The organism is Marinomonas lutimaris (assembly GCF_019426345.1).
GTDB lineage: Bacteria > Pseudomonadota > Gammaproteobacteria > Pseudomonadales > Marinomonadaceae > Marinomonas > Marinomonas lutimaris.
The window spans coordinates 1-43,498 of sequence record NZ_JAHLLW010000025.1; the positions used below are offsets into that span (position 1 = coordinate 1).

Genomic DNA, 43,498 nt, shown 5'->3' on the forward strand with positions numbered 1-43,498 from the left:
ATTGTTAATGGCAGGTGACAAAATGTGTTAAATAATCTTGGGGATAAGCTTGGGTTTTATGCACAAAAAAGCCCAGCTCGAAGCTAGGCCTTGTGTATAGAAGTTATGCGTAAATAGCGGGCTTCTAGTCTTTAGTAAGTTCTTTTAGGCACTTCTTTCCGGCATTTGATTTTACTCATCATCTTTTGCATAAATGCGTTGCATATAGATGCCTGCAATCGCAAGGAAGACTCCTGTTACCGCACTAATAAAGGCTAGCGAAGCAAACCATACTAAAGCAACTAATCCTACGGTTGATTTAGGAACATCAATTGCTTGCTCTTTATTACTGACGTAAGCGGCAAGACGATAAATTTGGTTTGAATTAACCAAGCGGTTAATATCATTTTTAAGTAAGGTTTGTTCTTGCTGAAGACCATAGATTTGATTATCAATAGCTTTCACTTCTACTTGAATTTCGTCATATTGTGCTAGCAGAGAGTCTTTTTCGTTGGCTGATCGTGAAACTGTCCCATTTCTATTTTGAGCGGCTTGCTGGGCAACTTTATCATAATTTGCTCTATAGCTATTGCGCTTTTCTTCAAGGCCCTTTGTTTGAGATAAAATTTGATCTTCTAGATAAGCCATACGCTGACGCCCTAAATCGATGCGTTTTTGATAATCTTGACCTAGTACTTGTAGTTGGTCCTGAAGCTGCTGTTCACTTTGGGTTTGTTTAGCAAGGGCATCATCACCAATTGTGCGATCTGCGACTGTGTATAGACGGTTTTCTTTTTCAGTGATCAACTGTCGATATTTTTTCTCAACGGTTGGCCGAGTAAAGAAATTAGCGTCATCCATTTCTTGCTGCATTTCTGCTTTAAGTTGATCCAACTCTCTTTGTAGTTTTTCTTTATCGTTTTCTGAGCCTGTTACATAGCTGTTTAATAGGCCGCGTAAACGTTTCTGTAAAGCACTTCTTTCTATATCCCAAGCGTCATAAATTTCGCGTTCTTTTTGATTAAGTTCGGTAATTTCTGCTTGATAACCTTGGATTGCTTCGTTATCTGAGCTGAGCTTGGTTATTTGACGATTGATGTACTCCCGCTCTTTTTCTAAAGTTTGATAGTATGCTGCGTTCGCGTTTTGGATAGCATTTTGGTAATTGTTATCGACTACTTGGGGATCAATAATATCAATGTCTTTTTTACGACGATCAAAATCATCGATTTTTCCTTGTAATAGCAAGGAAGCATTCTTTTTATCATCGATAGCAATGTTTAAACCAGAGAAGTTACGCTCAAAGCCATTTAGCATGGTTTCAAAGGTAATAGAAGCAAGTAAAAACAAACCGATAAAAAATAGAATGCGCCAAGAAGTATGTTTTGCATACATCATTGCGGTGGCGACAGGGATTTTAGAGGCTTCAACAACTGCAACGAGAACGAAGGGTAACGCCGCAACCAAGATGCTACTGTAGTCACCAAAGTTAAGTGTACGATCCATTTTGTCGAGTTCTGCATAGACAGAAAACGAGACGATGATCGAAATAAGAAAGCCAATACTGACAGCGAGTATTTCTACAACCCAAGCAAATTTTACCAGCCTAACGCCGATATTAAATAGCTTGTGATTCGAGAGTTTATTGTTTGATTCCATGGTTAGAAATGACTTCCTCTATAATAGGATGATTTTTAGAAATTAAATCATGAGAGCGTTATATATACATGACAAAAACTGTGACTGGATTTGAAATGCATTTAACTTTTGTTAATTTATGTAAATAATCACTGTGAACAAAAAATTATGACGCCTGATATTTTTATAAAACGACAATGCAAAGCTCGTACCGTTAATCGTGAAGAAGTGATTCAATCTTTATGGAGCGGTTATGGAGAAGTAGCTCGTTATTCATTAACAGGGAACGAATCCTTATCTCTTGTTATTGCTAAACACTGTTCATTACCGTTAGAGGTTAACCATCCCAGAGGTTGGCATTCTAATCACGGCCATCAACGTAAAATTCGTTCGTATGAAATAGAACAGAGCTGGTATTTAAATTGGGCACCACGTTGCCACATATCTGCCCGTATCGCACTGTGTTATGGCAATTTTTATGATGAACGCACGGGGCAGCGGTTAACCTTATTAGAAGATTTAGACGCTGCAGGTTATTCAGATCGATACAATGGTAATAATAGCGATTATTTAATTTCTTGTATTAATTGGCTAGCCGCGTTTCATGCGGGTTTTATTTATCAAAATCCTCCTTTGAACTGGCCTCATGACTTATGGACTAAAGGGACCTATTGGCACCTTGATACTCGACAAGATGAGTGGTCTGTTATGGCTGAGGGAGAGTTAAAATCTGCAGCGTCTGAATTGGCAAAATGTTTGGATAACGCGCGCTTTAAAACCATTGTCCATGGCGATGCTAAAGTGGCGAATTTTTGTTTTTCCCCTCTCAATAATCAGGTGGCTGCTGTGGACTTTCAATATGTCGGTGGTGGCGTTGGTGTTCAGGATGTGGCGTATCTTTTGGGGAGTGCATTGTCTGAATCTGAATTGACAGAAAATATAGATTATCTACTGGAGCATTATTTCTCTGAATTAGGGCGTGAGTTAATGGCGCAAGGAGAATCGCAAGCTTTTGCTCAAGGTGTTGTTGAAGAATGGCAATATTTGTTCCCTATCGCTTGGGCAGATTTTCATCGCTTTATTATGGGTTGGTCGCCGACTCATCCTAAGAATACGCCTTTTAGCCAGAAAATTACCGAACAAGCACTAACTCAATTAAGACGATCTTAGGGCTCGGTTGGTTTTCGCGGTGGCTTGTGCGCTTATAGGATCTTCTGGCCAAGGATGTTTCGGATATCTCCCCCGCATTTCTTTACGTACTTCTGGGTAAGCTTCACGCCAAAAGAAAGCCAAATCTTGTGTTACCGCAAGCGGTCGCTGTCCCGGTGAGAGCAGTTCTATACGTACGATTTGATTGAGCACGGTTGGGCTATTTGTGTAGCCAAACATTTCTTGAAGTTTCACTCTTAGGGTTGGCTGTTGCTCACAGTAATCAATCGCATGACTCGACCCAGATGGCACAGTTATTCGAGCGGGCACTTTTCGATTAAGAAATTGCTGTAGGTTCCAATCTAATCTACTTAACAATATATCGTTTAGTGCGAGCTTGCTCATGGCTTGTTGATTGGTCACTTTGCCAAGATAAGGTCCGAGCCATTCTTCTAGCTCATTTAATAAGGCGTCGTCAGAACAATCTGGCCAGAGGTTTTGCTTATCGTGTATAAAGGCGAATTGCATACGCGCTCGTAGTTGATCACTGGATTCGTTCCAAGGTAGAACGGAAAGACCTTCTTGGCGAATATATTGGCAAATCGCTTGGCAGATGTCGGCTTCAGAAGGTTTGCTGAGCTTTTGCTTATCAATACAAAGTTTGCCTATCCAGCGTTGTGATTCACTTAATAAACGTGCGTCTTTTTTTGACCACGCGAGATGATTCTTAATACTAAGTAAGTCCGCAAAGTCTTGCGTTAGCATGGCGAGCTGAATTGGGTAAGCGAGGAAAATACGATCCTCTTCTTGACCATGATGGCCGCCGATATCCAGTGCAATAAGCCACTCACTTTGTGCGCAAGGATCAAGAGACGACAGGCTTGCTATTCGCCCATTCGCTAGTTTGTAACGCGTTTTGTCATGATCTTGTCCAACGCGTTGAGCAATTCTATCCGCAAAAGCTCGAATCAGTAAAAAGGCAATATCGTTTTTATTATCTATTGAAGTTTGCTGAATGCTAATCTGCTGACTGCGTCTGTGCCACTGTTGTTGAGCGTTTAAATAGTTCTGTCTCGGGCGTTTGCTCTGCGCCTGATTGTGGCCTGCTAACCAATTTAATCGATCAGACAAATCGCTATGATAATTCGCAAACGGATCGCCTTCCGACAAAATAGTGCAGATGGCGCTGGCTGAATCGCTGTTGTGGTTTTGTTTGCCATCCAATAATAATCGAGCAAGTCTAGGTTCAATACCGAGGCTACTCATTTGCTCACCGAGTGCGCTTAATACTAAGGAAGGTTGCGACGTTTGATTCTGTTCAAGAGCTTGCAAGTTGGTTAGCAAGTCGATCGATTGTTGCCAGTGGCTGTTCGGTGGCGGCGTAATCCAATCTAATTCAAGGCGTTCTTGTACGCCCCATTTTGCTAAATCCATCACCAAACTACTGAGGTCACTGATTTCTATCTGGGGCTGAGCCTGTGGCGCGAGCTGATGTTGCTGACCTTCACTCCACCAACGATAACAAATACCTTCTTCTGTACGCCCAGCTCGCCCCATGCGTTGAATCGTCTCGGCTTGTGTCGCGCGACGAGTGTGTAATCGTGTCGTCGCGGTGCTGGCATCAAAGCGTGCCTCGCGACTTAAGCCACTGTCGATCACTACACGAATACCGTCAATGGTTAAGCTGGTTTGCGCAATAGCGGTGGCGAGTACAATTTTTCGATTGGGTGCGATAGTGGGTTCAATCACCGCTTCTTGTTCTTTTAAGCTTAATTCGCCATACAAAGGCAAAATGCTCAAATGAGGCTCATGACCTAAGCGTTGTTGAAGCTGGCTTGCCGCCTGACGAATTTCTTTTTGGCCTGGCAGGAAAACTAATAGGCTGCCAGACTCTTCGTAAAAGGCTTGGCAAGTGAGACGCACAACTTCGTCGGTGATTTGAAATGCCTTGAGTGATTTATTACTGTAATGCGTAGTGATAGGAAAGCTTCGACCTTGACTGGTGAGCGTCGGACAGCCAAGTCGTGTTTCGAGTGCTTCAGTATCTAGTGTCGCGGACATGACCAAGAGTTTGAGTGGGTCTTCGTCGCGATACAGTTCTCGTGCTTGTAGGCACAAGGCAAAGGCTAAATCCGAATGCAGGTTACGCTCGTGAAATTCATCAAAGATGACCAAGGCAATGTCATCTAAACTTGGATCGTCATGCAACATGCGGGTTAACACGCCCTCGGTGACAACCAATACTTTCGTCTGTGGGCTTTCTTTTCCTTCATGGCGAATGCGATAACCAATGCGTTGTCCAAGCGGTTCTTTCAAAGTATCTGCAAGGCGCTTTGCCGCCGCTTTGGCTGCTAAGCGTCTTGGTTCTAACATGATGATCTTGCGGCTTTTAAGCCAAACTTCATCCATTAAGGCAATCGGTACTACCGTGGTTTTACCTGCACCCGGAGCCGCTTCTAATATCGCTTCGTGGTGATGCAATAGTTGGTGCTTTAGCTGAGGAATCAGTTGGTAAATTGGCAGTTCGCTGGACATAAGACGGCTCATTAATTCGCTGCGCTCATGATAACGTTTTTAGGCAGTTAGCGCAGTCTCACTTTAGGCCTGTCAATGGAGATATCGCTTTTGCATGTGGCAATGCAAGGTAGAAAGTAGCCATTCTGCTTTTCTTTTTCGTTTAAGCCGTGAGGTTGTCGATTAGCGTAATCAATTTCACCGGATAGCAAGGGTGTCAGACAAACACCGCAAACTCCATTCGTACATGCTTGCTTAATCGGGATACCTGCAGATACTAACGCGGTCAGGACGATTTCATCCTGCTCGACTAGAATGGATTGCTCAGGATCTAAAAAAGCAAGATGGATCTTTTTCTTCAGAGGTATTAGTTTCTGCTGCACGAGAAGCTTTTCCTTTTGTTAATTGTCTATTAACTTTAACATGATATTAATAGCCCAATAATAGCTGCTTCTCTAGCTTCTAATAACAACGATAATGGATTCCAACCCAGACAATGACAGAACAACATAAAAAAACCTTATTGGTAGTGGATGACGATCAAGATATTCGTCAGTTGCTTTGTGATGCCTTATCGCAAAAGGGTTACAAAGTATTGGAAGCGGAAAATGGTACTCAGATGTGGCTTCACTTAGACGCTGAACCTGTTGATTTGGTGCTGATGGATTTATATCTTCGAGAAGAAGATGGTTTGAATCTAGCTCGTGATATTCGTGAGCGTTTTGTGATGCCAATCATGATGCTAACCGGTAAAGGTGATGAAACAGATCGTATTTTGGGCTTGGAGTTAGCCGCCGATGATTACATGATGAAACCGTTTAATTTGCGTGAACTCACAGCGCGAATTCATGCTTTGTTGCGCCGCTCTTATCAAATACCACCGACAACGGGAAATACGATTAATCAAGATCATGACTGTTTAAAATTCGGCAGCTGGACCTTGGATCTAACCGCGCGACTTTTACACGATCCAAGTGGCAAGCTGGTCACCTTAACCTTAGGTGAGTTTTCTCTGTTGGAAGTGTTAGCCCGTCATCCTGATCGTATTTTTTCTCGTGAACAACTAATAGAGCAAAGTCGAGGTTTAGAAACCGAGGTATTTGATCGAACCGTTGATGTATTGATCCTTCGCCTAAGACGAAAAATAGAGACAAATCCCAAAACGCCAGAGTTCATCAAGACTCAACGCGGGCTTGGTTACTTTTTTCAAGGCCCTGTGCGGATTAATTAGATGCGCTTTACCAGTATCCGTCAAAAAGCCTCTTTGTCTATCTTAGCGATTAGCTTGGTGGCTTTTTTTGTGGTGGGAATCGGCTGGCAATCTATGCGCGTTAGTGAGGCCTCTTTATCCGAATTCGAATCGGAAACCTTACCCGAAATTAGCACCTCTTTAACTTTAGCCGAGGGTGTTGCTCAGTTGGCCGCTATCGCGCCTTATACAGCAGGCTCTGGGCGTCCGTTTCAATTACAAACCGAATCTGAACGTATTCATCGACGTATTCTTGAACTTCGCGGTGTTGCAGACAGTTTGACGGATTCTGTTTTTCAACGTGATATCGACGAGCGATTAGACGATCTACAAACCACGCTTGAAGAGCTTGTCGCTTTGGTGCGAGAAGAGCTGTATTTACGCGAAGACAGCTTGGCTCAGCAATTTCGTATTCGTCAATTGCCTCTTAATGATGATGCTGCCAGCGTAAACAGCCAGCAGGGTTTAGTGTGGTTGCTGCAATTATTAGAATCGCCAAGCCTAGTGCCTGAGAGCATGTTGAAAAGCTTAAAGTTATCAGAGCAAAACGAGCAGGTTGCGAGCATTGCGGAAGACTTACTGATGGCGCATCGGCGCTTGAACCAAATCCAAGAGCGTAAAAACTATTTACTGATTTCCATTCGCGCTAAATCAGAACAATTGAGCAAACAAGTTAGCGACTTTGTGGGCGGATTGCAAAAGAAGGTGAGTCGTCAGCGTCAGGAAGTGTCGACCTTTGTTGCTCGTGGTCAAAACTGGATTATTGGCATTTCTGTGTTTCTGTTGTTGGGTTTGACACGCTTGTATTGGTACAGCCAGCGCATGACCAAAGATTTAGGCGTAGTCACCAACGACATGGAACAGCTTTCCTTAGGTCGCGTTGATTCAAAACACACGGGAATACGTCGCAAGGATGAAATCGGTACGTTGGCCGACACGTTTGAGGTATTTCGCCGTGATGCCTTAAGGCGTTTGGAAGTCACAGCCGAATTGTCGGAACAAAAACGCTTGCTCGAAACCATTTTCGATAATATGAATGATGGTCTGAGTGTGTTTTCCTCAAAAGGTACCTTGATTGCTTGGAACTCGGGTTATCAGAAATTGTTTGATTTATCGGACGATGACTTGAGTGTCGGCATGTCAATTGATGAAGTGCAAAGCTTGATTAATCAAGGGCAGCATAAAAACCTTAACCTAGAAAACCAGCAAGTTCATATGGAAGAAGTGAACGTTTCTCGTCATTTACGTTTTCAAAGTTTCGAGCGCCATTTTGATTCGGGAAAAATTATCGAGTTTCGTTCCAAGCCGATGCCTGAAGGTGGTTTTGTTACCTTATATACGGATTTAACTGAGCGTAAGAGTGTTGAAAGTCAGTTACGTCAGGCGCAAAAAATGGAGATGTTAGGGCAACTGACTGGTGGCGTTGCCCATGACTTTAATAATCTCTTGGCAGCGATCATGGGGAATCTACAAATGCTGTCTGACTCGCGTCCACAGACTACCGATCAAGCCCGTTACATAGAGCGAGCACTTGTTGTTTCGGAAAAAAGTAGCAACCTAGTGCAGCGTTTATTGGCTTTTAGTCGTCGTCAGCAGCTTTTCCCAGTGTCGATTGCAATAGATGACTTGATCGAAGGTATGCTGGATTTGGTTGAATACAGCGTTGGCTCGCATATTGTAGTCGAGAGTGATTTACAATGTCCTGATGTGGTGAGTCTGATTGATCCGTCCCAGCTAGAAAATGCCTTATTGAATTTATCCTTGAATAGCGCCAGTGCTATGCCTGACGGTGGCCGTTTGGCCTTTTCAACCAAGCTGTGTACTTTGCCAGACAGTGATGTTCCAGCTATTCGTATACGCGTAGAAGACTCTGGCGAAGGTATTGCGGAAGAGGTTATTGGTCGCATCTTTGAACCTTTCTTTACCACTAAGCCAGTTGGCAAGGGCAGCGGTTTGGGCTTGAGTATGATTTATGGCTTTGTGAAGCAAAGCGGCGGTGAAATCAAAGTGACCTCTGAAAAAGGCAAGTGGACACGTGTTTGTCTGTTCTTACCTCAACAAATGGCCCCGATTACGATGTTATCTGAAGAGAAAGAAACACAACAAGACATTATTGTTTTACCCGAGTTTAGCTTGGTATGGCTGGTGGAAGACGACGAAGAAGTATGTCGAGTGATGCGCGAGCAATTGGAAAAAATGGGTTTTATGGTACAAACCTTTGATTGTGCAGAATCAGTAATGAATGCCTTGTGCAAAGCGATTGTCCCGGATGCCATTGTCTCGGACGTAAACCTAGCCGGAACCATGAGTGGTGTCGAGCTGGCGCACAGCCTGAATTCCGATTCGTTTGGCTTTACCGGACCAATATTGCTGATGTCCGGTTTGCCTAGAGACGAATTGAAACAAAAATATCAATTAAAAGATGACGATTTATTCATTTCAAAACCTTTTACTATCAAGGAGTTAAGTGGAATATTTCAGGTCGAATATTGAAATATTACAAATATTACAAAAAAAGATTAAATGATGAAATTATTCATTAGTTTTTTATCTTCATAGTGTTTTATCAAAGCAGAGTCGGGGCTGGATCTGTTTTTGAATGGCATCGCTGCCAATAATAAAAACAAAAATTGGAGTTATAAAAACAATGAAATTCATGCATCGTATTCCGTACAAAAAATTAGCTTGCCTAGTGGCTGCTGGCACACTTTCTACCGTGGCTATGGCGGAAACCCCAATCATCGGTCTTATCACCAAGACCAATACCAACCCATTTTTCGTAAAAATGAAAGAAGGCGCGCAGCAAAAAGCTACTGAGCTTGGTGTTGAATTGCGTACCTTTGCGGGTCGCTACGATGGCGACAACGAAACTCAGGTTCAAGCAATCGAAAACCTAATTGCCGCTGGTGCTAAAGGTATTCTTATTACACCTAGCGATACCGCAGCTATAGTTCCAACTATTCAAAAAGCACGTGATGCAGGTTTGCTTGTTATTGCGTTAGATACCGCCCTTAGCCCTGCTAGTGCAGCCGATATGACGTTTGCGACGGATAACTTTAAAGCCGGCGAAATGATTGGTATGTGGGCAAAAGCGAAAATGGGCGACAAAGCCAAAGATGCCAAAATTGCCTTACTTGATTTAAGTACCAGCCAAGTAACAGTAGATGTCGCACGTGACCAAGGTTTCTTGAAAGGCTTTGGTATCGATCTTAAAAATGCCAATCGTATGGGTGATGAGACAGATCCACGTATTGTTGGTAACGATGTGACTCAAGGTTCTGAAGAAGGTGGTCGTCGTGCGATGGAAAACCTACTTCAAAAAGACCCAGAAATTAACTTGGTCTACACCATTAACGAACCCGCTGCGGCTGGTGCGTATGAAGCATTAAAATCTTTCGGACTTGAAAAAGACGTATTGATTGTTTCCGTTGATGGCGGTTGTCCAGGTGTGCGCAATATCAAAGATGGCGTGATCGGCGCTACTTCTATGCAATTCCCTCTTAAAATGGCCTCAGAAGGCGTTACTGCGATTGTTGAGTTTGCGAAATCAGGCTCACGTCCTTCCGCGTCAAATGGTCTAGATTTCTTCGATACAGGCGTTCAGTTAATTACTGACGAACCAGTGAAAGGCGTTAACTCTGTTAGCTCTAAAACTGGTTTGAGCATGTGCTGGGGCTAATCAATCTCTTGTGATAGATGGGTGTGAAGGTGCCCTTATTTGCCGTTAGTCAAGTTTTGGCTAGCGGCCCTTTTTCTGTCCGGAGCAATGTTTCCTGTCTTATCTGGAGTAGTCTATGAGTTCTACCAACACAAAACCGTCCACAGCGGTTCTCGATCACGATAAAGTCGCAGATCAAGCTCAGTCTTATGTGGCGCAATTTGAGCGTAAAGAAACCTTTGTGCAGCGCTTCCAAAAGTTTCTTCATCAGTATCCAATCGCAGCACCAAGTATCGTACTCATCTTGGCTATTATCGGATTTAGTATGATTGTTGGTGGGCGTTTTTTACACCCATTTAACTTGTCTTTAATCCTGCAGCAGGTCACCATTATCGGCGTGATTGGTGTTGCTCAGACCTTAATTATTTTAACCGCGGGTATAGACTTATCCGTGGGTGCCATCATGGTGTTAGCGTCCGTAGTAATGGGCCGTATGGCAATGGATTATGGCTTCGACGCTTGGCTTGCCTTGTTGATTGGTATCGGCGTAGGCGCGATTGCTGGCTTTATTAATGGCTTGCTGATTACACGTATGAAGTTGCCGCCTTTCATCGCAACATTAGGTTCGTGGAACGTCTTTTTTGCTCTTAACTTGTGGTATTCAAAAAGTGAAACCATTCGTTCTCAAGATATCAGTGCTGCTGCACCTTTGTTGCAGTGGTTAGGTGAAACCATCAACGTCTTTGGTGCCAGATTAACTTATGGTTCTTTGTTGATGTTGGGAATCTTCTTTGTGATCTGGTATGCGCTGAATTGGACTCCGTGGGGGCGTCACGTTTATGCCACTGGCGATGATCCAGCGGCGGCAAAGCTAGCGGGTATCCGTACTGATCGTATTTTGCTTTCCGTTTATATTTTGGCTGGTGTGGTATGTGCGCTGGGTGCGTGGGTATTGATTGGTCGTATCGGTTCTGTGAGCCCTCAAGCGGGTTACACCACAAACTTGGATAGTATTACTGCTGTTGTAATTGGTGGTTGTAGTTTGTTTGGTGGTCGAGGTTCTATTTACGGCACCTTAATCGGCGCCTTGGTTGTAGGCGTATTTCGTAATGGTTTAGCACTCGCTGGTGTCGATGTGTTATGGCAAGAGTTCACCGTCGGTATTTTGATTATTGTCGCCGTTGGTGTAGATCAGTGGATCCGAAGAGGGACAGCATAATGGCAGCTCAATATGATAAAACACCCGTGTTACAAACAAAGAATTTGGTAAAACGTTATGGCAGTGTGACCGCGATTGATCATGCCGACTTTGAACTGTACCCTGGTGAGATATTAGCGGTGATTGGTGATAACGGCGCGGGTAAATCCTCCTTGATCAAAGCTTTGTCTGGCGCACTTATTCCTGATGAAGGTGAAATCTTGTTAGACGGCAAACCAGTGCATTTTTCTTCGCCAATGGAAGCGCGTGCACTAGGCATCGAAACGGTTTATCAGAACTTGGCCGTATCACCAGCGTTAAATATTGCGGACAACTTGTTTTTAGGTAGAGAGTTATTGAAACCTGGCATTTTAGGTTCTGTTTTTCGTATGTTGGACAAGAAAGAGATGGAGCGCCGCGCGAAGGATAAAATGACCGAGCTAGGCTTAATGACGATTCAAAATATCAGTCAAGCGGTTGAGTCTCTTTCGGGTGGTCAGCGTCAAGGCGTGGCAGTTGCTCGTTCGGCTTTGTTTGGTAGCAAAGTAGTAATTATGGATGAGCCAACGGCCGCACTTGGTGTTAAAGAATCGCGTCGTGTGTTGAACTTAATCAAAGAGGTTCGTGATCGTGGATTACCTATTATATTGATCAGTCATAATATGCCACATGTGTTCGAAGTTGCGGATCGTATCCATATCCATCGTTTGGGTAAGCGAGCTGCGATTGTTACTCCTCAGTCTCATACCATGTCTGATGCCGTTGCTATTATGACGGGCGCGATGGATCTTGGTAGTTCCGAGGAAGAAGCAGCCTAAGCCAAGTCGCTATTTTTATCTGCCATCAGGTAGGGCAAAATAGCGGCCTTTCATCAGGGGAAACAAAATGAGCCTAATTAAACAGTCAATGTCGCGTTTTCATAAAGCTCGACAGCTTTGGAAGGCTCATCGCCTAATGCCAAGTCTATTGGCGGTTTCGATTATCGCTGTTTCACTCTCTCCTTTGGCTTCTCAATCCTCAGAGCCTCAACCACTTAAATCTATTGGTATTAGCGTTGCTGATTTAGGTAACCCTTATTTTGTTCAGCTAGTGGATACTGTTTCATCAAAAGCGGAAGAGTTGGCTGGTGAGCCTGTTAAAATGCTGATTCGTTCAGACGCTTATGACTGGCAGCGGCAAATAGGGCAAATCAATGAATTCATCGAGCAAAAAGTTGATTTAATCGTATTAACCGCAGCGGATGAATATAAAGTGGCAGCCGTCGTCGCCAAGGCTCAGCGAGCAGGCATTAAAGTGATTGCTGTGGATGTGAATGCCCAAGGTGCAGACGCAACCATTACCACAGACAATGTACAGGCTGGCGCGATAGCATGTGAAAAACTGGCAGAGAAAATCGGTTACCAAGGTAACTTTGTCATTATTAATGGCGTCTTAGTGTCGTCCGTTATAGAACGTGTTGCTGGCTGTAAATCGGCATTAAATAAATACCCCAATATTACGCTGTTAAGCGATCGAATGAATGGTACTGGTAGTGTAGAAGGCGGGATGGAAGCCATGACGTATCTGATGGAAGAGTATGATCATATTGATGCAGTCTTTACTATTAATGATCCAACGGCTTTTGGAGCCTTGCGAGCGGCGCAACAAGCTGATCGTAACGAGTTCTTGCTGGCTTCGATTGATGGTGCTCCATTTGCGACTGAGATTATTAAGCAAAAGGATAATCCTTGGATTGCTACTGCTGTTCAGCGTCCTATTCCAATGGCCGAAAAAGCCATCGAAATTGGCATGGATTTATTAAAAGGCAAAGAGGTTGTACAGCGTTTTATTTTGATCCCTTCCATGTTGATTGAGAAAAACTAATACAGCTTTTTTGCTTTCATCATCGAGAAAAGTTCTCGAACGTTAATTCCTATCTTGGTCTTTTACTACAAGACCGTTAAGCTATCGGCCTTCTTCAAAGAGGCTGTTAATGGATACATCGACGTTATTCTCACAAATTTTCAATACGGTTTTTCCTCTGGCTAGTATAGTGCTGGTGGCGTTTTTATATGCCCGTGTTCGACCTACCGACATGACGGTGGCGAATCGTCTTAATATCAGTGTATTTTGTCCTGCACTGATTTTTTCGGTTATGGCGTCTAAAGAGTTTCATATTGCTCAATATATCGATTTGATCATTGCTGCGACGGTCGTTGTATTAGGCTCTGGGCTGTTGGTTTGGCCGCTTTGTAAATGGCTAAAAATCTCGCCGAAGACGCTGGTTCCGCCGATGATGTTTAATAACAGTGGTAACTTAGGTATCCCATTGATCGTGCTTGCGTTTGGTGAATCCGCTTTGCCTATTGCTGTTGTACTGTTTCTTACCGAAAACTTACTGCATTTTACCGTCGGTATGTATTTGCTCAATCCAAAAACTAATCTTCTCAATGTGCTGAAAATGCCGATGATCATTGCGACGGTACTGGGTTTAATTTGGAGTTTACAAGGCTGGACGGTCATCCCTGCAATAAAAGTATCTGTTGATATGATGGGGCAGATTGCGATTCCTCTGATGCTATTTGCGCTCGGTGTTCGCATGACGAATGTGGACTTTAGTGAGTGGAAACTTGGCGTTATCAGTGGTTTTTTATGTCCATTAAGCGGTCTAGTTATTGCTGTTATTTGGTATTATACCGTTGGCATGTCGGCAGAAAATTTTGCCTACTTATTGATCTTTGCTTGTTTGCCGCCAGCCGTGCTGAATTACATGGTGGCCGAGTTGTATCAGCAAGAGCCCCATAAAGTGGCGTCGATTGTATTGATTAGTAATTTGATGAGTGTGGGGATTGTGCCCTGCGTGTTGTTTTATGTTCTATAAATCCGTAGTAGGAGAAAAAGCATGATGGTGCAAATCGGCTTAATCGCTTTGTTAGTGGTGGCTTACGTCATTGTTTCTCGCATTTTGAAATCCAGCGTCGCCTTGTTAGGACAAAAGAGATTTGCTAATGAAGTGCGAATAACCTACGTTTCGAAAATGTTAAATCTTGGCTTTACTGCAATTTTTGTTTTATTGATTTGCTTGGTTCTTGGTATTGGTTATGGTCAGCTAGCGATCTTTTTCTCGTCCGTGTTTGCCGTTGTGGGTGTGGCGTTATTTGCTCAATGGTCGATTTTAAGCAACATCACCGCCAGCTTGATTATCTTCTTTGGCTTTCCTTATCGAGTGGGAGATTGGGTCAAGGTGGTCGATAAGGACGATGAAATTTTGGGTCAAATTATGGAAATATCGACCTTTCACGTTATTATCCACCGATTGTCAGGCGATATAGTGACTTACCCAAATAGTTTGATCTTACAAAAAGCCGTTATACGCTTTGAGAGTCGAGAAGCCGCACAGGCAATGAGTCAGTTGTTAGAGAAGTTGAAAGTCGAAAATCAAGAGACACCTTTCTAAACTTGAACAAAAAATAATCAGCTTTTTAAGATTTAGGATATTTGTGTCATACTAAGAGGCTTTCATCTTTAAGAAAGGAAGTCTCTTGTGAAATCCGATCCTGAGTCTTTGTTAAAAAACAATGATGCGCTTATCCATTCGGATGCGCTGAAAGTCAAATCTCATGCCCAGCGTCCCCAAGAAGATTGGGTCTTGCACACCTTGATGATCGAAGGTTACGACGTGCCCTTTCGTTTCAAACGCCAAGGAAAATATCGCACTTTACGCGGTGCTCGTGTGAACTTAACCTACTATCCTACCCAAGAAATCGTCGCAGGAATCCCTGTTGAAATCATGAAGGTTGTTCGAGTAAAGCGAACTTAAGCATCAAGTACTAGAACTTAACCCGCTTCTGCTTTTATTCTTCATGATATGAACTTAATATGGCCACGCCTGTCTGTGTTTCAGGTATTTATCTTTGCATATTGGGTGTAGAAAATAATGGAAACGAGTCGTTCTGATAATTGGTTTACCACGATAAAGCGCATTGAGCGTAGTGCTTTGTTTCAGGGTTTTATTATCGGCATTATTGTGGTTGCCGCATTAACCGTTGGCGCCAAAACCTATTCGTTACCTTATGGTATTGATAAAGCCATAAACTTCTTAGATAACTTTATAACGGTCTTCTTTCTAGCCGAAATTTCACTGCGCTTTATTGCGTGTGATGACAAGCGCGGTTTCTTTAAAGATCCTTGGAATATCTTTGATACCGTCATTGTGATTGGTAGCTTAATGCCTATTTCTGATTCGGAGATGGTTGTTGTAGCTCGTTTGCTGCGGGTATTCCGTGTTTTACGTCTGGTGTCGATTATTCCAGATCTACGGTTTTTGATTAATGCATTGCTCAAAGCCATCCCCAAAATGGGCTACATTGCTTTGCTGATGTTTATCATTTTTTACATTTTTGCGGCGGTTGGTTCTCTCTTTTTTCACCAAGTGAATGAAACCCTTTGGGGCGATATCGCTATCTCGATGCTGACATTGTTTCGGGTCGCGACGTTCGAAGATTGGACGGATTATCGGAACAGCTATTCGTACAGAAGTTTTGTAAACATTTTTTTGGGACACCTTGTATACATAATTAATTCTAAGATAAGTTATATTCTTGGGTATATAAAATATAAAAAGCAACGAATAAACGTTCTAACCCTAAAAATTAATGGCTCCAATTTTCAAGCCTAAAATTATACTCCCATTACTCCCATTACTCCCATTACTCCCCCAATTTATAATGATCATTAAGTGCATTTGATTAGATTATTAGGTGTGTTTAATTTAATTATTAAGTGTATTTAATTTAATTATTAAGTGTATTTAGTTTAATTATTAAGTGTATTTAGTTTAATTATTAAGTGTATTTAGTTTAATTATTAAGTGTATTTAGTTTAATTATTAAGTGTATTTAGTTTAATTATTAAGTGTATTTAGTTTAATTATTAAGTGTATTTAGTTTAATTATTAAGTGTATTTAGTTTAATTATTAAGTGTATTTAGTTTAATTATTAAGTGTATTTAGTTTAATTATTAAGTGTATTTAGTTTAATTATTAAGTGTATTTAGTTTAATTATTAAGTGTATTTAGTTTAATTATTAAGTGTATTTAGTTTAATTATTAAGTGTATTTAGTTTAATTATTAAGTGTATTTAGTTTAATTATTAAGTGTATTTAGTTTAATTATTAAGTGTATTTAGTTTAATTATTAAGTGTATTTAGTTTAATTATTAAGTGTATTTAGTTTAATTATTAAGTGTATTTAGTTTAATTATTAAGTGTATTTAGTTTAATTATTAAGTGTATTTAGTTTAATTATTAAGTGTATTTAGTTTAATTATTAAGTGTATTTAGTTTAATTATTAAGTGTATTTAGTTTAATTATTAAGTGTATTTAGTTTAATTATTAAGTGTATTTAGTTTAATTATTAAGTGTATTTAGTTTAATTATTAAGTGTATTTAGTTTAATTATTAAGTGTATTTAGTTTAATTATTAAGTGTATTTAGTTTAATTGATGAGGTTTTAGGTGATGAAGGTTGTCATATGGTGTTTTTTTGTATGTCATTGAATTTAAATGTGATTTTTGTTTTTTTATATATTTTTAAATGTTTTGATGTGTGGGGTGAAAAATAATTGTTTACAAGTGAAGTAATGGGTAATAAGGTTTTATAAGAAATGTTTTAAATGGATATCTGGTTTTGAAATTGCAAAGAATAAAAAATGTAATAATAAGTGGCATCCAAATTGACACTTATGCAATTCTTGAGGATAGAGTTTATCCAATTATTGAGCCGACTATGTTTTTAGCTCATATGTCTCAAAAGAATTCTAAAGAGTCCGTACGAGCGTATGGGAATGACTTACTGAAATTCTTTCGTGAACTGTCGGAGGTGAATGGCACTAGTGGAATTCTGGGGCAAGACTTTCGTGATGTGACTGATAACGAAATGAACGCATATTTGAATGCGTATCTTCGGAGAAAACACGGATTAAAACTGAAATCAATCAATCGCCATATAGCCACATTGAGGTTATTTTATGACTATGCCTACTCTTATGGATTGATGGCTGAAAAAAAGAGTTTTTCTTTTTTAGTTCGTTCTGATGAAGTGAAAACGTCGGAGTTAGAAGGAGTTACTAAGCAACTCGCTCTTGAATACATGTCAAAAGACGATCTGAAAACTCTTTTAGATAGTTTGCCTACCAACAATCTTTTCAACTGTAAGCGCGATCAAGTGGCATTGATGCTAGGGTATTACGCCAACTATAGAACTCATGAGTTAGTTCACTCCAACAATCTAAGGGTTAGAGATCTGGAGGAATTAATCACACTAGATGAGCGAGGTATACCATCTATTGCAAAGCCTATGAAAATATATGGTAAGGGCAATAAGGTTAGGTATGTCCGGGTATGGCCTGAATTAGTTCAGCCGCTTTATGAGTTTCTAAAAATGGCGAAACGCATAGGTGCAAAGCACTTAATGTGTAGACACGACGGCACATCTTTGATTACCGAAGGTCATGGCACCAAAGCTTTTCGTAAGGCTGTGACTAGCCTTTCATTAAAAGGTGAATTATCTATAGAAGAAGCTGAGTTATGGAAGCAGAGGCATTTTCACGGCCTGCGAAAATGTTATGCCACTAATGCTGTTACCTATTGCTATAGAGAAGGATATGACAAGCGTACTTTTGTAACTCAATGGATGGGGCACTCTGATTACGCAACAACGGAGGTTTATATCTACTTTGAAGCTTTACTGAATCAAAGAACTTTGACTAATAACGAAATTGATATGAGAAAAATACTGAAAGGTTATCAATCAAAAGACTTTTCGGAGTGAAAGACAGAATGAGTAGTAACGAAAGTCTAAAGATTGGTTTCCAAGATGATAGCGTGACTATAATTGATATAAGTGAATCTAGCACCGTTGCGATTTTTGATAGCGGACACTGCCAACTCAACAAGGTAGAAGCTCCTACTGAGGGATGCTTATCGCTCCATTTTGCTATTATTTCTTATTTAAACTCCAGTAAATTCAGAGGGCATACAGTTGGAACAAGAGCAACAGCGCTTTATTATGTTAGGAGTTTTTTTAGCTTCCTGTCCTCCTTTAATGCTGATGAAGAAGTGCCTTTAGATTTACTTAGCGTTTATGTTCAGCATCTAAGGCAAACTCATAAAGATTATGGCGCAAGCATTTATGAACGCGCTCAATTCGTGAAGAGAACACTTAGATGGTGCTGCAGTGAAAGTAGCCCACTTAGAGATAGTGTTAAATTACTTTGTAGACAGTATATCGCTCATGCGCCGAATCTTCAGAAGCCGGAGAGTAAAGCTTTGCAACCTCTATCTAAAGCTTTTTCAGAGAGTCCTTATAACGATACGGAACTGCTGGATTCGCTAAAAAAACTCTGTATTTGGATTATCCATTATGAGGCCCGCATGCGAACAGATGCATTACAGATAGATGGCATACGTCAATTAATAGATGGCATGAAGTTAATAAATATAGATAAACCGCCTATCTCTTTCTCTGCATTTTCCATCAAGAATAAAACAGCGGCAGAGGCCAGAATTCTATACGGGACAATCATAACTAAAGTTCGAGATAGTAATAACATAGCGCTAAAAGAGCGCTTAGTTGCAGATATACGACATCCTTTTGAAGAGAAAGCTCTCACAGAGAAACAGTTAAATTGGGTGTTGGATCGTAGTTTGATGAAGCGTGAGGAGGGTCAGCCTGTTAAATGTCGTTTTTCGTATGAATTAATTCGTATCGGTGGGAAATCTAAATACGTTAATAGAAAAGATCGTAGAATGTTGTACCCGGTAGGTTCGTTTAGAATTTTATCTATTCGGCATTTGCTTGTGCCATCGGACATTGAGTGTTTTGCTATGCAGTGCCTGTTATCTTGCGAGAAAATGAATGCTTCTAGCATTGAGAGACTCACCTTAGACGATGTAGTGAAATCGCCTCAGGGTATTCAATTTAATTTTCAAAAGGGGCGAAGACCCACAAATAAACGAGCTAACATCAGCACTGTTCATGCTTTAGGCTCAGCAATAGGTAAAGCATACTATCTGTTTGTAGAAGCGGTGAAAGATGCCAAGGATCATTTTAATACTCCAGATCAAGTAAAATTATTGAATTACCTAATCAAAGATACGAAGATCGGAACAATTGGGGCTACACGATTTGGTTTTAGTTCAAATAAATATATTGAACTGTTGCTGAACGAGAAGTCTCATCTCAGAAATCAGTTATCTCAAGATTTCGAAGAGCGTATGGAAGAATTAGAGCCTATACTTTGGCTGTTAGGTAAGTTTTTTGAGCAAAACAAAAAAAGTGCCACGCAAAGCGCAAAATACGATAGATCTCACAAAGTACATAAATCTCTAAAGCGTGCTGAAATTGTTAATGAGAGAGGGATTGGACTAACCATTGAGGCTATTCGTCAGTCCGCAATTATTTCAGAAGACTCTAGGTTAATTCATTCTCCCAATCTATTTAATGATCCCAATGTCATCGCACAGTCATCTAACCACTCCCTCTCTGTACACAACACTGTTTACATTGACCGATCAACAGCCAAAGAAAAGATTGAGTCTGATAGATTGTTTGTATCGCGTATCGGGGCGCTTATGGAACAAGATGCAAACCTAATGGGGAACCTTCTCGAAGAGACATCTGTTCTGGATTATAACCAAGCACTTGAAGTGCTTGGCTTACCCAGGGTAGATGAAGGCGCTCATGAGCGCATTTCCAAAAAGATTGAAGAGTTAGGCATTGATACTGATTTGATGGACTCCTTCAAGGCCAATGGTAAGAAAATCTTTCTAGCTAACAAGCTCTCAATAGCACTCATTATTAAATACTTAGAGCATATCAGAGCTAACTTTGATGACGTTTTAAACGATGACTCATCGCAGTTCACTAAAGCTACGTTGGCTGCACGAGACTATTTTTATTTCTCGGCAATCCTACAGATGTTCCCAGAAGAGGTTCGAAAGGAAGGCGAGAAATATGCAGGCTCTCTATCATTTAGTTACGCTAAATTAAGCGATCTGGCAGGGATTTCAAAGAATGACTGACACTAATCTATTATCCAATCTGGTCGAATCGTATGAGTCTAATGACGAAGCACTTAGCACACAGCATCTCAACGAAATTGGTAGCCTTCAGTTTACAATTCACGATCCAGTATTGAATAAAGACCTCAGTATTAACATATCTCATCCTTCTTACGAAAGTAATGACCATATTCGCAGGACGCTCAGCGAGCTATATATCATGCGTGTGTCTAAAGGGTTAGGGTGGTCAAATCTAAACACTCAATCCTTATCAGGTCGAAAATATACGATAAGCGGTCTAAGGAATGTCATGCTTCGATTTGGGGTTTGGTGGGTTAAAAATAAGCCCGATAGCAAGTTATCAGAGTGGAACCAAAGTGATGTAAAACACTTTCTTCAGGATGTGCTTGAGTTGAAATTAGACTGGCAAACCGAGATAAATCGAGAACGTTATGCATTTTGTGTTAAAAAGGATGGTCTTGCGAGCCGCACTGTTTTGGAAGAGATTATTCTATGTCTCAATCAAAGTTGCGAATTTTCCCTATCGGGCAAAATGCAAGATGGACTCAGTTTTCAATTCCGTGAAAAACAGGTAAAAGCGATATTACGACCTATTTTAAAAAGCTATCAACAGACTTATGAAGATTGGAAAAAAGGAGATAGTTGGTCTTCTATTCCGATACCTGTAGCAATGCTGTTGCTGAATGATGCTATAGAGGTTATTAGGGACAAGAAAACCGCATTTTTAATAGAGTATTTTCAGTTTCAACGGTCTGATATGTACTACTCCGTTTTCTCCATTTTTGAGCGAAATGCTTTCCAACGGTTTTGTGACGGTCTATGGCGGCTTAAAGGCTCTGGAGCACGCGATCTATCAAATGCCGAAGCCTTACTTAGCCTCATTCATAAGTATTACGGGACTTCTTGTAACACTTTCCCTATGACCCATGAAGAAATTAGATTATGGTGCAAAAAGGTATATCAGGCGGCAGTAATCATCCTGTTGCTATTAACGGGAGCACGAATCAGTGAGTTAGCGAGTATGAAGGCGGGAGACCTAACATATAGCCTTGATGGTCTCTGGGATTTCAAGTCCGAAATTATTAAAACTAATCATGGTTTATCTACGATTAGAGGTGTACATGGACTTGCCGCCGAAGCGGTGCAGGTATTAGAAGAATTAAGTTACATTGATAAACTAAACCAAAATGAAGACTTAGATATTTTTTTATTTGGAAGGTTTTTTACGAAGCCGATTAAGGAAAAATCTTTTGATATCTATTCTTATGGTCATAGGGCTTCAACTGCAACCCTCTCAAATATGCTTAAAGAGTTTTATGCAGAGTTTCTGGAAAGGCACCCAGAGATCAAAGCTATTTGGCCTAATGTTCATCCACACCAGTTTCGTCACACCTTTGCCGAATTTGCTTTGAGGCGTTTTGATGGCAATGTTCATGAGGCTATTCGCCGTCACTTTCGCCATTCACATAGTAGCTTCATGACTAACATCTACTTATCAAATAAAGTTGATGAAGCCTATATTTATGCTCAGGAAACCATGATTCAAGAGATTGCAGAGCAGATGATAAATGATGCTCGCAACCTTCTTAACGAAAAGATCACAGAACCTCGATTCAATGGTGCTGCAATGAAGGCTGCTCTAGAGTTGTTGGATGCCACAGTTATCACCTCTGAAGAAGAATTACATAATGTTATTGAAGAGTTTGCTAATGGGTTTGAAAAAATAGTCCCGCATGAGTATGGGTATTGTATGCCTCGTACCAAAACTATCTCACAGTCTCAGTGTTTCGATAAGGTATCTAAGGTTGCAAAGCTCGAAGAGGCTGGCTTTTCTACATGCTCTAGTTGTGTTCATTCTGTGCAAGAAATTAACTCACATGAAGCCTCTATAGTTCAGATTGGTTTGACACATGCACATCAGATGAAATCCATTGAAGCAACAACCAGTTTTAATTTAGAAAACAACAAGCAGTATCAAGCTTCCATGAATGCAGTTAAAAATGCTGAGCGCGTACTAAAAAGAATGAATTCAGATAAGATCATTGCGAGTTCTAAGGAATAATCATGAATAACCTTTTCTCTAATCTGTTGGATCAGTTTGAAGAAAAAAATGACATAACTCCAGAATGGGCAAATCGCAATGCTGTATCTAAGTCAGCCTATGAAGCGGTAATAAAAAAAGCTCAGGAAATTGAAGAGAGACTGAAGAAAACGCCACGAGACCTTATGGATAAGCTCCTTGTAGCAGATAAGCAAATTGTTGTAGCGGAGTTAGCTAAGGATATAGGTTGCTCTCGTGCTGCTTTAGTGAAGTCTCGAAGACCCGAATTAATTGAATTGATCGATAAGATTAATGTTAAGTTGTCAGCACATTTTGAAATTAACGCTCAACGTAAAAGTCGTGATCGAAAGCCAAGAAAAGATGAGTTAGAAGCAAGATGCGATCAACTAAAGAAAGAGGTTGAGGAGCTTAGAAAGCTTAAAATCGGTTCGTTGATTGAAGACTTTTTTTCTAGCAATATTTCTGAAGAGCAAAGACGGCTAGTTAACAAATTAGAAGTCGCTCAACATGATTTAAAAGAATACAAAGAGAAATCATTTAACCAAAATGAAACGATTCGGAGTTTAATGAAACAAACTGATGTGTCTCGAACTCAACTACAAGCCGTAAAGGTTGAGCTTGATTTACTAAAGACACAACTGAAAAGTGAAAAAATACAAAATGAAGTTCTTGCGCAAAGGGTTGAAAATCTACTGCATCAGTTGAATGCTAAGAGCTAATGATCGTACTAAAGATAAAGAAATATATAAGTACATGTACTTATGTATTTTAATTGATAATAGTACGGACTGAATTCATAATGTACTAAAGTTATAACTTTGGTACATCTAATGTCACATTTGATTGGTTATGCTCGTGTAAGTACGATAGCGCAAGATCTTGGCTCCCAAGTTGCTGCCCTAGAAAACGCAGGGTGTCAGAAAATATTTTCAGGCAAATACAGTGGTAGTTCAAAAGATAACGATGCTCAGCTTCAATCTCTGATTGATTATGTACGTGATGACGATGTCGTTGTTGTAACAAGGCTAGACAGGCTTGGCCGTTCCCTAAAAGCTATTTTGAGAACCATCGATAGAATTCATGAAAAGAATGCCTCCCTTAAAACGCTGGATGGCGCTTTAGATACATCCCAACGCACAGCCCTATCACAAGCAATGGTTTCACTCATTGGTGTTTTCGCCCAACTAGAACGTGACTTAATCTTTGATAGAACAAGTGAAGGCCGAGCCGCCGCCATACAAGCGGGTCAGCATATGGGAAGGCCTCCTAAAATCGGTGCGAACGATAGAAAGCAGATACGTAAGCGCCTCAAAGCTGAGAGTATTTCTAAACTGTCACGTGAATTCGAGGTAAGCAGGCAGACTATCATGCGCATAAGGGATGAAGAATAATGGCTAACGGGCAGCAAAAAGCACAGCAAAACGTCGACTCCTTTGAAGTTTGGAAGGCTACCCAATCGGATGATGATTTTCTTCAAATTGCCCACCGAGGACAGTTAAAGCGTGGCGAAGTTGCCAAAGCTATTGGTTGTGGAAAATCGGCGCTGACACAGAACCCTATTTTAAGACAAGCACTTGAGAAGCTTGAGACTGAGTTAAGGGCTCGTGGTGTGTTGCCGCCATTCACAGCTGAGTCTGAAACAGTGAAGTCTAACCCAAAGGAATACGATGCTAGTCAAGGCTCTAGACAACTAGAATCTAGAAGGTTATCTCAACTAGAGGCTGAAAACATTGAACTTAAAGCCAAGGTTAGAGAGTTAGAGTCTCGCTTGGAGCGCTTCGGTGAGTTGTCTGAAACTCTGTCTGAGAGGGGGTTCATGCCTCGATGAATAATGCCATTCAAGAAGATCACGTTAGGATAACTAGCATTCCGTACAGTTCCTCTAGCCTAGCTATCTTCACCGGAGTGCCACTGGAAAAAAACTCCTACAAAACTACTAGCGGTAAATATTACGTCACTATCAAAGCAAATCCTGAATCAATCCCAGTGCAACCGGCAATTGGTCAGTATTGGACGGTCAAAGGCGCAAGACGTATTGAGGAAGTGACAACAGGCGATTACGTAATGCTCCAGCATATCTATGAAGCACCAGATTATGTTGAATGTACTCTGCCAGAGTCAGGTGAACAGCTAATACAGTTCATCGCCAAAGAAAAAGCGTTTAGAGGGATTGGAGAGGTTAAGGCCAGAGCTCTATGGGCGTTGCTAGGCAACTCTTTCCACTCAACCCTGCAAAATGACACACTTGAAGCTAGAAATCGCCTTGAAGGGGTTTTGAGTGAGGATTCTATTGATGCGCTTTACGAAGGGTATGAGAAATATAAAAATCTCAAACATACCAATTGGATGACGCTGCGTGGTATTCCTGCTTCAATTCAACAGCGACTGCTCAAGTTCCATGATGACAAATCTGTCGACGCAATACAGGACAACCCTTACCTACTATGTGGATTCGGAATGTCCTTTGATGATGTTGAAGGCCTTATTAGAAAGTGGACTTTTGAAATTGCGGCTGATGATCAGAGACGACTTAGTGCAGCTCTAGAATTTGCCCTACGAAAGCAAGTAGAAAAAGGACATACCTATACTAAGCGAGAAGACTTAGTACCAGCATTAAACAAATTGCTGAAGAATAATGAGCTAGTTGCAAGCGCCTGCAAAGCAGGACACGATAAAGCTCAATTTCTTCTGAATAATGACACTCTGACGTATCACCCAACCGCTCAACTATTAATGGAATCTACCGTTGCCAAACGTCTGTTAACAATGGCTAATATTGACGGTTTGTATGACCGAAAAACCAGTCAAGCCTATCGTGCGGCCCTTAAAGAATTACCTTATGATCTGACGGCCAAGCAAAAAGAAGCAGTGGGAACATGCTTAGATAATGCTGTGGCCTGTATTACAGGAGGGGCCGGAACAGGTAAGACGACAGTACTAAGAACCGCGCTTAGAGCCTTTAGTTTAATGGGTTATGCCATCCATGCCGTTGCACTAAGTGGTCGAGCTGCAATGCGTCTACATGAGTCTATAGGCTTCACGACGATGACTATTGCTGCCTTTTTGAAAAATCCACCATTGGACAGCACAGGTAGCGATAAAAACCTATTGGTGATAGATGAAGCAAGCATGGTTGATTTACCGACCATGTATAGAATCGTTACACATATACATCCATCTGTACGGATCGTATTAACGGGCGACCCGGATCAACTGCCGCCTATTGGGTGCGGAAAAGTATTGGCTGATATCGTCCACTCAAAACGAATAGCAAACACCATGCTTGATATTGTGAAACGTCAGGAAGGAAGTACCGGAATCCCTGAGTACTCAAAGCTCATTAATCAGGGAGAGATTCCTCCGAAACTGTCTACCGCCTCTATATTCTTCCATGAGGCTAATAGAAGCGAAATAACCGATAGGTGTTGCCTTCTGTATCGTGAAAGCCCTGAGAATAGTCGTATTATTGCGCCTACTAGAAATATGGTCTCTGAGATAAATAACAAAGTTCAATCTGCTGTGAATAGTCATAGCGAAATGCTTAGATTCACCATGTACTCTGAAGAGTTCTTCTTAAATCTACGACTGAATGATGCCGTTTTGTTTACGAAGAACCTTTATCACAGAGGCATCCAGAATGGCAGCCTTGGCGTTCTTAGTGGCGTTAAGCCAGAACAGAATGACTCAGATGAGTTGGCTGAAACATACTTTGGTGATGTGACACTTGATACCGGTGACAGAATACAAATCACACAAGACGTCTTGGATTGTATGGAACTGGGTTACGCTATCACCCTACATAAGGCCCAAGGCTCACAATTTCCACGAGTGATTATTGCTCTGAGTAAAGGCAGAATAGTCGATCGTGCCTGGCTGTATACAGCCATTACCCGTACAGAGAGTGAAATACACATCGTGGGAAGCAAGGAAGATTTTATTGCAATTACAGAGGCCAATAGCAACGCTAGTCGAAGAAATAGCTACCTTCTTAACTTGCTAATACCAAGTCTGAATCGAGCGATAACTGAGTATTAAAGTTTCATACTAGCTGTAACTCATTTCTGGACATAAATGAGCTAGAACTATTGCACTAAATCATTTCTGTTAGATTAGGAAAAGTATGTTGAGGCCATACTCGTTTGTTATATTTTATGCTGTGTTGCAGCTTGGATAAGCTTTATTTTTTTGAAAAAAATCCCAAATGACTAAACGTTCTACAAGCTTTATATATGCTTTGCTTTCCTTATGTGGCCTATCAACAGGCAATATAGCTACGTATAATTTATTAGGAGACTCCCGACTTATTTTACCTTTAAGGTACTTATCTGAATAAGACCATCCTCCACTGTGCGCTCTCTTACGTAAAAATGCAGACTGTTTAAATTGATATAACCGCTTTGAAATTGTTTGACCTGTAGTTTCGCCTACATAAACGATATTTGATGAACTTGTGCACGGCTCAGAATAAGGCTTTCTTGTGAAGTGAGCCAGAATATAAACCCCAGGAAATCCTACTCCATCGATCTCTTTGTAGCTATCAAATGGAACCCACTCTTTAAATTTATAATCTGGAATGTTCAAGTCTTCCCCCAAAATGTAAGATTTTCGAGTTAAAGCCTTAACTCTAACTCGTCTGTTTTGGATAAAAATGTTTATGGCGGCAAAAAAAGCAGAGCGAAGTGGCCCTTTTTAACCATTTGCCTTTTTTGCCCCCACCGATAGCATGACACCAATCCTCCCCCACTATCACGCGCCGAGTCTTCGACGGTATTCACTTAGTCGCTGGTATCGAGCATCTTGCCCAAGCTGTGGATCAGCCTGCACGATGTCGTCCAAGCATTGCCCCAACTCCCGGGGCGCCCACTGTTGGTCGGCAATCACTGAATTCAACAGCAACAGTGCCTCTGTTGGGAACCGTTTACACAGGCCAGATTCGGCAAGTAGATGAACGACGTAGTGAGGGTGTTTAATGGGTTGCAGCCAGTCCTGCACCGCAGCCAAGGCCGCCGGAAACTCGCCACGGGCAGCAATGACCAACCGAGTCAAGGACTCGGCGATTCGCGGGGTGGCCAAGTCGCGGGACTTTGGCCAGATCTGTTGCCAGAACGGCTGGACACGGTTTTTCCAGTAGTCCTCACGCTGATCGGCTGCACCTTCAAGCGCTTGGGAGAGCGCCTGCGCAGATTCCTCTAGGCCTTCTTGTGGAAGCTCACCTATCGCGGATCGAAACTCATCTGCGGCGTATTCCTCGGTCGGGCCCAATGCTGCATAGGTTAGGAACGCCGAGAATTGCTGGCGATGCTCGCCAAGATCGGCGTAGCGGTTTGCGCTCTCTAGGAACTCTGGCTTGAAAGCAATCAACAAGGGCTGATACAAACGAGGAGACCATAGAAAACCTTCCCACACTGCTTTTGCTTCGGCCGGATTACTCCAACTGAAAAGTGGCAACAGGTATTGCTCCGTCCATGGACGGTCTATGCGGAAAAATGCAATTAGCCGCGACCCCAGCAGTACCCTGCCGTGGCGGAATTGGTCCTCTTGCACGTCGCACAGGGTCGTGAAAATGGGCTTGAGGTCGGCTGGAAGCAGATCGTTGTCATTCGGGTTCTTCTTGAACCAAAGATTGATCAGGGCTTGAGTGACATGCCCAATGGGATGGTTGATTGCAGAACTGACGGGGTCGTAGGTTTCAACACCATTACGGATGATGCGGGAACCTGAGTCAGCTTCGAACGGCAGCGAAAGCACGCGACAGCACAACTCGAGCAGAATGTCCTCGTGGCGATTGATCGATTTGGATGTAGCTTCCATCCACCACGTTACACCGTGAGCAATCTCCTGAAGTACGGCATCGGGCATGGTCTGAACCAACGGTGCTGCGTATCGCCAGGAGCGCAACACTGACCCTTCTTCGGCCCAGGCCTGCAGAGCCTCGCGCCATCGGCCAGCGGGCCATACGCCATCCTGTGCCAAATCACATAATGCGGTCAGACTATGAAAGAAACGCGTGCGGCAAACGTCACGCCACGTATCTTCGTAGAAAGGTCGCCGTCCGGGCGTCGGCTTTGTAAGCCATTGCACCAGCCCCTGCCGCTTGCGGGGAGCAATGTCGACGTCTCGGCTGTCCTCGTAATCTGGATCGCCAGAGCCACTCATCCAGTGCGAGAACTCATCACGCTCGTTGGTCGCCAACTGCCATTGCGGGTAGGCATTGGAAATTTCCGCCAAGTGTGCCGCTGCATCTGCTCCCAGAACGAGGCCCGATGTGTTCAGCTTGGCCAGATGAAGCCAGACAGAGCGAGCCACCAAATCTTGCCATCGATCTGGCTCCAGATCATCCTGATACATATCGCGTGGTGGACCCGCCAAGATGGCTGTCTCCAAACGCTCTTGAGCGTCCTCTTCCAACTGCCGCGCCTGTAGAATGAACAGTCTGAACACCTCCCGCCCCGTATCTGTGGACCACAGCCACCACGCCCCATCGGTCAGAAGCCAATCCACCCATTGCTCGGACGGGATGCAACCATCCTGACTGGCGGCAAACAGGGCAAGGCGTTTGAAGGTGGGGTATGGCAATTCAAACCAGCTCTGTGCGATTCGTGTCGCGCGCATGCTGTCATTCGCGTGAACCGCTAACCATGCATCGCGCAGCAATTCAATCAGGCTCGCCCAGTCTCGGAAGCCCCGGTTTTGCCAATGTGGCGTAATGGACGGGAGATCCCAATGCGACCGGTCGCTGTGGTCGTCGGCCTCACCCAACTCGTGTAACAGATCCAGTGCATCACGCAATAGCTGCTGAAAATCATCCAGCAGGAGCGGCAGGGCCGATGTCCAGTTCTCGTCGGCTAAGTCGTGCAAAGTAGATTGCACGTGATCAGCGGCCAGCACGAGTTCCCAATCCACCAATTGGTTGATCCGTGCAGGCTCGTCGGTGCTGCTTGAGTCGTCGTCACCCAAGCGAAACGGCTTCTTCAATACGACCTTGGGTGCAAGCAACTCCCGCAACTCCAGACGCAGTGTGGTGGTCAGCCCATCTCGCTTCAGTCTACCATTCCAGCGATACAGATCGGTGTCGTACCATGGGGATTTCACTCGGCCGCTAAGCAATAGCCGCCATAAGGTGCGCATAAGGGGGTCAGGAATGGCTTTGGGTGAGTGTAAACGGATTTCAGCCAGCTCAGAGGTCTTGCCATCACGTTCCAATGAAGCAAAACGGTCCAACTCATTTTCGATAAGCCATTGCAAACGGTCATGCAGCTTCCCACCATTTTGCGCAATCCAGATTACCAGTCTCGGGTCATCTAGGTGGCGTACAAACAATCGTGCCAATTGAAACATTACGTTATCCAATTTGCTTTCGGTCAGGCTACCGGAGACAAGCTGCATAGGTTGTGTATGGTCATATGGTGCAGGCCTACGAATCAGACTGAAGCGCAGTTTTATGTCCACTTCGTCTCGCGGCGGAACGCCAAAGCGGGTTAGGTCGCTGTGGTCGTAACGATTGTCAGCAAAAGGTTCCAGCAACCAATCCAGTGAGGGGACGGGATTGAAGTCTGCGAAGCGTTTTGCTGGCAAGCCCGATTTATCTGATAAGGCCCACAGCAACCGTCCGACAAAATCGTCCTGCCTTGTGCTGTCCTGTGGCCGGGCAAGAGCGTGTTTGACAACAATGGCCTCTTTGCCCTGTATACCATCACGATATGTTTCTGCCCATGCGAATAACGTCTGGTGTAGCGCTGAGTGGTCATGGCTATTAGCAGGAACGTTGTAGAGGATAGGTGTGACTCCTTTAGCTTCCCACTCTATGGTCTTGCGGTGCTCTTGCCCAGGCTCGCAATCACCCAGTGCCCATGCCTGCGGCGTGACTTCGCCAAGCATGCGGTCTGCTGCCAACGCATCCATCATATAACGGAGCACTGGATCGTTGATGCTGTAGCCTACGAAACAGACCACGTAATTGCGGAACAACTCGCTCACAAAGCGTGCAGCCCAGCGCTCTACGAGGTAGGCCAAGCCGAAATCACCGCTGGTGACAACCAGACGGTTCAGGGTCGTGTCGTCCACCTTTTCGGGTAACAGGCCGTGCAGATAAACCAGCCCATCCCAACGGCTGTTTTTGGGGATGGGCAGCATCGGGGCGGCGTACTCTTGGAACGCTTGACCCGTGCGTTTGGCCGCCACATGAAAGATGCGATCGAAGTTGGTGGTGACCAGCCGCAGCGCGCCCTCGCGGCTACGCGCCAGATGCAACAGCGCCGCTTGTGTATCGGTAGCACCCTTACGGCGGAGTTTCGGCTTCAAGGCATTTGCCAGAGCGCGACGTACAGCCAGACGCTGGCCCGGCAGGCGCCGTTCGAGCAGATCAAGTGTGGCATCGAACTGCCCAAGCTCGAAGGCCTCTCGTTCAATGTCCGAAAGTGTCGTCCCGCTCAGCCGGTAGATTTGGTCTACAAGTCCCTTGAAACCCGGTAAGCCCGCAGGGTAGGAAATTCCTGCACCACAGAAGAACACCACGCGGCCTTCCTCGTGGGACTGCAAAAGCGCATCAGGAATGTCAGGGCCGTTCGTGATGAATTGCATTCCTATATTTCCTTTCCAATGCGTATGTTTGAGGGCTCAATGGGTCTAACTTCTTATTAGTACGAATGCACGTTTACTCTGTTGGACCTGTGATTACTCACACAGGTAACTTTATGTATGCAAAGAACTTATCAGTTTTCTATCAAACACTCCATCAGGAAAAACGTGCAAGCGCGTTTTCCAAAGTTATTACCAAAAGCAAGCTACTATAGTCATCTGATTTTATAGAGTTTTATTTGCAATCAATGGCATTAGTGCGCACTGAGATTTTCTTGAAATCATCTCAAAATGTCTAAATTTAAATACGACGGTATAACCATATATTTTAAGCAGAGTTACTGTAAGACCAAACATAGGCAAAAAGATAAGAATTTGTATGGCAGCAGGAGTGGGAATTTTCGATTTAACTAACGAGCCGAAACATGGGATGGGGCAAAGGCAGCACAAGAACACTGCCTGCGTTAAATCAACAATCGGTTTCTTTAGATATCTTAATGGCGTCTTCAATCTCTATTCCCAAATATCTGATGGTGTTATCAATTTTTGTATGACCAAGTAGTAACTGAACGGCACGTATATTTTTGGTTCTTCGCATTGAGTGAGTTCCATATTGGTCAGAATCAAGCCCTAATTGCTCAGCCCAACTCCTGATGATAGACCTGTAATATGAATAGCTTATTGGTTGATTAGAGCGACGTAAACTGCGAAACAAATAATCACTAGGTTGCAATTTAACTTCTTGAGCCCAACGGCTAATACTTTGTTGTGTTCTCGGAGTTATCTCAAATTGAACTTCGATCCCTGTTTTCTTCTGCGTCAATCGAACCCTTTCAAATACTTGATCGTGAGTAGCGACGTCTCGAACTTTTAAAGAGAGTAAGTCACATGATCTTAGCTTGTTATCTATAGCCAAATTAAGTAAGGCTAATTGCATCAAGTTGTTTTGAATTTCAATTCGAGTGCGAATACGCCAAATCTCTTCAAGCTTGAAAGGGTGTTTCACACCAGTAGCATTGTGGTTTAGTTCTGGCTTCATAGAGACCTCCTAATTAAAAGTCACTATTGATAATAGCTAGATTGCTTTGCTTTGTTGGCTAAGGTATGGACAGAAATGTTTCAGCCCGAACAGGCTGAAGCGAAGATGGACAAAACCTTTCCAGCAACTTTACTAAATTAGAAGTTAATGAATAACCGAAGGTGTGGAAAAATCATTTAACTTGGTATCCATTAACGATGGTGTAGATTAACGTGTGTTTATCGGAGTAGCTAACGTAAACAATTCCCCAACCATTCCTAACTCTACTTTGCTTTCCCAAAATTCTTTTGCACCATGATTTAGCATTCTTCGATAGATATTTTGTTGAACAGATAATATATAATTAATAATATCCGGATTAGAAATTAACTCTGGAAAATCAAGCTGATTGCTTACCAAAAGATTTGTTAAATCACGATTTAATTGAGGAATTAAATTCACTATCCTTAGTACTTCATCTTGTCGAGTTCGTTCTAAAATTTCCTGGCCGGTTAACTTACTCATAAGACCTTTTATATAGTTAACATCACCAAGTCTTTTTAAAATCTCTCCTGTAACATATATATCATTTCCTGCATTATGATAAGGAGTCTCGCTAAGCTTCGGAGTGTAAATTTCACACAAATGAGAAAGTCTTTTTTTTCTCGTAGTAAAAATACCTTCTTGCGCTACACAGAGATTTGTATGAAGGGTAGAAGTATCAAATCTAACCTGTCCTGGAAATTTAATATTTAACTGAGACAAGTCACCTTTTATTGCATGCCCAAAAATATATTTTGAATTTTTAAATATATTAATTACACGTTCTGTTGCTTTGTCCAGGCTTACTCGTTCACTTATCCCGTAAATGAAGTTATCTTTGTTGTCAGGAACTCGCTTTTTATTTCTAAGTTGGTAGTAATCATCAATAACTAAATGTTCAACTTTTGTGTCATACTTACTTATTATTCCAATCCCAATTTCGGTTGTTTTTGACTGGTCAAACTCAAACATCTCACAATCGACACCAATTATCTCATTACCATCCTTTAGTATTTGCGATATTTGTTTGGCCGACTGAATGACTCTACGTCTATGATTTTCCACTTGTTCCAATTTTAAGTATTTGGGCGTACTTAGCTTTCTCTGTCTGAGTTTAAACTCATCTATCAATACGTGATTCATTGACCTAACCGTTCCTCTTTCAAATTGACACCAAAAATGCGTTACAAGCTGTTTAATGACCATATATTAGCAGTATTATTTGATTTTTCTTTTCCAACCACGAAGTGCAATCAGTAAATATCCACTCACATTTATAGGAGAACTAAGGCGCCTCTGTTCTTTAGGATAGTAGGCACGAAACAGACCTTCAGATGAGCGATAGACATTGGATGTCGAGCGAATACCTTCTAACCATAATGTCTCACTGCTTATTATGAGCAAGCTCACCATACACAATGATGGCGAGCTTGCTGTTTTCAGTAAGTAGATTCTATTAAACTGCTACTTCGAACGAGGTGGATTGTTACCTCGGCCACCACCAGATGGATTGCCAGTTTTGCTAGGGCCATTTGCAGGTGTTTTACTTGCCATATCATTTTCTCCTTTTGTTAATGACAGTTACATTATGATTGAAGGCTTAGCGACATTTGGGTATATATGGCGACATTTGGGGACAAAATATAACTATTATGAATAAAGAAAATCAGAAATTTGAAGAGTTTAAAGTTCTATTGAGATTCATGTGCTGGTCTTCTAAGAAATTCTCTGACATCTACCTGAATGAAAACTCTCCCTATGATCTAGATGAAAGCGAGTACAAAAAACACTACAACAAAGTGAAAGGTCAGTTAAAAAGAGCGTCCAACACAGAAAAGTCTACCGCAAATTTCATTACTTATATCAACTTCATTAAAGAATCTGATGATTTTGCTATTAGAAGTAGAGAACACAGCTTTGAGGTATTTTCATCTCAGTTTTTGTCGTCGATAGAGAAAGTAACGATAAAGAAGCCGCCGAATGCAGACATCAGTTACTATGAGAGCAATGCGAACTCTTCATGGACTGTAGAGGAGATGGAAGACGTTTTAACGTGTGCATCACAACACGCAGAGACGATCAGTTCCTCTTCTCATAATTTTCAAGTTATCAAACTCTGTGATAACGGATTGATGGCAGATTACCTTGTATTTTGGGCTGGCGACATTGGTTTTGCAGGAGGTTCCGGAACTTGGGGACCAGCTTATTGTTTAGTGAGAAAAAATCATTGGGGAAATTACAATATTGCAGCACCGGGAAGAGCGTTTTATGAACACTTAAAAATAGTTGAAACGGTTGTGTTCAAAGAATCCATATTGCAAATCAATGGGGTAACTTATGGGCCAACCTGTCATCAACGAAGTCCAAGGTACAAGATCGAATTGCAGTTCCGAGTCGTTGATAGTTTCGTTGGAACAGTCGAATTTGAGCTTGTTGATAAGAAGGAAATTGGTTACGGAGATGCATCTTAACATTACATCTTTACCGCAAATGCAAACTTACTTTTGTCTCCGAGCGCGGCTTACCCCCGGTGATGTAAAACAAATCTGGACAGAAACAATTTAGGGGGTATTGCACGAAACCGTTTCTGTCAGATTAGAAAAAGTATCTTTAAACCTTAAATGCTAGTTAGGCATTTTTTACCCAGTCATGCAGAATTTTAAATGAGTCGTTCTTTGCTGCTAATTCATTTAAATCTAGCTGTTCGACCTGTTTCGATAAAAATTCTCGCATATTGTCACCACGGCGCACCCTACGTAAGTCCTCACGTTTTACGCCAAGCCAAGATTCAATAGCTGGATCAGGTATTGCGTACTCCCAATTTGACAACTCGACACCACGTTTTAGCATATCTCTTGTACCAGAAAAGTCGTCATCTGAATCTGTGACAATAAGCACAGGTGAGCTTGTGCCAATATTTACTGTCGCATTTGCAACTCTAGGAATTGTCATTTTACCCATAGCTACAACTATATTGACCTTTTTAGCTAATCCATTTTCTCGCAAGATTCTGGTAGCTAATAGCGAAATAATTTCACGGTCGGTGGAACCTTCACAGATAACAACCAAATCTGATTGACCTTCAAAGTTTGCATCTTGTCTAACTAAACTCGATGACATATTGTCATAAGTAAATGCCTCAATGATTATTTGTCCATCTTTGGTAGCTTGCTCGTAGTTGGTCGAGTGGTACACCACCCCCTGTTCCGCTGCAATTCGTAACTTAGACTTAAGAACATTTTTGAATGTGCTGTTGCCAATCAACGCAGCATCAATATCCTCTTTACCAAACAATATAACATTGAGAGATTTACCTAAAGTGAGAGCATCAACGGCGTCTTTCGAGTAGCCAGACATTGAAATGAAGACTCCAATTGTCCCCAGCAGCTTACCATCGACTTTACCTTTGAACTGATAGATCGATGAGGCAGGAAGCTCATTTGAATGCCACTTTGCTTCAAGCAAGAAGACGCTACCATCAAGGAAAAATGATCCGTCAATCTGTTCCCCATCGGCTTTATAACTAGAACGTGGGTCCATTCCCTCACTATTTAAGCAATTTTTGAGAATTTCTTCAAAAGCATACCCTCGTTGTCTAAACCAAGTTGAAGATGCTCCCTCTGGTGGTTCAAGCCACTTTTTGTATTCTTCTTTATAATTCATTTCACCAAGTCTTATTTATTTCATCTTAATGCCTAATGCTACTCAGACGTATAAAAGTATCTCTTTATTCAGTGTGAGCAAAACCAAGTCAGTCATGATAGACGAAACCGAGTGCTCCAATGGAATCTCTCACCACACTCATGTCAGAATCAGAGAGTAGGTCATGATCCAAGGCCAGTACCAATCTCTTCTTTGCCCGCGTAAGAGCTACATAGACCTTCTTCCACTCTTTGTTAAAGTGATTAGCTCTGCTGAGGTTGTTTTTAGTTAGATATTTCAGTAGGTTAGGGCTAATAATAACAACACAAGTATCGGCATCCAGCCCTTTAACCGAGTCAATGCTTTGTACTCTAAACTGAACGTTGTCTTCTGTACATTTAGCGCATAGTTCATATAGCTGAGCAAAGTGATAATTCTCTAGTGTCAACGAATGTCTAGCTTTTAGCTTGTTTACTGCTCTTTTAGCATTATCTTTAGCTACATCATCCACAAAGTCTGCAAAAGCTGCTTTCACAAACAATGTCTTGTCTTTCTTGTGGTTAGACTCACGAATCATCTCCTCGATCTCTCGGGGGAAAGAATATCGATGCTTAGATGATGTTGAATACCGACCAGTTTTTTTGTCGATACAAACTATTTGTTTAGTGTCTATGTAGCTATTGAGTAGATCGTCGTACTTAGCGTCGGTTGACTCTATATACATTAACTCACCGACAACCTCCGATAGCGACTCTTGTTGCTGATCTTCATAGCAAAAACCGTTAGATATGGCTAGTATCTCGGTAGGTACACGTCTAGTATGGTTGTTGATCTCAAGTATGGTTGCGTATTCTTGTGCTGTTACTTTCTCAATAAAACTATCGAGTGCTTTGGGGTACTTGATTGCTTGTTTCGGGTCTCCGATCATGTATACGTCAATACCGTTACTGCCGAGTACCTCGAATATTCGCAGTGCGTCACCATCTAGGTCTTGAACTTCATCAATGAAAATTTTATCAAAACAGTTTTCAAGAATAGCCAAAAGTCGTTGAACCTTGGCTTTCTTAGCTCTGTTGCTGTGCTTGCTTACGGTCTCATCAACAATTTGTTTAGCGATGTTATAGACGTTCTCTGCGTGAATGACATTTCGCTCTCTTAAGTGTTTGAACAAAAGAGCTTTATATTTAGGATTCCCAACAGACATAATTGATGCATCGTTATATACATCACCGAGTGTAAATGATGAAAACGGATAGATAATTTCATTCAGCAAGAAGCTATGTACTGTTTGTATACAGAGATTTGGCGGGATAAAGCCATGCTGTTTGATAATCTCTTGCTCGATCTTTGCTGTTGCTGTGTTTGTGTACGTTAGTGCAAACGTCTTCTTGTGACTGGTACAGGCCTTGATGTGCTTTATCAAAGCTTCTGCTAAGCCATAAGTTTTTCCAGCTCCAGCCCCAGCAATTTGCACTTCAATCATGATACTGCCTCAATGACTTGTGCAATATGAGGTGGTAGTTCAATATCAATTGGATCTTCTTCACGGACCATTGCATCACACACATCTAGCATTCTAGCTGCTTTACCCTTGATCATGTGATCTGATACTTCTTTAATACCTCCCGTCATACCGAACAAACCATTTAGTAAAGACAAGTTATCGTCTGTTTCTACTAAATCAATTTCTAGAGTGTAGTTGGTGGTTGTTCTTACAGTGATGTTGGTATGAGCTGCGTCATAAGCATCATGTTTTGCTTTCGTTGCATCTGAATTGTCATAGTCACGGATAACACCGATTTTCTTATTCAGATTATCTTTGTTTAATGCTAGCCAAATATTTAAGAAGTTGGTGTAACCGCGTTGCCCAATAGCTATGAGTTCTAGGTCTTGTAGACCAGCTTTTTTAGACAGATATGTACTAATTAGCATTTCTTCGGTCGTACCTTCGACCAGAATCACTTTGTTTGCGAACAACAGCTTCAGTATGTCGAAGTTAGGTCGTTTTCTTAGATAATCAACTAATTTAGGTGAAGCGTCTGATAGGCTAATAGCTTTATCTCCAGTAAATGCTAATACATTAGAGATTTGTAGCTTGTTGATGATCGTAGGGTTATGAGTCGAGATTATGGTTTGTACCAGCGAGCCGCTGTTATTTGAACTTTTCTCGACGAAGTCTCTTACTAAACGCAGATTGTTAACGCTTAAGTGCGCTTCAGGCTCTTCAATACAACATAGGTTGAATGTATCGCCGCACGACTTGTAGTAAGCAAACAGAATGAGTATGTAAATAAGGTTTCTTTGTCCCAAGCCTTTTTGGTACAGAAACTCGTTGCCATATTTGAGCGTGATGTTCGATAAGATATTCTTCAAGTTAGGCAGATTAGGAGTGCATTCTAGTTTTTTGATAATGTCATCGTAGTTATCAAAGTCTGGGTTAGTACTAATGACTTTGCCGAATGTCTCTGTGTCTTCGATTGCGGTAAAGAACTCAGAGTAAGCAGTATTGATCTGACTTTTGTCATCATCATCGAGTGTGTTCATAAGCAGTTTTGTGAAGATGCTGTTGGATTTCATTGAACTGCTTTCTGAGAAATCATCTCGCTCAGCGTTGATACTATGAATGCTTACGTGTTTGAGGTCGCTAAAGGCGATAGTTTTTTCGTTGTTTACCGATACGATTTGATAATCATATAGCTCGACGGGTAAGGTAAACCAGTTCACATCGTCGATAGTCTTACCTTCAAGCGACTTTTTTACTACTTCAAGTAAGTCCGCGTCGTCTTTAGGCTTAAAGTCATATCTAATTTTATAAGTTTCGCCATCACCATCAGATACTACCCATTTAGATAACAATGCAGTCTCATAGCTATCTTTGGGATCAGCGAACTCTACAGTCACTGATACTTTTGGAATTTTCAGGAGCTGGTTTGGTGTAGGTTCTTCACTGATTACTGAAGCAAAGAACTCTATAACTGAGTCCTTGTTGATATCAGAAATGCTTAAACGCTTTTGACTGAAATCTATCTGATTGCCACTTAGGGGTAACGAAAGTGCGGTGAAGAAGTTTGTCTTACCCGTGTCGTTTTCTCCAATAACAACAGTTAGCTTTTGTAACTGAGCTTCAAAAGATCGAAAGCTGCGGTAGTTATTAATCGTTACCTTTTTGATGTACATAAGAATTTCCCTAGAAAGCATACAAGCGCATATGCCACTAATGTACTACAAAAGATCGAATTCAAATAAGTGTTTTACCGTCATGATTACAGCATCTATGATTAGCCTCACATGCCCTCGAACATTAGAAAAACATATCGAAAAACTATAGGTGTGATTTAAGTATTCAACTCACAATGGGGCATAAACGATTTAGAAATGACAGCGTATCTTTGCGATCGCTGCCATTTTAGTATGATACTTTGTTACTCTACCACAGCTGTACTTTGGATCAGAAATACTGACTCAACGCCTTGACGATACAACTATTTAAGCTCTAACAACAGGGTTTCACATTTTAGAAAACACTGAAAATTTCACTATCGATTGCCGCCAGCATGCTAGATAAATCTCAGCTATAATACATACAAGAAACTGGCGTTATTTTAAGGTGATAGACAATGGCCTCAACAAAGTTTTCAAACATATTTGAAGTGGTGGCAGCCAGCGACGCGGAAGCACTGAGCCTAAAGGCTCAAGCAGAAATAATTGGTGTGATCCGTGATATGGCGGCTAAAAATGGTTGGTCACATATCGAGGTCTGTGCCGAGGGAAACAGAATTATGATTAAGCAAGCGAAAAGCCAAGTAAATGACAATCGACTAAGTGAAGCAGAACTACTTGAAGGGCTAGATTCTTACACTGCTCACGCAGATGAACTGTTTCTAAATGTGGATGGCGAACTCGCTGAAGCCCTAATAGATCAACTCAATGAGTTAGAGCTACCTTTTATTGTTCGATCTCATAAAATCACACAGGAAGCGGACGGAAAGTAGAATCAACTGTTTCAGGTAAAAGCGGCCCCCTACTTTATAACAGACCGAAAAGATATCGTTGAAGACGTTGGGCGGTTTGATCCAGATTGATTGAGCGCTTGTCTAGTCAATATCTAAGAACTAAATATTAACCCAGCCCCAATTAATCCTAGTAACCATAGGTAAATGAAATGTTAGTGACAAATGAAATAACACAAATGGCCAAAGCGATAGTAACCCAGTTGCCTATTCTGAATGGCATATCGAGCGCTGATGAGCACCAACAAGCCCTTATACTTTTAGAAGACTTGTTAGAGCACTACGACGAAAACCTGATAATTATTGAAACCTTAAGCAATGTCATTGCACGGTATGAGGATACGGCAGCAGAGTTTGATGATTTCAATAAACGACACACAGTTATCAATCTAACTACGGCAACACTAACAGTCTTGATAGATCAGAGCCTAAACAATACTAATCACATCTGAGTTCGTTACAAACAAAAAAATCCAACGTATTATTATTTGCAGTTTATCTGATCGCTACACAGCTGCTTTAAACAACAACACCGTGGCTAATCTGCCCTAAAAGATCTCTTACTCTATTTATTCCTTCTTTAGTAACCATCATCGACTCTGGCAACTTACCACCTAATGCCTGTACAGGTGTTTTAATCCATGATTTCCATTTGTCTTCGTCACCAAACAGCTCTAGACCCAATTGATGAACGCTTTCATTCAACTTTCTCATTTCAGATGCATCAACTAATTCTAAAATAGCGGCATAGGTGTCAGCGGGAACACAGTAAAATACGGGGTTACCGTCCTTCATTACAGCAACAGGGCTCCCTTTTGATTCATTCATAACAAGATCAAGACTGTTCTCAATATCATGAATATCAATACATTTTTCAGAATAATTTTTTCGTTTAGTACTCATATCTCTCCTCCAACATATCTGTTAAGTACAATTATGACTAACATGAAAAGCTTAATTAAAGATTAATGATTTTTAGATGAGTACCTTACTCCGAAAAAAATTTCTTACCTTTAGGAAATCATCAAATGAATTATTATCCAGCATAAATTCTCTAGCTGACTTACCATTAAATATCGGGTCATTTATAGGCCTTTTGAAAAAATCATAGCTAAATTCAGATGGTGAACTTAGGTAGATCATCTTGTATATACTTACCAGCATCGCCAATGTATCAATGGTTTCTTGGTCTACTTGAAGACTCCCACTAGTGTGTGCTGTCTCTTTCCATTGATTCCAAGTTGAAACCGTAATACCACCTAGAAGAACACACATCTGTTCATCAGATAAGTCCCAACGCTCTTGTGGACATTGTTCGTCTAGCCATAAGACAACCGTTGCTATTATCTTGTCTGCTGGCAGATTACTGGCATTTTCTTTAGTACTTTTACCGTTCATGGAACACCTCCCAATCAATTATTATAGTTTGAATTTTTTAACTAATAGCCCGTTTCTCTTTTCTACATTTTGGTTCAATAAACCTTTGGTAACTCGTCCCACCTGGTCGTATAGGCTGGCGATAGGTGCTCTCTTTTCATAGACCACTGAGGTGACACACCTTGCGAGGCGAAGAAGACGTTGCCGAGGCCGCTGTGGTTGATTTTGTCCACGACGTTCATTAGGGCTTTTGAATTGATGTTTGTGTTATCGGCTCGGAACAAATCTTGCTGAAAAACACCATGTTCGTAGAAGTCTGCCAGTATCACACCGCCTTTGGCGAAGCGATAACCAGCCCGATAAATGCGACGAAATAGCACGTCGGCCACTTTTAACAAGTCTCGCGTATCGTCCGTTGGATTAGGCAGCTCTACAGACAGGGTTTTCGAGTACTGCGGCTCGTTTGGAATAAATGGACTGGTACGAATGAACACACTCACCACACGGCAAAGGCGTTTTTCTCCGCGTAGTTTCTCAGCCGCTCTGGTTGTGTACTTAGCGATCGCTTCCCGTAGTTCGCGCTTGTCTGTCACTTTGTGACCAAATGACCGACTGCAAATGATTTGCTGTTTGGTTGGCCTAACCAATTTCAAATCCAAACACGACACACCATTCAACTCTCGAATGGTTCGCTCCAGCACCACAGAAAGTTCACTTCGAATCGATTTAGGGTCAGCATTCGCCAGATCCAACGCGGTATGAATTCCCCTCGCCTTTAGCTTTGCCGTGGTACGATGGCCAACACCCCACACATCACTTACTTCAACAATTGCCAATAAACGCTTTTGTCTGTCTGGATCCATCAAATCTACCACCGAACCGGTGGCTGGATACTTCTTCGCGGCATGGTTGGCCAACTTCGCCAACGTCTTGGTTGGCGCAATGCCCACGCCTACCGTAATGCCCGTCCACTTATCGACCTTGGCTTTCACCCGTTTGCCAAACGTCAGCAAATCCGTCACATGCTCAACGCCAGTTAAATCCATAAAGGCTTCATCGATGGAATATACTTCCAGCCGAGGCGCTTCCTCTTCTAAGATCGTCATCACCCGATTCGACAAATCCGCATACAGTGCATAATTAGAGGAAAAGCACACAATGCCGTGCTTTCTTATCTCATCCTGAACCTGAAACATCGGCACGCCCATCTTAATGCCCAGCGCCTTTACCTCTTTGGAACGCGCGACAATGCAGCCATCGTTATTCGACAACACCACCACAGGCGTGTGTTTTAAATCGGGCCGAAACAACTTCTCGCAGCTGGCGTAAAAGTTATTGCAATCGACCAAAGCAAAAACCGTTTTCATCAGCTGCGCTCGTATCGACGAACGACGCCCGTGACCACACCGAAAATCTCCAGTTCAGACTCTTCAGTAATATGAATGGCTTTGTAAGCTTTATTCTTCGGGCGAAGCAACACATTAGGCTTCAGTTCCAAAGTCTTCACCGTCATTTCCCCATGAATGCAGGCGATCACAATATCCCCATGACGCGCGGTTAACGAACGATCCACCACCAACACATCACCCGAATAAATGCCCGCATCGATCATCGATTCGCCCTGAGCGCGCACGTAAAACGTCGCGTTCGGGTGAGCCACACAGAACTCATTTAAGTCTAAGGGTTTTTCAACAAAGTCCTGAGCGGGCGAAGGAAAACCCGCCGACACCGAATCCACATACAAAGGGGTTCGCACACTATTGGCCGCGATAAACGCAGCCGACTCAGACACACCAAGATAAGTAACACGCATGATTAACACCAAAATACTGTATATATATACAGTATAGTTTTAGGCAGCTCGAATGACCAAGTGAATTTTTTTGTAAGAAGAAAGACTTTCGGTTGTTCGACTAAAAATGAGGCGGGATTTCAAGAGTGGCGGACTCCTATAAATAGTAAGAAATGATTTTCGATTTGAATGATGACATTGTCAGTTCATTCAAGCATGTCTGTTTAAATAGATCATGATCGTTACTCAAGATAAATTCACCAAGGTTAGTTTCTGGTATTAACACGTCGTCTCTGTAAGAGTCTCGACTACCACCAATTCCTGAGCTTGGAGTGTCTATACTATTCAGCAATTCTTCTGTTTTTTGGTAGTTGTAAGTGCCCGGAATTGCTTTGTTCAGTCGTTCTGCGAACTCCACTAAATTTGGTTCTGCCAACATGTACATATTAGCGACATGTGACTGATCTTTGGTCATTCGTATGATGCGCCCAAGAATCTGACGGAAGTAAAGTTCAGTGGTGACATCGGTAA

At 42.0% G+C, this 43,498-nt stretch carries 35 protein-coding genes and 1 pseudogene; 21 read left to right on the top strand and 15 right to left on the bottom strand.

From position 1 onward, the window contains the following. Positions 1-171: 171 nt before the first annotated feature. The gene (locus tag KPL72_RS19125) at positions 172-1,638 is read right to left on the bottom strand and encodes an AAA family ATPase (protein WP_219704079.1); all 1,467 of its coding nucleotides are present in this window, start codon (positions 1,636-1,638) and stop codon (positions 172-174) included. Positions 1,639-1,785: 147 nt separating this feature from the next. On the opposite strand from KPL72_RS19125, the gene KPL72_RS19130 reads away from it, so the two are divergent. Then, positions 1,786-2,787, top strand: coding sequence for a phosphotransferase (locus tag KPL72_RS19130; protein ID WP_219704080.1), 1,002 nt, complete (start codon positions 1,786-1,788; stop codon positions 2,785-2,787). On the opposite strand, the gene hrpB is transcribed toward KPL72_RS19130, so the two are convergent. After that, complete coding sequence (hrpB, locus tag KPL72_RS19135; protein ID WP_219704081.1) at positions 2,773-5,301, bottom strand: ATP-dependent helicase HrpB; 2,529 nt, start codon at positions 5,299-5,301, stop codon at positions 2,773-2,775. The two genes, KPL72_RS19130 and hrpB, sit on opposite strands and share 15 nt — an antisense overlap. Before the next feature lie 47 nt (positions 5,302-5,348). Continuing rightward, positions 5,349-5,663 carry a 2Fe-2S iron-sulfur cluster-binding protein gene (locus tag KPL72_RS19140; RefSeq protein ID WP_346729534.1) on the bottom strand — a complete coding sequence of 105 codons (315 nt, stop codon included), beginning with the start codon at positions 5,661-5,663 and terminating at the stop codon, positions 5,349-5,351. A 113-nt stretch (positions 5,664-5,776) separates the two neighbouring features. Between KPL72_RS19140 and KPL72_RS19145 the strand changes: the two genes are divergently transcribed. The 17 genes from KPL72_RS19145 to KPL72_RS19225 all read left to right on the top strand — a co-directional run bounded on the left by KPL72_RS19145 (position 5,777) and on the right by KPL72_RS19225 (position 26,544). Further along, on the top strand, positions 5,777-6,511 hold the full coding sequence (locus KPL72_RS19145; RefSeq protein WP_212916878.1) for a response regulator: 735 nt from the start codon (positions 5,777-5,779) through the stop codon (positions 6,509-6,511). After that, positions 6,512-9,022 carry a PAS-domain containing protein gene (locus tag KPL72_RS19150; RefSeq protein ID WP_219704082.1) on the top strand — a complete coding sequence of 837 codons (2,511 nt, stop codon included), beginning with the start codon at positions 6,512-6,514 and terminating at the stop codon, positions 9,020-9,022. A 154-nt stretch (positions 9,023-9,176) separates the two neighbouring features. Continuing rightward, positions 9,177-10,208, top strand: a complete 1,032-nt coding sequence (locus KPL72_RS19155; protein WP_212916876.1) for a sugar ABC transporter substrate-binding protein — start codon at positions 9,177-9,179, stop codon at positions 10,206-10,208. A 115-nt stretch (positions 10,209-10,323) separates the two neighbouring features. Next, on the top strand, positions 10,324-11,406 hold the full coding sequence (locus KPL72_RS19160; RefSeq protein ID WP_212916875.1) for an ABC transporter permease: 1,083 nt from the start codon (positions 10,324-10,326) through the stop codon (positions 11,404-11,406). Beyond that, positions 11,406-12,203: an ATP-binding cassette domain-containing protein gene (locus KPL72_RS19165; protein WP_212916874.1), complete on the top strand. Its 798-nt coding sequence runs from the start codon at positions 11,406-11,408 to the stop codon at positions 12,201-12,203. The genes KPL72_RS19160 and KPL72_RS19165 overlap by 1 nt, the downstream gene beginning before the upstream one ends. A gap of 67 nt (positions 12,204-12,270) precedes the next feature. Continuing rightward, on the top strand, positions 12,271-13,248 hold the full coding sequence (locus KPL72_RS19170; RefSeq protein ID WP_212916873.1) for a substrate-binding domain-containing protein: 978 nt from the start codon (positions 12,271-12,273) through the stop codon (positions 13,246-13,248). A gap of 109 nt (positions 13,249-13,357) precedes the next feature. Then, positions 13,358-14,245: an AEC family transporter gene (locus KPL72_RS19175; protein ID WP_212916872.1), complete on the top strand. Its 888-nt coding sequence runs from the start codon at positions 13,358-13,360 to the stop codon at positions 14,243-14,245. 21 nt (positions 14,246-14,266) lie between these two features. After that, positions 14,267-14,821 carry a mechanosensitive ion channel domain-containing protein gene (locus KPL72_RS19180; protein ID WP_212916871.1) on the top strand — a complete coding sequence of 185 codons (555 nt, stop codon included), beginning with the start codon at positions 14,267-14,269 and terminating at the stop codon, positions 14,819-14,821. 87 nt (positions 14,822-14,908) lie between these two features. Further along, entirely contained in the window at positions 14,909-15,184 is a 276-nt protein-coding gene (locus tag KPL72_RS19185; protein WP_212916870.1) for a hypothetical protein, read from the top strand. A 117-nt stretch (positions 15,185-15,301) separates the two neighbouring features. After that, positions 15,302-16,042 carry an ion transporter gene (locus KPL72_RS19190; RefSeq protein WP_249422355.1) on the top strand — a complete coding sequence of 247 codons (741 nt, stop codon included), beginning with the start codon at positions 15,302-15,304 and terminating at the stop codon, positions 16,040-16,042. A 1,010-nt stretch (positions 16,043-17,052) separates the two neighbouring features. After that, positions 17,053-18,195, top strand: coding sequence for a tyrosine-type recombinase/integrase (locus KPL72_RS19195; protein WP_219704083.1), 1,143 nt, complete (start codon positions 17,053-17,055; stop codon positions 18,193-18,195). An 8-nt stretch (positions 18,196-18,203) separates the two neighbouring features. Continuing rightward, positions 18,204-20,447 carry a hypothetical protein gene (locus KPL72_RS19200; RefSeq protein WP_219704084.1) on the top strand — a complete coding sequence of 748 codons (2,244 nt, stop codon included), beginning with the start codon at positions 18,204-18,206 and terminating at the stop codon, positions 20,445-20,447. Continuing rightward, entirely contained in the window at positions 20,440-22,509 is a 2,070-nt protein-coding gene (locus tag KPL72_RS19205; protein ID WP_219704085.1) for a site-specific integrase, read from the top strand. Before KPL72_RS19200 ends, KPL72_RS19205 begins: the two co-directional genes overlap by 8 nt. A 2-nt stretch (positions 22,510-22,511) precedes the next feature. Further along, on the top strand, positions 22,512-23,228 hold the full coding sequence (locus KPL72_RS19210) for a hypothetical protein (protein ID WP_219704086.1): 717 nt from the start codon (positions 22,512-22,514) through the stop codon (positions 23,226-23,228). Between the two features lie 111 nt (positions 23,229-23,339). Continuing rightward, on the top strand, positions 23,340-23,900 hold the full coding sequence (locus KPL72_RS19215) for a recombinase family protein (RefSeq protein WP_219704087.1): 561 nt from the start codon (positions 23,340-23,342) through the stop codon (positions 23,898-23,900). Further along, on the top strand, positions 23,900-24,337 hold the full coding sequence (locus KPL72_RS19220) for a VPA1267 family protein (RefSeq protein WP_219704088.1): 438 nt from the start codon (positions 23,900-23,902) through the stop codon (positions 24,335-24,337). Before KPL72_RS19215 ends, KPL72_RS19220 begins: the two co-directional genes overlap by 1 nt. A 158-nt stretch (positions 24,338-24,495) precedes the next feature. Then, positions 24,496-26,544, top strand: coding sequence for an AAA family ATPase (locus KPL72_RS19225; protein WP_219704089.1), 2,049 nt, complete (start codon positions 24,496-24,498; stop codon positions 26,542-26,544). A 114-nt stretch (positions 26,545-26,658) separates the two neighbouring features. Here the strand turns inward: KPL72_RS19225 and KPL72_RS19230 are convergent, their stop codons facing one another. From KPL72_RS19230 to KPL72_RS19245, 4 genes are all read right to left on the bottom strand, one after another. Then, positions 26,659-27,090 (bottom strand): hypothetical protein, encoded by a 432-nt coding sequence (locus tag KPL72_RS19230; protein WP_219704090.1) that lies wholly within the window; start codon positions 27,088-27,090, stop codon positions 26,659-26,661. Between the two features lie 165 nt (positions 27,091-27,255). Then, a complete protein-coding gene (gene dsr1 / locus KPL72_RS19235; RefSeq protein WP_219704091.1) occupies positions 27,256-31,089 on the bottom strand; it encodes an anti-phage defense-associated sirtuin Dsr1 in 3,834 nt (1,277 codons plus the stop codon). 466 nt (positions 31,090-31,555) lie between these two features. After that, the gene (locus KPL72_RS19240; RefSeq protein WP_219704092.1) at positions 31,556-32,125 is read right to left on the bottom strand and encodes a tyrosine-type recombinase/integrase; all 570 of its coding nucleotides are present in this window, start codon (positions 32,123-32,125) and stop codon (positions 31,556-31,558) included. 207 nt (positions 32,126-32,332) lie between these two features. Continuing rightward, the gene (locus KPL72_RS19245) at positions 32,333-33,289 is read right to left on the bottom strand and encodes a 3'-5' exonuclease family protein (RefSeq protein ID WP_219704093.1); all 957 of its coding nucleotides are present in this window, start codon (positions 33,287-33,289) and stop codon (positions 32,333-32,335) included. A 509-nt stretch (positions 33,290-33,798) separates the two neighbouring features. Here KPL72_RS19245 and KPL72_RS19250 point away from each other — a divergent pair. Beyond that, positions 33,799-34,617 (top strand): hypothetical protein, encoded by an 819-nt coding sequence (locus KPL72_RS19250; RefSeq protein ID WP_219704094.1) that lies wholly within the window; start codon positions 33,799-33,801, stop codon positions 34,615-34,617. Between the two features lie 157 nt (positions 34,618-34,774). Here the strand turns inward: KPL72_RS19250 and KPL72_RS19255 are convergent, their stop codons facing one another. From KPL72_RS19255 to KPL72_RS19265, 3 genes are all read right to left on the bottom strand, one after another. Then, on the bottom strand, positions 34,775-35,809 hold the full coding sequence (locus KPL72_RS19255; protein WP_102333054.1) for a restriction endonuclease: 1,035 nt from the start codon (positions 35,807-35,809) through the stop codon (positions 34,775-34,777). An 88-nt stretch (positions 35,810-35,897) separates the two neighbouring features. Continuing rightward, complete coding sequence (locus KPL72_RS19260) at positions 35,898-37,271, bottom strand: UvrD-helicase domain-containing protein (protein WP_219704095.1); 1,374 nt, start codon at positions 37,269-37,271, stop codon at positions 35,898-35,900. Next, positions 37,268-38,965, bottom strand: a complete 1,698-nt coding sequence (locus KPL72_RS19265; RefSeq protein ID WP_219704096.1) for an ATP-dependent nuclease — start codon at positions 38,963-38,965, stop codon at positions 37,268-37,270. Before KPL72_RS19265 ends, KPL72_RS19260 begins: the two co-directional genes overlap by 4 nt. Before the next feature lie 440 nt (positions 38,966-39,405). On the opposite strand from KPL72_RS19265, the gene KPL72_RS19270 reads away from it, so the two are divergent. Further along, positions 39,406-39,780 (top strand): hypothetical protein, encoded by a 375-nt coding sequence (locus KPL72_RS19270; protein ID WP_219704097.1) that lies wholly within the window; start codon positions 39,406-39,408, stop codon positions 39,778-39,780. A gap of 170 nt (positions 39,781-39,950) precedes the next feature. Then, a complete protein-coding gene (locus tag KPL72_RS19275; protein ID WP_219704098.1) occupies positions 39,951-40,250 on the top strand; it encodes a hypothetical protein in 300 nt (99 codons plus the stop codon). A 67-nt stretch (positions 40,251-40,317) separates the two neighbouring features. Here the strand turns inward: KPL72_RS19275 and KPL72_RS19280 are convergent, their stop codons facing one another. From KPL72_RS19280 to KPL72_RS19300, 5 genes and pseudogenes are all read right to left on the bottom strand, one after another. Beyond that, positions 40,318-40,701, bottom strand: coding sequence for an MbcA/ParS/Xre antitoxin family protein (locus KPL72_RS19280; protein ID WP_219704099.1), 384 nt, complete (start codon positions 40,699-40,701; stop codon positions 40,318-40,320). A gap of 72 nt (positions 40,702-40,773) precedes the next feature. Further along, positions 40,774-41,196: a hypothetical protein gene (locus KPL72_RS19285; protein ID WP_219704100.1), complete on the bottom strand. Its 423-nt coding sequence runs from the start codon at positions 41,194-41,196 to the stop codon at positions 40,774-40,776. A gap of 74 nt (positions 41,197-41,270) precedes the next feature. Next, the gene (gene umuC, locus KPL72_RS19290; protein ID WP_219704101.1) at positions 41,271-42,542 is read right to left on the bottom strand and encodes a translesion error-prone DNA polymerase V subunit UmuC; all 1,272 of its coding nucleotides are present in this window, start codon (positions 42,540-42,542) and stop codon (positions 41,271-41,273) included. Next, complete coding sequence (umuD, locus tag KPL72_RS19295) at positions 42,542-42,988, bottom strand: translesion error-prone DNA polymerase V autoproteolytic subunit (protein ID WP_219704103.1); 447 nt, start codon at positions 42,986-42,988, stop codon at positions 42,542-42,544. Before umuD ends, umuC begins: the two co-directional genes overlap by 1 nt. A gap of 136 nt (positions 42,989-43,124) precedes the next feature. Then, positions 43,125-43,498, bottom strand: a pseudogene (locus tag KPL72_RS19300) (hypothetical protein); the annotation flags it as partial.

Coding starts and splice junctions, on each gene's coding strand:
- KPL72_RS19190 (WP_249422355.1), top strand. CDS start 15,302: ATGGAAACGAGTCGTTCTGATAATTGGTTTACCACGATAAAGCGCATT.
- KPL72_RS19180 (WP_212916871.1), top strand. CDS start 14,267: ATGATGGTGCAAATCGGCTTAATCGCTTTGTTAGTGGTGGCTTACGTC.
- KPL72_RS19150 (WP_219704082.1), top strand. CDS start 6,512: ATGCGCTTTACCAGTATCCGTCAAAAAGCCTCTTTGTCTATCTTAGCG.
- KPL72_RS19270 (WP_219704097.1), top strand. CDS start 39,406: ATGGCCTCAACAAAGTTTTCAAACATATTTGAAGTGGTGGCAGCCAGC.
- KPL72_RS19285 (WP_219704100.1), bottom strand. CDS start 41,196: ATGAACGGTAAAAGTACTAAAGAAAATGCCAGTAATCTGCCAGCAGAC.
- KPL72_RS19245 (WP_219704093.1), bottom strand. CDS start 33,289: ATGAATCACGTATTGATAGATGAGTTTAAACTCAGACAGAGAAAGCTA.
- KPL72_RS19170 (WP_212916873.1), top strand. CDS start 12,271: ATGAGCCTAATTAAACAGTCAATGTCGCGTTTTCATAAAGCTCGACAG.
- KPL72_RS19220 (WP_219704088.1), top strand. CDS start 23,900: ATGGCTAACGGGCAGCAAAAAGCACAGCAAAACGTCGACTCCTTTGAA.
- KPL72_RS19275 (WP_219704098.1), top strand. CDS start 39,951: ATGTTAGTGACAAATGAAATAACACAAATGGCCAAAGCGATAGTAACC.
- KPL72_RS19240 (WP_219704092.1), bottom strand. CDS start 32,125: ATGAAGCCAGAACTAAACCACAATGCTACTGGTGTGAAACACCCTTTC.
- dsr1 (WP_219704091.1), bottom strand. CDS start 31,089: ATGCAATTCATCACGAACGGCCCTGACATTCCTGATGCGCTTTTGCAG.
- KPL72_RS19280 (WP_219704099.1), bottom strand. CDS start 40,701: ATGAGTACTAAACGAAAAAATTATTCTGAAAAATGTATTGATATTCAT.
- KPL72_RS19250 (WP_219704094.1), top strand. CDS start 33,799: ATGAATAAAGAAAATCAGAAATTTGAAGAGTTTAAAGTTCTATTGAGA.
- KPL72_RS19265 (WP_219704096.1), bottom strand. CDS start 38,965: ATGTACATCAAAAAGGTAACGATTAATAACTACCGCAGCTTTCGATCT.
- KPL72_RS19125 (WP_219704079.1), bottom strand. CDS start 1,638: ATGGAATCAAACAATAAACTCTCGAATCACAAGCTATTTAATATCGGC.
- KPL72_RS19165 (WP_212916874.1), top strand. CDS start 11,406: ATGGCAGCTCAATATGATAAAACACCCGTGTTACAAACAAAGAATTTG.
- hrpB (WP_219704081.1), bottom strand. CDS start 5,301: ATGTCCAGCGAACTGCCAATTTACCAACTGATTCCTCAGCTAAAGCAC.
- KPL72_RS19130 (WP_219704080.1), top strand. CDS start 1,786: ATGACGCCTGATATTTTTATAAAACGACAATGCAAAGCTCGTACCGTT.
- umuC (WP_219704101.1), bottom strand. CDS start 42,542: ATGAAAACGGTTTTTGCTTTGGTCGATTGCAATAACTTTTACGCCAGC.
- KPL72_RS19200 (WP_219704084.1), top strand. CDS start 18,204: ATGAGTAGTAACGAAAGTCTAAAGATTGGTTTCCAAGATGATAGCGTG.
- KPL72_RS19205 (WP_219704085.1), top strand. CDS start 20,440: ATGACTGACACTAATCTATTATCCAATCTGGTCGAATCGTATGAGTCT.
- KPL72_RS19255 (WP_102333054.1), bottom strand. CDS start 35,809: ATGAATTATAAAGAAGAATACAAAAAGTGGCTTGAACCACCAGAGGGA.
- KPL72_RS19145 (WP_212916878.1), top strand. CDS start 5,777: ATGACAGAACAACATAAAAAAACCTTATTGGTAGTGGATGACGATCAA.
- KPL72_RS19210 (WP_219704086.1), top strand. CDS start 22,512: ATGAATAACCTTTTCTCTAATCTGTTGGATCAGTTTGAAGAAAAAAAT.
- KPL72_RS19160 (WP_212916875.1), top strand. CDS start 10,324: ATGAGTTCTACCAACACAAAACCGTCCACAGCGGTTCTCGATCACGAT.
- KPL72_RS19260 (WP_219704095.1), bottom strand. CDS start 37,271: ATGATTGAAGTGCAAATTGCTGGGGCTGGAGCTGGAAAAACTTATGGC.
- KPL72_RS19175 (WP_212916872.1), top strand. CDS start 13,358: ATGGATACATCGACGTTATTCTCACAAATTTTCAATACGGTTTTTCCT.
- KPL72_RS19215 (WP_219704087.1), top strand. CDS start 23,340: ATGTCACATTTGATTGGTTATGCTCGTGTAAGTACGATAGCGCAAGAT.
- umuD (WP_219704103.1), bottom strand. CDS start 42,988: ATGCGTGTTACTTATCTTGGTGTGTCTGAGTCGGCTGCGTTTATCGCG.
- KPL72_RS19155 (WP_212916876.1), top strand. CDS start 9,177: ATGAAATTCATGCATCGTATTCCGTACAAAAAATTAGCTTGCCTAGTG.